51 protein-coding genes and 6 pseudogenes (2 of these 57 cut by a window edge) are annotated in these 57,671 nt (G+C 46.8%); 9 read left to right on the top strand and 48 right to left on the bottom strand.

All coding sequences use genetic code 11. The features are described 5' to 3' along the window. The 5 genes and pseudogenes from XI25_RS01110 to XI25_RS01090 all read right to left on the bottom strand — a co-directional run. Positions 1 to 719 carry the 5' portion of an ABC transporter ATP-binding protein gene (locus XI25_RS01110; RefSeq protein ID WP_046676966.1) on the bottom strand. It extends 202 nt beyond the left edge of the window, so 719 of the gene's 921 nt are visible here — the first part of the coding sequence; the start codon lies at positions 717 to 719; its stop codon lies off the left edge, out of view. Between the two features lie 97 nt (positions 720 to 816). Next, a complete protein-coding gene (locus XI25_RS01105) occupies positions 817 to 1,833 on the bottom strand; it encodes a sensor histidine kinase (protein ID WP_046676965.1) in 1,017 nt (338 codons plus the stop codon). Beyond that, a pseudogene (locus XI25_RS01100) lies at positions 1,823 to 2,544 on the bottom strand (response regulator transcription factor). The gene XI25_RS01105 and the pseudogene XI25_RS01100 overlap by 11 nt, the downstream one beginning before the upstream one ends. A gap of 230 nt (positions 2,545 to 2,774) precedes the next feature. Beyond that, a complete protein-coding gene (locus XI25_RS01095) occupies positions 2,775 to 3,422 on the bottom strand; it encodes a DUF2306 domain-containing protein (RefSeq protein ID WP_046676964.1) in 648 nt (215 codons plus the stop codon). 42 nt (positions 3,423 to 3,464) lie between these two features. Next, positions 3,465 to 4,499: a DJ-1/PfpI family protein gene (locus XI25_RS01090; RefSeq protein ID WP_046676963.1), complete on the bottom strand. Its 1,035-nt coding sequence runs from the start codon at positions 4,497 to 4,499 to the stop codon at positions 3,465 to 3,467. 343 nt (positions 4,500 to 4,842) lie between these two features. Between XI25_RS01090 and XI25_RS01085 the strand changes: the two genes are divergently transcribed. Continuing rightward, positions 4,843 to 5,529: a response regulator transcription factor gene (locus XI25_RS01085; protein ID WP_046676962.1), complete on the top strand. Its 687-nt coding sequence runs from the start codon at positions 4,843 to 4,845 to the stop codon at positions 5,527 to 5,529. Position 5,530: 1 nt separating this feature from the next. Next, entirely contained in the window at positions 5,531 to 6,862 is a 1,332-nt protein-coding gene (locus XI25_RS01080; RefSeq protein ID WP_046676961.1) for a sensor histidine kinase, read from the top strand. 195 nt (positions 6,863 to 7,057) lie between these two features. Here the strand turns inward: XI25_RS01080 and XI25_RS01075 are convergent. The 11 genes and pseudogenes from XI25_RS01075 to XI25_RS36675 all read right to left on the bottom strand — a co-directional run bounded on the left by XI25_RS01075 (position 7,058) and on the right by XI25_RS36675 (position 19,738). Continuing rightward, positions 7,058 to 7,469, bottom strand: a pseudogene (locus tag XI25_RS01075) (BlaI/MecI/CopY family transcriptional regulator). Between the two features lie 242 nt (positions 7,470 to 7,711). Next, positions 7,712 to 9,589 carry a M56 family metallopeptidase gene (locus XI25_RS01070; protein WP_046676960.1) on the bottom strand — a complete coding sequence of 626 codons (1,878 nt, stop codon included), beginning with the start codon at positions 9,587 to 9,589 and terminating at the stop codon, positions 7,712 to 7,714. After that, complete coding sequence (locus tag XI25_RS01065) at positions 9,589 to 9,999, bottom strand: BlaI/MecI/CopY family transcriptional regulator (RefSeq protein ID WP_046676959.1); 411 nt, start codon at positions 9,997 to 9,999, stop codon at positions 9,589 to 9,591. Before XI25_RS01065 ends, XI25_RS01070 begins: the two co-directional genes overlap by 1 nt. A gap of 157 nt (positions 10,000 to 10,156) precedes the next feature. Next, positions 10,157 to 10,900: a hypothetical protein gene (locus XI25_RS01060; protein ID WP_046676958.1), complete on the bottom strand. Its 744-nt coding sequence runs from the start codon at positions 10,898 to 10,900 to the stop codon at positions 10,157 to 10,159. Between the two features lie 170 nt (positions 10,901 to 11,070). Continuing rightward, positions 11,071 to 13,410, bottom strand: coding sequence for an ABC transporter permease (locus XI25_RS01055; protein WP_046676957.1), 2,340 nt, complete (start codon positions 13,408 to 13,410; stop codon positions 11,071 to 11,073). Position 13,411: 1 nt separating this feature from the next. After that, a complete protein-coding gene (locus XI25_RS01050) occupies positions 13,412 to 14,173 on the bottom strand; it encodes an ABC transporter ATP-binding protein (RefSeq protein WP_046676956.1) in 762 nt (253 codons plus the stop codon). Positions 14,174 to 14,197: 24 nt separating this feature from the next. Then, positions 14,198 to 15,457 (bottom strand): HAMP domain-containing sensor histidine kinase, encoded by a 1,260-nt coding sequence (locus XI25_RS01045; protein WP_052759402.1) that lies wholly within the window; start codon positions 15,455 to 15,457, stop codon positions 14,198 to 14,200. Continuing rightward, positions 15,454 to 16,137, bottom strand: coding sequence for a response regulator transcription factor (locus tag XI25_RS01040; protein ID WP_046676955.1), 684 nt, complete (start codon positions 16,135 to 16,137; stop codon positions 15,454 to 15,456). Before XI25_RS01040 ends, XI25_RS01045 begins: the two co-directional genes overlap by 4 nt. 104 nt (positions 16,138 to 16,241) lie before the next feature. Continuing rightward, positions 16,242 to 17,984 (bottom strand): serine hydrolase domain-containing protein, encoded by a 1,743-nt coding sequence (locus tag XI25_RS01035; RefSeq protein ID WP_235439615.1) that lies wholly within the window; start codon positions 17,982 to 17,984, stop codon positions 16,242 to 16,244. Next, on the bottom strand, positions 17,906 to 18,154 hold the full coding sequence (locus XI25_RS33955; RefSeq protein WP_235439605.1) for a hypothetical protein: 249 nt from the start codon (positions 18,152 to 18,154) through the stop codon (positions 17,906 to 17,908). The genes XI25_RS01035 and XI25_RS33955 overlap by 79 nt, the downstream gene beginning before the upstream one ends. A 207-nt stretch (positions 18,155 to 18,361) precedes the next feature. Then, entirely contained in the window at positions 18,362 to 19,738 is a 1,377-nt protein-coding gene (locus tag XI25_RS36675; protein ID WP_200901334.1) for an alpha/beta fold hydrolase, read from the bottom strand. Between XI25_RS36675 and XI25_RS01025 the strand changes: the two are divergent. Together XI25_RS01025 and XI25_RS36670 are read left to right on the top strand one after the other, a co-directional pair. Then, positions 19,737 to 20,335: pseudogene (locus XI25_RS01025) on the top strand (YitT family protein); the annotation flags it as partial. The gene XI25_RS36675 and the pseudogene XI25_RS01025 sit on opposite strands and share 2 nt — an antisense overlap. Beyond that, positions 20,333 to 20,608 (top strand): DUF2179 domain-containing protein, encoded by a 276-nt coding sequence (locus XI25_RS36670; protein ID WP_442950347.1) that lies wholly within the window; start codon positions 20,333 to 20,335, stop codon positions 20,606 to 20,608. The pseudogene XI25_RS01025 and the gene XI25_RS36670, both read left to right, overlap by 3 nt. A gap of 262 nt (positions 20,609 to 20,870) precedes the next feature. Here the strand turns inward: XI25_RS36670 and XI25_RS01020 are convergent, their stop codons facing one another. From XI25_RS01020 to XI25_RS32710, 6 genes and pseudogenes are all read right to left on the bottom strand, one after another. Continuing rightward, positions 20,871 to 21,260 carry an iron chaperone gene (locus XI25_RS01020; protein WP_046676954.1) on the bottom strand — a complete coding sequence of 130 codons (390 nt, stop codon included), beginning with the start codon at positions 21,258 to 21,260 and terminating at the stop codon, positions 20,871 to 20,873. A 34-nt stretch (positions 21,261 to 21,294) separates the two neighbouring features. Then, positions 21,295 to 21,948: a M48 family metallopeptidase gene (locus tag XI25_RS01015; protein ID WP_046677073.1), complete on the bottom strand. Its 654-nt coding sequence runs from the start codon at positions 21,946 to 21,948 to the stop codon at positions 21,295 to 21,297. Between the two features lie 216 nt (positions 21,949 to 22,164). Continuing rightward, positions 22,165 to 23,034, bottom strand: a complete 870-nt coding sequence (locus XI25_RS01010; protein ID WP_046676953.1) for a methyl-accepting chemotaxis protein — start codon at positions 23,032 to 23,034, stop codon at positions 22,165 to 22,167. Between the two features lie 17 nt (positions 23,035 to 23,051). Next, a pseudogene (locus XI25_RS01005) lies at positions 23,052 to 24,505 on the bottom strand (aldehyde dehydrogenase family protein). Between the two features lie 178 nt (positions 24,506 to 24,683). Next, positions 24,684 to 25,676 (bottom strand): helveticin J family class III bacteriocin, encoded by a 993-nt coding sequence (locus XI25_RS01000; RefSeq protein ID WP_046676952.1) that lies wholly within the window; start codon positions 25,674 to 25,676, stop codon positions 24,684 to 24,686. A 327-nt stretch (positions 25,677 to 26,003) separates the two neighbouring features. Beyond that, a pseudogene (locus XI25_RS32710) lies at positions 26,004 to 26,144 on the bottom strand (aldo/keto reductase); the annotation flags it as partial. A 279-nt stretch (positions 26,145 to 26,423) separates the two neighbouring features. Here XI25_RS32710 and XI25_RS00995 point away from each other — a divergent pair. Then, positions 26,424 to 27,680: an ArnT family glycosyltransferase gene (locus XI25_RS00995; RefSeq protein WP_235439604.1), complete on the top strand. Its 1,257-nt coding sequence runs from the start codon at positions 26,424 to 26,426 to the stop codon at positions 27,678 to 27,680. A 60-nt stretch (positions 27,681 to 27,740) separates the two neighbouring features. Next, the gene (locus tag XI25_RS00990) at positions 27,741 to 27,992 is read left to right on the top strand and encodes a glycosyltransferase (protein ID WP_082112160.1); all 252 of its coding nucleotides are present in this window, start codon (positions 27,741 to 27,743) and stop codon (positions 27,990 to 27,992) included. Here XI25_RS00990 and XI25_RS00985 read toward each other — a convergent pair. From XI25_RS00985 to XI25_RS00960, 7 genes are all read right to left on the bottom strand, one after another. Beyond that, positions 27,989 to 29,551: a malate:quinone oxidoreductase gene (locus XI25_RS00985; protein ID WP_268794446.1), complete on the bottom strand. Its 1,563-nt coding sequence runs from the start codon at positions 29,549 to 29,551 to the stop codon at positions 27,989 to 27,991. The two genes, XI25_RS00990 and XI25_RS00985, sit on opposite strands and share 4 nt — an antisense overlap. 539 nt (positions 29,552 to 30,090) lie before the next feature. After that, the gene (locus tag XI25_RS33610; RefSeq protein ID WP_200901332.1) at positions 30,091 to 30,702 is read right to left on the bottom strand and encodes a hypothetical protein; all 612 of its coding nucleotides are present in this window, start codon (positions 30,700 to 30,702) and stop codon (positions 30,091 to 30,093) included. Positions 30,703 to 30,773: 71 nt separating this feature from the next. Further along, entirely contained in the window at positions 30,774 to 31,166 is a 393-nt protein-coding gene (locus XI25_RS33605; RefSeq protein WP_052759400.1) for an MFS transporter, read from the bottom strand. A gap of 122 nt (positions 31,167 to 31,288) precedes the next feature. Next, positions 31,289 to 31,609 (bottom strand): thioredoxin, encoded by a 321-nt coding sequence (gene trxA / locus XI25_RS00975; RefSeq protein ID WP_046676949.1) that lies wholly within the window; start codon positions 31,607 to 31,609, stop codon positions 31,289 to 31,291. A 206-nt stretch (positions 31,610 to 31,815) separates the two neighbouring features. Further along, positions 31,816 to 32,727 carry an NAD(P)/FAD-dependent oxidoreductase gene (locus XI25_RS00970; protein ID WP_046676948.1) on the bottom strand — a complete coding sequence of 304 codons (912 nt, stop codon included), beginning with the start codon at positions 32,725 to 32,727 and terminating at the stop codon, positions 31,816 to 31,818. A gap of 114 nt (positions 32,728 to 32,841) precedes the next feature. Beyond that, a complete protein-coding gene (locus tag XI25_RS00965; RefSeq protein WP_046677071.1) occupies positions 32,842 to 33,240 on the bottom strand; it encodes an Rrf2 family transcriptional regulator in 399 nt (132 codons plus the stop codon). Between the two features lie 166 nt (positions 33,241 to 33,406). Further along, on the bottom strand, positions 33,407 to 33,994 hold the full coding sequence (locus tag XI25_RS00960) for a DUF1349 domain-containing protein (RefSeq protein WP_046676947.1): 588 nt from the start codon (positions 33,992 to 33,994) through the stop codon (positions 33,407 to 33,409). Between the two features lie 437 nt (positions 33,995 to 34,431). On the opposite strand from XI25_RS00960, the gene XI25_RS00955 reads away from it, so the two are divergent. Further along, positions 34,432 to 35,202: an ANT(4')-I family aminoglycoside nucleotidyltransferase gene (locus XI25_RS00955; RefSeq protein ID WP_046676946.1), complete on the top strand. Its 771-nt coding sequence runs from the start codon at positions 34,432 to 34,434 to the stop codon at positions 35,200 to 35,202. Positions 35,203 to 35,377: 175 nt separating this feature from the next. On the opposite strand, the pseudogene XI25_RS00950 reads toward XI25_RS00955, so the two are convergent. Continuing rightward, positions 35,378 to 36,399 (bottom strand): annotated as a pseudogene (locus XI25_RS00950) (serine hydrolase domain-containing protein). 23 nt (positions 36,400 to 36,422) lie between these two features. Beyond that, complete coding sequence (locus XI25_RS00945; protein ID WP_046676945.1) at positions 36,423 to 37,247, bottom strand: MerR family transcriptional regulator; 825 nt, start codon at positions 37,245 to 37,247, stop codon at positions 36,423 to 36,425. A 419-nt stretch (positions 37,248 to 37,666) separates the two neighbouring features. Here XI25_RS00945 and XI25_RS00940 point away from each other — a divergent pair, with 419 nt between their 5' ends. Continuing rightward, positions 37,667 to 39,712, top strand: coding sequence for a serine hydrolase (locus XI25_RS00940; protein WP_046676944.1), 2,046 nt, complete (start codon positions 37,667 to 37,669; stop codon positions 39,710 to 39,712). A gap of 191 nt (positions 39,713 to 39,903) precedes the next feature. Here XI25_RS00940 and XI25_RS00935 read toward each other — a convergent pair whose 3' ends face one another. Further along, positions 39,904 to 40,719, bottom strand: coding sequence for a ZIP family metal transporter (locus XI25_RS00935; RefSeq protein ID WP_046676943.1), 816 nt, complete (start codon positions 40,717 to 40,719; stop codon positions 39,904 to 39,906). A 700-nt stretch (positions 40,720 to 41,419) separates the two neighbouring features. Between XI25_RS00935 and XI25_RS00930 the strand changes: the two genes are divergently transcribed. Next, positions 41,420 to 41,983 (top strand): NAD(P)H-dependent oxidoreductase, encoded by a 564-nt coding sequence (locus XI25_RS00930; protein WP_200901330.1) that lies wholly within the window; start codon positions 41,420 to 41,422, stop codon positions 41,981 to 41,983. A gap of 86 nt (positions 41,984 to 42,069) precedes the next feature. On the opposite strand, the gene XI25_RS00925 is transcribed toward XI25_RS00930, so the two are convergent. The 16 genes from XI25_RS00925 to XI25_RS00850 all read right to left on the bottom strand — a co-directional run. After that, positions 42,070 to 42,429 (bottom strand): winged helix-turn-helix transcriptional regulator, encoded by a 360-nt coding sequence (locus tag XI25_RS00925; protein WP_046676941.1) that lies wholly within the window; start codon positions 42,427 to 42,429, stop codon positions 42,070 to 42,072. Positions 42,430 to 42,705: 276 nt separating this feature from the next. Then, entirely contained in the window at positions 42,706 to 43,854 is a 1,149-nt protein-coding gene (locus XI25_RS00920) for an ABC transporter permease (RefSeq protein WP_046676940.1), read from the bottom strand. Then, positions 43,855 to 44,976 (bottom strand): ABC transporter permease, encoded by a 1,122-nt coding sequence (locus XI25_RS00915; RefSeq protein WP_046676939.1) that lies wholly within the window; start codon positions 44,974 to 44,976, stop codon positions 43,855 to 43,857. It abuts the gene before it with no gap. Positions 44,977 to 45,006: 30 nt separating this feature from the next. After that, positions 45,007 to 45,942: an ABC transporter ATP-binding protein gene (locus XI25_RS00910; protein ID WP_046676938.1), complete on the bottom strand. Its 936-nt coding sequence runs from the start codon at positions 45,940 to 45,942 to the stop codon at positions 45,007 to 45,009. A gap of 201 nt (positions 45,943 to 46,143) precedes the next feature. Next, positions 46,144 to 47,268 carry a sensor histidine kinase gene (locus tag XI25_RS00905; protein WP_046676937.1) on the bottom strand — a complete coding sequence of 375 codons (1,125 nt, stop codon included), beginning with the start codon at positions 47,266 to 47,268 and terminating at the stop codon, positions 46,144 to 46,146. Beyond that, positions 47,265 to 47,918, bottom strand: coding sequence for a response regulator transcription factor (locus XI25_RS00900; RefSeq protein WP_046676936.1), 654 nt, complete (start codon positions 47,916 to 47,918; stop codon positions 47,265 to 47,267). The genes XI25_RS00905 and XI25_RS00900 overlap by 4 nt, the downstream gene beginning before the upstream one ends. A 413-nt stretch (positions 47,919 to 48,331) precedes the next feature. Continuing rightward, on the bottom strand, positions 48,332 to 49,834 hold the full coding sequence (locus tag XI25_RS00895; protein WP_046676935.1) for a serine hydrolase domain-containing protein: 1,503 nt from the start codon (positions 49,832 to 49,834) through the stop codon (positions 48,332 to 48,334). Next, positions 49,831 to 51,183 (bottom strand): FtsX-like permease family protein, encoded by a 1,353-nt coding sequence (locus XI25_RS00890; protein ID WP_046676934.1) that lies wholly within the window; start codon positions 51,181 to 51,183, stop codon positions 49,831 to 49,833. The genes XI25_RS00895 and XI25_RS00890 overlap by 4 nt, the downstream gene beginning before the upstream one ends. Next, positions 51,158 to 51,934, bottom strand: coding sequence for an ABC transporter ATP-binding protein (locus XI25_RS00885; RefSeq protein ID WP_046676933.1), 777 nt, complete (start codon positions 51,932 to 51,934; stop codon positions 51,158 to 51,160). Before XI25_RS00885 ends, XI25_RS00890 begins: the two co-directional genes overlap by 26 nt. 141 nt (positions 51,935 to 52,075) lie before the next feature. Further along, the gene (locus XI25_RS00880; RefSeq protein ID WP_046676932.1) at positions 52,076 to 53,164 is read right to left on the bottom strand and encodes a sensor histidine kinase; all 1,089 of its coding nucleotides are present in this window, start codon (positions 53,162 to 53,164) and stop codon (positions 52,076 to 52,078) included. After that, a complete protein-coding gene (locus tag XI25_RS00875; RefSeq protein ID WP_046676931.1) occupies positions 53,161 to 53,886 on the bottom strand; it encodes a response regulator transcription factor in 726 nt (241 codons plus the stop codon). The genes XI25_RS00880 and XI25_RS00875 overlap by 4 nt, the downstream gene beginning before the upstream one ends. A gap of 152 nt (positions 53,887 to 54,038) precedes the next feature. After that, entirely contained in the window at positions 54,039 to 55,211 is a 1,173-nt protein-coding gene (locus XI25_RS00870; RefSeq protein ID WP_046676930.1) for an amidohydrolase, read from the bottom strand. Positions 55,212 to 55,260: 49 nt separating this feature from the next. Continuing rightward, positions 55,261 to 55,713, bottom strand: coding sequence for a MarR family winged helix-turn-helix transcriptional regulator (locus XI25_RS00865; RefSeq protein ID WP_052759399.1), 453 nt, complete (start codon positions 55,711 to 55,713; stop codon positions 55,261 to 55,263). Between the two features lie 137 nt (positions 55,714 to 55,850). Further along, the gene (locus XI25_RS30910) at positions 55,851 to 56,543 is read right to left on the bottom strand and encodes an SDR family oxidoreductase (protein WP_052759398.1); all 693 of its coding nucleotides are present in this window, start codon (positions 56,541 to 56,543) and stop codon (positions 55,851 to 55,853) included. Positions 56,544 to 56,584: 41 nt separating this feature from the next. Further along, positions 56,585 to 57,364, bottom strand: coding sequence for an ABC transporter ATP-binding protein (locus tag XI25_RS00855; protein ID WP_046676929.1), 780 nt, complete (start codon positions 57,362 to 57,364; stop codon positions 56,585 to 56,587). A 27-nt stretch (positions 57,365 to 57,391) separates the two neighbouring features. Beyond that, positions 57,392 to 57,671 carry the 3' portion of an ABC transporter substrate-binding protein gene (locus XI25_RS00850; protein WP_046676928.1) on the bottom strand. The gene runs 854 nt beyond the window's last position, so 280 of the gene's 1,134 nt are visible here — the last part of the coding sequence; its start codon lies beyond the right edge, outside the window; it ends in the stop codon at positions 57,392 to 57,394.

Here is a 57,671-nt window from a genome sequence, read left to right as displayed (position 1 = left end):
ATGGCCGCCTTGTTATCATTCGCAACCTGGAACTCCAGGAATTTGCGGTTCCGCCGCCGAATCTCGGCAAAAGAAACCTCCTCAAGCAGTTTGCCTTGATGAATAATCCCGATATGATCAGCCAACTGCTCGACTTCGGATAAAATATGGCTTGAGACCAGAATCGTTATTTTTCGTTCTTCGGACAGCGATTTGATCAGATTCCGAATCTCTTTGATACCGATCGGGTCTAAACCGTTCGTAGGCTCATCCAGTATAAGCAGTTCCGGGTGATGAAGAATGGCGCGGGCGATCCCCAGCCGCTGTTTCATGCCCAGTGAAAATTTGCCGACCAGCTTGGCTGGCTCATCCTGCAGCCTGACGATTTCGAGCGCTTCTTCAATAGCATTTTTGGTGTGAACCCCCATGAGCCTGGCATTGATCAGCAGATTTTCCCGGGCCGTCAGGTTTTCATAAAAGCCTGAAAACTCGACGATGGAGCCTACTCTCCTTAATATCTCTCTCTGTTTGGCGTATAGATGTTCCCCGAACATTTCGATGGCCCCGTGCGTCTGTTTGATCAAACCGAGCAGCATGCGAATGGTCGTTGTTTTGCCAGCGCCATTTTGGCCGAGAAAGCCGTATATTTGCCCTTGCTTTACCGTCATGTTCAGGTTGTCCACCGCGGTTTGGTCGCCATATTTCTTGGTAAGTCGTGTCGTTTTTATAATTGCGTTCATTTGCTGCACCTCCTACTTTGACGCGCTTCCTCATAAGCCATAACTCTATGGTAAACAGGCGACTTTAAATGCCTCTTAAGCAGTTCTTAATTAAATCTTAACTGTTCTTTGGAAGGGAAATGGTAAAAGCGGTTTTCTGTCCCGGCTGGCTCTCAGCCCATATGTTCCCTCCATTTTTCTCGACAAGCGCCTTGGCGATGGCCAGCCCCAGGCCGCTTCCCCCGAACATAGGGTTGCGAGAGCGTTCGGTTCTGTACATTCGTTCGAACACTTTCGTCAATTCGTCTTCCGGAATGCCCTGCCCCTTATCCCATATCGTCAGATGATACGAAGCGGCATGCTCGGTCAATTCAACGCCCAATACTTTTCCCTGCTGTCCATGCTGTACCGCATTTCTCACAATATTATTTAAAATTCGCTGCACGCTGAGCCGGTCCGCAGTCACCAAGCATTTCTCCTCCGGAATGCATGCGGTCAGCTTCATGTTCGCCTGCTTCAGCACGGGCAAAAACTCAATGACCGCTTCCCGGGCCATTTCCGCCAAATCAAGCGTCTCCGGCCGCAGTGGAACCTCATCCGCATCCAGCTTGGCCAAATCGAATATTTCATCGATCAATTGTTTTAAGGCGATGGCCTTCCGCGAGATGATGCCGATATATTCCAGCTTTTCTTCGCGGGATGCGACAATATCATCGTTTAAGGCGTCCACATACCCGATAATTGAAGTAAGCGGAGTCCTTATATCATGGGAAATACTCGACAGCAGACTTTTCCTCGCCGCCTCGGATTTGATCGTCTGAACCCGGATTTTATCCAATTGATCAATCAACTTATTGATCGTGAAAATAAACTCATTAACGACAGGTTCGTCATTTGCCAGCAAACGGGTGTTTACATTCCCGCTACATGCTCTTCTCAGCACCTCAATCATGCCCGCCAGCTTCGCCTTGAACCGTAAACGCATGAGCAGCAGCATGACCGTAATTGCCGCAAGCGCAATAAATAAAGCCCCGTGCAGGAAGCCTTGGGGCTGGTTTGCTGCTTCTATCAAAATAAGTCCTGTTAACAGCAATAATTGCATGCCGATAAGGAGGATCGTTTTATCATGCTTCATCTTTTTCACCCGCAAATTTATATCCGATTCCCCACACGGTCTGAATCCATTTCGGATCGGACGGGTCGGCTTCGATCTTTTTTCTGAGCTTGCGTATATGGACCATCACCGTATTGTCATCTTCCAAATAGGCACTGCCCCATACTTGGCGGAAGATTTGCGTCTTCGTAAATACTTGCTCCGGATGGGATGCAAAAAACTTCAACAGCTCAAATTCCTTGGCCGTCAGCGCAATCTCGTCCCCTTCGATCGTCGCTGAATATTTTTTGAGATCGATAGTCAAACCTTTATGACGGATAAGCGATGCCTCGGAGTCAGCACCACTATCCGCTTCGCTGCCAAGCACCAAAAAACGCCGCAAATGGGCTTTGATTCTCGCGACTAATTCGTTGATGCTAAACGGCTTCGTCATATAATCATCGGCTCCGATGCCAAGCCCTAATATCTTGTCGATCTCCTGGTCCTTGGCCGTCAGCATCAGAATCGGAATGTTCGTCAAATGGCGCAGCTCCTGCACGCTTCGATTCCGTCGATCTTGGGCATCATCAGATCCAATAAGATTAAGTCATATTTGTGGCTCTCGAACAGACGGAGGGCTTCCTCTCCATCAACCGCCGTATCCACCTGATACAACTCTCGTTCCAAATATTTTTTGACCAGATCGCGTATTTCTTTTTCATCATCGGCTACAAGCACGCGAATATTCCCCATGTTCTCATCGACTCCATAAGTTATGTACTTTGTCATACTTCACATTCATTGACTATTTTACATGAAATGCAGCTTCTTCGGCGAATCTTTGAAGTCTTTTGGACGCGCCAAAAGACCGCAGGCTACGTCTGCGGTCTACTTCATATCAATCGCTGATCAAGAAGTGACCCGCCGGTTCCCCGCAGCTCCCAGGCATCAAATAATTCCCGGACGATTCGGGTCCAATGCGCTTATGGGGTAACCGTAACCTCTTTGTTTTGGCCGATCGTTCTGATGATGATGTCAGGAATAACCAGCAGCAGTGCAATAGAGCCATAAACGCCGATGGTGTAGCTCGTAGCGTAAACGAACCCGAATCCCTGATGAAAAAGGGAAGCGATCAGATGAATCAACATGTTCGTAAAACAAAAGGCGTAACTACGAATCATCCAGTTCCGGTGGCGAATGATCCGTTTCTTTTTGATTTGGACGAGCGCCGTAATGGTTACAAACAGCCATATCATATTTAGCGCATTGAATCCCATGCTGCTTATTTTTCCGCCGGTGGCGTAAGGCGCCATATATCCGGAAGTCAGCACGACAAGAAGTACGGACACGATATAAACGTAGCCGTTTATGCGATGGAGCCTGCGGCTTTTTTCAAAAATCCGATGAGAAAAGTTGACCAACCCCGCCGCCATGGCCATGCAGGCAAACGCAACATGAACGTACATCACGTTTAACCAGACCGGGAGATTAAGCTCGCGTTTCAGTCCGGTTTTATGGCTTAAAAAACCCTCGGCTCCGGGATCGATCATATAATTTTTAACCAAGGCGTAAAGGATAAATAGAATGCTGACACAGGCCATAAGTCCGTATAATTTTTCCCGTTTCTTCATGCAATCCAAAACCTCCGCTGAAAACTTATAAATCCTATAATCTTAGGAAACCCGCTTGCCCGTTAATTTGGATGCCGGCAGCAGGCCGGCCTTGGCGATTCCGGTCATGCGATCTCCGTCGGCGGCAACTTCGAATTTCAGGTTTAAGCGCATGGGTTTCGTAATTCGCAGCGACCAGGTAAGCTTGTTGTCCTGGAGCACGGGGTTTATAAACTCGACCGTCTCGTCCCCTTGCGTTGCCTTGCCTTGGATCATCCCATGACTGGTTGATATCGAGAGCTTCACTTGCAGTTTTCCAACCGGCGTAGCGATTAGCGTATCCCAATCCCCGTCGAAGACGGATGCCTGTATGATTTTGCCATGCAGGGTGCCGTAAGTCAATGCCGATTTGTTGTCCGAGATGCATGGTTCGTCGTCCGTCAACGCCTTATGAGCGCTGGGCGCAATTCCTTTCTCCCTCCAAACCGTTCCTCTCCGTTCAAATTCGAACAACTGCTCTATCGCGTGCGCGATACGCGGTCCAAGCTCTCGTTCCACCAGATACAGAGCTACATCGAGTCCCGAAGTTACGCCGCCGCCGGTAACCAAGTTGCCGTCGTCAACTACGCGTGCCGAAACGGGAACGGCCCCGGTTGCCTCAAGTAAATCCATGCCCAAGCGATGCGTTACCGCCGGTCTGCCTTCCAAGAGCCCACCCATGGCCAGCAACAGTGAACCGCCGCATACCGTGGCGACAACGATGTCTTTTTGCCCGAGTGCCTGTCCGATCATGCCTGTTAATTCTGTATTCATTGCCATGCCCAGAATTGCCGGGATGGAATCGGGGCCATCTCCCTCGAGGTCGCCGGATGCGCCAGGCACGAAAATGATGCCCGCACGTACCGGGTTCAGCCTGCCGCTCGCTTCAATTTTCAACCCGTTGATGCCGCTGGTCACGGACCTTGGCCCTTCGGCCGTGACGAATTCCACGCTTAACGCGTTTTCGGCATTCATTGCAGCGGCGCAAAAAACTTCGTATGGCGCAATGGCATCCAGAAGGTCGAAGCCGTCGAAAAGCACGATTTGAGCCGTTAACATAAACAAGTCCTCCTTATTTCAAGAAAAGCAATGCCGGTGCAACGCATATCGGACGTATCATGATCTACATGACACGATCCTTGAACCTACGAGCCGAATGGAAAAAACGAGAAACCGTTGTTTTCCAAGCCCATTTGAAAACCTCCTTCATCCGTTACTGTGCAAGACGAGTCCATTACTCGCGATCTTTTCCTTTCGTACTGCCAAGCGAATCATAACAAACGAATATCTCAAACAATGCTGTAAAAAGGTCACAAAACCATAAACAAATCATCACAAAACTTGAGCTCGCCTTAGTTCTTGGAGAAAAAATGATAAACTAGGATGCAAAGGTGGGATATTCATGAGTGCAGTCCATACGATACTCGTAGTAGACGATGACCAAAGTATCGTCGAACTATTGAGGGATTTTTTGGAAAACGAAAATTTTCAAGTTTTAACCGCTTGCGATACCGCTCAAGCCCTGGCCGTGTTCCGGCAGAGTTCCATTCATTGCATTGTTCTTGACATCATGATGCCGGGACAAAACGGATTTGAGTTATGTCGCCGGATTCGGGCGGAGAGCGACGTTCCTATCCTGTTCTTGAGCGCTCGCAGCGATGATGTGGACAAGATTCGAGGGCTGACCCTCGGCGGCGATGATTATATCGTCAAAACCGCTTCGCCTGGAGAGATCGTTGCCAGAGTGAAAGCCGTATTGCGGCGTTCCGTTTCCCAACAGCAAAGGGATGCCAGAATCTTGGATTATGGCCGCCTCAGGTTAAACCTGTCCGCAAGGGAAGTGGCCGTGGAAGGGAAAAACGTAACGCTCACCCCGAAGGAATATGAGCTGCTGCGATTATTTGCCGAACGCCCAAGACATGTTTTTTCCTATGAACAATTGCTTGCAAAATTTTGGGACGGAGTCGGCGACAGGCATACGATTCGGGTCCATCTCAGCAGGCTTCGCGAGAAAATCGAATCCGATCCGAACCATCCGCAGTACCTGGTCAACGTATGGGGAGTCGGGTATCGTTTCGAGGGAGGATAATATGAGGACACTACGCATTCGTACGTTCAGTATGCTTTGTTTCATCTTTATCCTCTTATTGCCCTGGATCTTCTTTGTTACTGCTCACTTTATGGAGACCAAAACGCTCAGCTTCGAAAAAGGCCGACTGCAAAATGAGACGCTGCAAAGAAATATATCGGAAATGATTCACCTCATCGAAGCGGGCTCAGGCAAATGGACGGATTCCGACTGGCAAAACCAATTGTATACGGCGCTGCGCAAAGCGAAGATGGATATTCTTATTCAATCCGCGGATGATCAGGACATTTATCGGTCTAATCCGGAACGCCGCGGTACCTCGTTGTCGACTGAACGATTCTCCATCATCAAGGACGGTCAATTGCTGGGAAGAGTCATTCTTTATCTGCCTAGATCAAATGAAGTTCAAGTCATGTCGGCCTTTGTCGGATTGCTGCTTGCTATCTTTGTTGTCGGAATGGGAATGAGACGATTCGTTCTTAAACCACTTGAGAAGATGGGTATTGCAGCCAGACAAATTGCAACAGGAGATTGGGATGTGCGGGTACCCTTGTCCAGGGTCACGGAAATCGCGGACGTACGCGACGGATTTGAAGTTATGGTAAAGGGACTTGAGCAATCCTATCAAAAACAAGCGGAATTGGAAGAAGAACGCCGATTCGTGATTGCTGCTGTCGCGCATGATTTAAGGACGCCGTTGTTCGCCTTACGAGGTTATTTGGATGGCCTGGAACAAGGGATTGCCCAAACCCCGGAGAAAATAACAAAATATGTGACGGTGTGCAAGGAAAAATCGGCGCAACTGGATCAGCTGGTAGAGGAGCTTTTCACATTTACAAAAATGGAGTATTTGGAAACGGAACTTAACAACAAGACAGTTGATCTTAAACTCATCCTCCGTAAATCGATAGACAGTCTGAGCCCGCTGGCTGGGCAAAAACATATCTCGATCTCAAGCCATGCCGCAGACGATTGCATCATTAGCGGCGACACGCACTTATTGGAGCGTGCCATGAACAATCTTTTGGATAACGCCGTCAGACACACGCCCTTGGGTGGTGAAATTGACGTTCAATGTTATAAGGAGGACAACAAAGTAAAATTTACGATACGCGATACGGGGCCGGGTTTCTCTTCGGAAGAACTGGAGCGGGTTTTTGAACCTTTGTATCGTGGCGAAATATCCAGGAATCGTTCAACCGGAGGCAGCGGATTAGGGTTAACGATTTCACAACGAATTATTAGGCGTCACGGAGGTGACCTTGCCGCAGGAAACCATTCGAATGGGGGAGCGCTGTTAACGGGTTGGATGCCTGCACACTATCAAGACTAAACATTTGGTCTATATTATTACGAAAAGCCGCCAAATCGGCGGCTTCCTGCGCGTCTATGTTTCTGTCCTCCGACATGTGCGCTCTATTTTTTGACCGCTGTTTAGCCAATTGGATCAGTCTTTTCCTCATCCCATTCGAACTCGTCCAATTAATTTTTTTGAAAAAAACTAAACATGCATGCAAAAATGGGCTGATCAGGTATCTTTCTTTTCTGGTTCTCCGCCGTTCCGGTTTTCGTCAAACAAAGTCTTCAGGTCCTCGATTTCCTGCGCATTCAGCTTTTTGTCCTGCAAAAAGTTGGCCAGCATCGGCTTCAAAGCTCCGCCGTAAAGTTTTTTCATGAAGGATTTGGTTTCGGTCTGCAGATACTCCTGCTCGCTGATGATCGGATAAAATAGTTGGATGCGCTTCGAACCCTTTTCCAGCTTCGCGCCTGCCGCTTCCTTCTGCACCAGACGACTGAGGAGCGTCCGGGTCGTATTCGGGCTCCACCCCATCAGATCCGTCATATGTTTTACGACCTCACTGGAAGGGCAATTCGGATTTGCCCACAATACAACGCATAATTTCCAGCTCAGCATCCGTAATGGACGGTATTTGGTTCATGCATGAAACCTCCAAAGTCAATTCATTCAGACTACGTATGTAGTCATACCTATGCTATAGTTTGTAGTTTGTTAAGTCAACATGTTTTATGCAGAATATTTTGGCAGTATACATCTTTTCATTTTTTTTAGATGCAAAATGAACCCGCAGCGCTTTCGGAAATCATGATCAACAAAAGAACCCATGCAATCCTATTTCCAGGACTGCATGGGCCTATCGCGCAAAATAGCTTGCTCAAAATATTATTTCTGCACTGCTTCTTTCAGAATTTCGACCTTCTGTTCCTTGGTCATATCCCATGTGGTTGAAATGCTGTATTCGAAGCCGCCTTCATGCCAAAAAACGTATTTGGGATAAACATGTGCCGGAAAGTCATCCTCAAAGAAACCTTTCTTCTTACTTCCCTCCGAGTCCAACGTATATTTAGAAATGGCCAGCTTGTCTTTCCCGTTCGTATATTCAAGACGGATGGTTGCCGCCTCTTTCCAGTCTACCTTTTTCGCGTAGATGGGTTTTCCGCTCTTCTTGCCTTCGGCCCTTACTTCATCAAGGAACTTTCCTTCGGTTGGACCTTCAATTCTCGCTGCGGAAAACTTAAATCCCTTCGGCAGGTTGGCGGGCTGTTTCAGGATGGAGCCTTCCAACGTGGAAGCTTTTTCCAAGTAGTCCTCGTAAGCAGAGAATTTTTCAATTCCTCCCCAATAACTTAGGTCGAGTCCGCTGTTAAGATCCTTATATTTATGATACAGAACGTACATATCGCCTGTCTCTTCACTAAGTTTCTTCACTCGATTGGTCTCATCTTCGATATACTTTTTTTCCTCTGGAGTTAGAGCCTTGGCTGCGGCTTCTGCTTTTTTCCGGGCCTTTTCCAGTTCTTTCTTGTAGAGCTCGCGGTCTATATCCCCATCGGGATAGATAATATCCGTCTCATTTTTCACGGCAGCTTTTGCATCCTGTTCCAATTGCACTGGAGCTTTTTGCGGTACGTTCCCCGCATTGCTTTCCTTTGCATTAACCAACGTCACGCTTCCAAGCGCGAGAATCATTCCCAGTCCCAGAATGGACAGGCGGTAGGATTTTTTGTTGAAATGTTTAATCATTTTAAGTCTCCTTTTCATTTGTTTATGCGTGGCGGACAGGCCAGCAAGCCCCGGCTGGCGTTGGTATCCTGAAAAATGCTCCAACACATGGATGATCGTTTGTCCGTATGCATTGTTTTGCTGCGGGCTCATCCGATCCAAGACGCATGCATCGCAAGCCATCTCCTGGTCTTGTCTTGCTTTATGTACAGCAAGCCATAATAACGGATTAAACCAATGGATGATCAGGATGATATGCATCAACCAGTTCACTGCCACATCCCGCCGCTGAATATGCGCGAACTCATGCGCAAGAATATATTGAAGCTGCTCCTGTTTCAATGTGATGAGCAGACTTGGCGAAATGACGATGGCCGGCTTATTAAAACCGACCACGGCAGGTCCGGGAATTCGCTCGCTGGCCAAAAACTGCACTTTTCGCTTCACGCCTAATCGCTGTTTCGTCTCGTGAAACACTGCCGATAAAAAAGGCGTATCCATTTTTCGGCCCGCGCGCAGGGCTTGTTTCAATCGAAGCTGGTCGTATACCGTTTTCGCGGCAAGAAGCAGCACGCCCGCAAGCCAAACCGACATCAGTATATTGGTGAAGCCTATTTCCTTGAACCCGCTCCACCAGAAGCTTTTCTCTTGCACGGGTCCCGATCCAAGGGATGGATCAGGTACTTCCGAAGTTCCGTTTGCTTCCGGGTTTAATGAGCGCTCGACATGAACCACTGCCTCGCTTATTCTCCCCGCTTCCTTCAAAACCGGTGTCATTTGAGTCTGTTGATGAATACCGGGCGCTATGGCCTCCAGAGACAGAACATTATATAGGCTAAGCGAAGATTCCGGGGCCCAAGGGAGCAGCAAACGAATGGCCACAGGAAGCCAAAGCCAGTATTTCCATCTGGCTTCAATCTTATTTTTTAGTAGGAATTGCAGGCTCAGAACAAGTACGATCAGGATGGAGGCCATAAACGATCCGCGAATCACCCAGCCGAAAAACAACAATAAATTTTCATGCAATGTAGGACTCATCAGGGCTCTCTCTTTTCTGTTTCCCCGTCGCCGCGGTTTTCGTCAAACAAAGCCTTCAGATCCTCGATTTCCTGCGCATTCAGCTTTTTATCCTGCAAAAAATTGGCCAGCATGGGCTTTAAAGCTCCCCCATAAAGTTTTTTCATGAAGGATTTGGTTTCGGACTGCAGATACTCCCGCTCGCTGATGATCGGATAAAATAGTTGGGTGCGTTTTGAACCCTTTTCCAACTTCGCACCCGCTGCTTCCTTCTGCACCAGACGAGTGAGGAGCGTCCGGGTCGTATTGGGGCTCCACCCCATTCGATCCGCCATTTGTTTTACGACCTCGCTGGAAGGGCTGTCCGGATTAGCCCACAATACGCGCATAATTTCCAGTTCTGCATCCGTAATCGGTGGTATTTGATTCATGCATGAAACCTCCAAAGTCAATTCAATCAGACTACATATGTAGTTATATTAATGCTACGATTGTAGTTTGATAATGTCAATATGTTTGGTGAAGAAAATTTTCTCGATTTAGTTACATGCAGTAAATATTTGCACCGCCTGTGGGCATGATGATCTATTATTTTTTCACCGCTGCTTTCAGCATTTCGATCTTCTCTTTCCTGGACATATCCAAAGAGGAGGTTGAAATGCTGTATTCAAATTTGCCGCCATCATTCCAAAAAACGTACTTTGGAAAGACATTCTTCGGCAGCTCATCGTCAAAGAACCCTTTCTTCTTGCTCCCCTCCGAATCTACCGTATACTTGGAAAAGCCCAGCGTGTCTTTTCCGTTCGTATATTTAAGACGGATGGTTGCCGCCTCTTTCCAATCTATCTTTTTCATGTAGATGGGCTTTCCGCTCTTCTTGCCTTCGGCCCTTACTTCATCAACGAACTTTCCTTTAGTTGGAGCTTCAATGACCGCTGATAAGAACTTATATCCCTTTGGCAGATTGGCAGGCTGTTGCAGAATGGATCCCTTCAGGGTTGAAGCTTTTTTCAAGTAGTCCTCATAAGTAGTGAACTCATGTATCCCTCCCCAAAAGCTAATATCAAATCCGCTATTTAACTTTGGGTATTTATGATACAAAACATACATATCACCCGACTCTTGGGTCAGTTCCTTCACTCTCTGGATCTCTTGTTCGATAAACTTTTTTTCCTCTGCAGGTATTGCCATGGTTGCTTCGGCTGTTTTTTTAGCAGCGGCTCCTTGGGTTGCTTTCTCGTAAGATTGCGCCCCCGCCACGAGGCTTGCGGAAGAACCCAATAATAAAATGCTGCTTAGTGTCGCGATTGCTACTTTCGTTGCTGCATTCATTTGGTAATGCTCCTCTCCTTTATTTTTTATTTTTTAAACTACAGCTGTAGTCGTAAATTAATACTACACCTGTAGTTCGATGATGTCAATACGGTTTGTGCAAAAATTCTTTTTTTGTTTTCGTTGAATATAAAAAAAGACCCGCAGCGGCTGCGGATCATCAATTTTTTCTATTCGGTTATCAAGCCGTGCGGAGTGATCCGCTTCATCCTGCGCGATACCAGCATCGAGATCACATAGGATACTAAAATGACTGCAACGCATAATATTATTACCAGAGGAAGATTCACAATAAGTTTCATGTTGGCGGCTCCGGAATCAAAAAGCATCAACTTCAGCACAGAATTAAAGTATCGGGAACCGAACACTCCGCCGACCATTACGCCGAGGACGACAACCGGCATAAAGCCCAAGGCAATCTGCGTCCTCAGCTGGAAGGTGGTATAGCCAATCGCTCTCAACACGCCTAATTCTCTCTTCCGTTTGCGGATGATCGTATTAACGGCCAGATACAGAATCAGGAATAAGATCAGAAGAGTGATTACGAGAATACTGGTCATGAGCGAGAAAATGGCAAAAGTGATATCCGCGCTTTGACTCTTTAACGATTCCTTTACGTCCGTAATGGCTTGAATCCTGTTTCCATATTCATCCTCAATCCTGCTTACCATATCCGTCTCGCCGGGATCATCCAGATAGACATTTATTGACATCCCTTTGTGACTGTCAATCACGCGCTCCGCCCCATCCGGGGTCAAGGATACTCCGGCCAAGGCCGAGCGAATTTCTTGACTCAATCCGGTAATCAGATAATCATGCGTGTTCTTGCCCGTCCCCACGCGAATCATATCGCCAACGACTTTATCGAGCCGCCTGGCTAATCTTCCGGAAATCGCAATTTCATTGTCAAACTCCGGATAGCGGCCCTTGAAGATCTTATTCGTGTTCATTTTTTTGAAATCGTCCGAAAACTCCGCAGTCACCATCTGGCCGTCGATCATCGTTGTGAGAGTATCCTGAATGATCGCCTTTTCTACGCCTTCCATCTGCTCTAATTCACGAAGCAATGACCCGCTATCCATTCCGGCTGCAACCTGAATTCCGATATCAGGGGTCTCGGTACCGATCATTAGAAAAAAATCCGTTTTATCCTGAGCCATATTGTAGTACAACACCACCGGAAAAACAGAGGCAAAGGTAATCGAGGCAATAATACCGGCGGTCATTATATTAAGCTTTAGATTATGAATCAGATTTTTACATCCGAGTACAAATTGCAGGCCGCCTCTGGCCTTATCCATCGGAAACCAATTCCGCTTGAAACTATGGGTCGCAATCCCTCCTCGCAAGGCAGCGATAGGGTGCAGCCGACGAATCCGTATGGATGAAAGCAAAGCTACGATAAGCACCAGCAGGCATACGATCAAAACACTGGCCAAATCCGTTCCGGGGTGAAGCCCGCCCGGCCATAGCAGTTTATTCAAATTTGAAAAAACGTCATAAAATGCGGGCATTGCCATATAAGAAGCGATTATGCCTGCAATGCTTCCCGCGAACGATACCAGCATAAATTGGAATACCATCGAGGATATGATTTGCCGACCGGTATACCCTAGCGCTTTTAGCACACCGATGTTTACCATTCCGTCGGCAATGCTGTTAGAAATCTGAAAATCGATGACAATGACCGATACCAGAACAAGTACAACCGCAAAGGCTATCAGAATCATAGCGATCATATAAACGGTCACGGTGCTATCCTTCGCCATCTTTATATCGCCGCTCCAAAAACCGGCATCCTTCGAACGGTTGGAATACGAGAAATTTTCATGGTAATCACGGAGCATCTCGCTCGAATGTTCGCTGTTGTTAAAAGTTGCCGACATTAGAACCCCGCTGGCCGATGAGCCGAGTTCCCCAAATAACTCGTTGTAGTCGTCGCCCGGCAAATAAAACTTCAGCATGCCCAGCCTGGTCGAACCCATTAACGTCGATTCAAAAAAACCTGCTACCCGATAACCATAGGTCTTATTTCGATAAGTCAGACTAAAATGATCGCCTAAACGGTAGTTCCCGTCGATCTTCAACCCGTAAGGCAGATAGATTCTCTTTCCAAATTCAGACCTGGATTCCTCAATCAGTCGCAAAGGCGCTATAGTCCGGCTGAGATCCGCGTTCAATATCGCGGCACTGGTGCTAAAATCCGTTTTTTTATACCGAATCGTGACCATGGGCAATAAAATGATTTGCTCCGTTTTCGTCTTTTCCACACCGGGATAAGCTCTAAAAAAATCTTCATGCGACGGTTCAAAGCTGTCTTTGTTCATTGCAATGCTAAGGTGAGCCTCATCCAGTTGCCTGGTCTTGTTTTCATAAAAACGGCCCATTTCAGTCATTACCGTCAGACCCATGTTCAACAGCATAGCCGCAATCAAAATCATGACAAATAAAGAGATTGTCGCGCTCTTCGCCTTTTTCATATTAGCCATGGACAATTTGAAGATATCCATGCTACCACTCCATTTCGGCCAAAAAGAAATTCAGCCTCTCTTGACGAACAAGGCTGGAACCCGGAGTGTATTCCCCGAGATCCAAGTCACCGCAGATCATACCGTCACGGAGGTAAAGAATCCGGTTGCCTCGCAGAGCCGTTTTAAGATCATGGGTAACCATCACAATGCTTTGTCCTTTGCGGTTGGCCTCAGTCATCACATCGAGCACGCTGTTGCTTGACGCCGAGTTCAGCGCTCCCGTCGGCTCATCAGCGAATACGATCCTCGGACTGTTGATCAAAGCGCGCACAATTCCGGCTCGTTGCGCCTCGCCTCCGGACAGCTGGGAGGGAAATTTTGCCCATGATTCCTCATTTAATTGCACCGCTTCCAGCAGTTGTTTGGCTTTTGCTGTTACGGCCTGCCTGTTCTTGTTCACGAGGAGCCCGCTTGCAAGGATATTATCCAGTACGGTCATATGATCCAGCAGGTAAATTTGCTGAAATACGAACCCGCAGTGAATCCTCCGAAAAATCGCAAGCTTGTCATTGCTCAAGCTGGTGAGCTTATGCCCCTCGAAATGGATTTCCCCAAGCGACGGTTTATCCATGCCGGAGAGAGCATAAAGCAGGGTCGATTTGCCTGAACCGGAACTGCCCATAATGACGGTAAAGTCGCCTTCCATTATGCTGATATCCAAATTTTTCAGAACATGCTGTTGAATTCCGCCGGTGGAGTATGTCTTGCAGAGCTTTTCCGTTCTGAGTATCGCCTTTTTCATCAATGAATCATTCCTCTGTCCATGTCAGACCAGTTTCATTTGAAGCTTGACCGTAAAACCGTTATCGCGATTATGGCACGATATATCCCCGCCCATGCTCTGCATGAGGTATTGGGATATATACAGGCCGAGACCCGCTCCGGTTTGCCCCGAGGCGTTATGGCCCCGATAGAATTTATTGAAGAGCAGCGGCAATTCATCTTCTTCAATGCCTTTTCCAAAATCCATAATCTCGATATGTAAATAAGGGGGAGTTATGCATGAGGAAATATGAACATTGGTACCTGCGTACTTATAAGAGTTGCCCAGGATGTTATCAAAGACCTGCTGAAGACGCGTTGCATCGACAAGAATCAAACATTTCGGAATGGCGTCGAAGGTGATCTTATCATCAAAATTGACATTCGCGATGATCGTATCCAGAACGCTGCTGTACTCCTCGGTAACGTTCACCTTCAGTTCCTTTAGCTCCTCAAGCGTCGCATGGAACATATCGGTTACCAGCCCGTTGATTTGCTCGGCTTTCGAGTGAATCATGTGGAGCTGCCTGATCAGCTTCTCATCATCGAGGCGAAGCAGCATCAGCTCGCTAACCGCTTTGATGGAGGCCACCGGTGTTTTTACGTCATGGCTCAGACTGGCGACCAGTTCCTTTTTGCTGCGGTTGGCTTCATATTCTCTTTGGCGGGCGGTCGCCAACTGTTCGCGCATGATATCGAAACTTTCGGTAAATGCACCGAACAGATTGCTTCTATCCATGCTTAACGGAACGTCCAAATTTCCTCTGGCCACATTCAAGGCAAAGCTTTGCAGCTTCTTGAAGGGCCTGATCACCAAACGGTTCAACATGATGATATATAGCGTGCATAACAGAGCTAATACAGCAAAGGTCGTCAAAAGGACAACAACCAGGTGTTTCTTGCCGCGTTGCACCCTTTGTTCATAATCATCAAAAAGGATCAGTTTCCCTACGAACTTTCCTTCCGCCTTCACGTCCAGAATGATCCCTCTGTTCTTAATAGCATCGTAAACATTCGTGAACAATCCGTCCGAAGTCTCGTAACGAACCGCCCCCTTCTGGTCCAGAACGACAAAACGCTGCGTAATTCCGCCGTAATCGCCTTGGTCAACGTGCTCCCAGTGATTCTCAACCGTCTTCAGCACCTTGTTGACCATAACGATATCCACATCCGTATCCACTTCCGTCGCCATCATCCGTACAAAAACAAGAAGCCCTGCCATAAAAACCGCAACCATCGTCAGGTACACGCATTTGGATTTCAACGTCCACCATCCTCCAGCATGTATCCCTTACCCCATACGGTTATGATATACTGCGGCCTATTGGGATCCTCTTCAATCTTTTCCCGCAAATGACGAATATGGACATTCAGGGTTCCGTCACCCGTAAACGAATCTTCCCATACCTTTGCAAACAGTTCCTCCTTCGTAACCACCCGGTTTTTATTCTGAGCGAGATACAAAAGCAATTTATATTCCAAAGCCTTGAACTTGACCTCTTCACCACTTACACGAACTCGTGACTTGACGATGTCCATCTGAACCCTGCCGAATTCCAGGAAATCCGCAGCGCCGTTTTTTTTATATCTTTTGAGCACGGCTTGAACTTTCGCCAGCAAAATACTGAGCGTATAAGGCTTTTGTATATAATCATCCCCGCCGATGTTGAGCGCGATTAGGATATCGTCTTCACTTGAGCGGGCACTGATAAACAGGATAGGGATATCCGAGGTTTGCCTTAACCTTTTGCACAGATCAAAACCCGAGGTCCGGCCCAGATTAATGTCCAGCAAGATTAGGGAAACCTCGTGTTCCCTCAAAAAACGTTCACACTCCTCCGCGCTCGTTACGTAAGCCGCCGGGACATCAAACATATTTAAATACTCGCAAGTGGTTGCTGCCAAAACAGTCTCGTCATCTACAATCAAACAATCATATTTCATTCTCATTCTCCATTTATCCGCGAAAACTAGGACCTGTCCTTTCCCATACTTAAGATATCATGGAAAAGAACAAGGAGAAACAGTGCATTCATCGCGTAAGGCATTTAATTTATGAAGCGGTAAAAATTCCAGTCGGCCAGCAATATGATAAAACCTGCAAGAAGCATGGTTGAAAGTATTCGAAACCACTTCTGCTGTTTGCTTAACGGAACTTTCCTCCCTCTCCAAATAGAAATGATCAGCATCGGGACAGCGAGAATAAGCAGGATTCCATTTATCGAAATTCCAAAATTCAACGGACCGGCGGTCTCCGTATCACCTGTAAAGGCAAGCAGGAGCATGCGTACTACGTTCACTGCCAAAGCGCTTCCGCATAATATCATTGCGGCAAACCAGCGGCTCGATGAATTCGATGTCGGCGTTTTTTTTCTTTTTTGTATAAACCAGCGGATGAACAATACGATTGGTGCAAGCAAGAAAAAGGCGACCGCTACGACGGCAACGACAAGATGGGTATACAGCAAGGGAAGCGCACGTCCCTTCCTTACAGGTACGATATCCGTTGCCTTTCCTTTGCTTAACCTCGTTATTTTACCTTCTGTTTTTTCAGCATACAGGACTGGAGCAAGTTTATGGATGGAAGGAAACCGGGAGCCGTCCACTTTATAAATATTCGGACTGATCTGCTTGTACTCTCCGGACATTCCCATCACATTTAGGATGAGATCATGCTCGCCCTTCGCTTCAATTTTAATTAATCCCAGGTAGCTTATAACCTCCTGAAAGGTGCTATAGGTGTTTCCCGAGAGCACATAATGCCCCGCCACATCCGCGGATGACAGCAAATCGCCGCCGGACGACGACGGCTCCGTCTCCTTGTTCTTAATGATCAGGTTGATGACCCCCGAGGTTATGCTCTGCTCCACTTCCGCGTTCGTCAAAACGACAATGCCCAGCTGCTCCTCGGGAACCACGACAAGATTGCTGGAGAAGCCCATCGTATTTCCGGCATGCCCTATCGCATAGGGATGGGCATTATATTCCCAGAACCCATGGGCATTGGAAGGGATGTCCTTATGCGGCGAGTAACTTTTGGCAAGCATCGTTTGCAGTGTCTGCTGCCGGGCAAAAAGAGGGCTGTCATCGGCTGTTAAAGCCATAGCGAAGCGGGCCAGATCTTCCGCCGTACCTTTCATGACTCCGGCAGGATACAAAGGTACGTAGTAACGGTCTCTCGCTACAAATCCGCCATCAGACGCAGCTCCGTAACCTGTAGCTGCCGAATCCATTAATTCCGGTCGATCCTGCAGCGTCGGATGGCCCGAGGCATTCTTCATCTTCAAGGGGAGCAAAATCCGCTCCATTTCATATTCGTAGAACGGCTTGCCGCTTAAACTCTCAACCGCAAATCCCGCCAGTGCCGTAGCATAGTTTGAATAGGCTATCACTTTACCCGGCTCGTAAATCTGAGCCGGTTGTGGAGATAACAACGTCTCGGACAGGGATTTCATATTCTCCGGAGACTTGATAAACAGAGCGAGCGGATGCTGCTCAAAACCGGCAGTATGACTCATAATATTCAGCATCGTGATCGGTTTGTCGTAGCGAAGCTTCTTCGCGAATGATTCGGGAAAAAGCTTCCGGACATCTTCGTCCAGCCTGATCTTCCCTTCCTCTACCAATTGCATCACAGACGTCCACACAAAAAGCTTGTTGATTGAACCGTAATCAAATACGGTGCTTGCAGGGTCTACAGAAGTTTGCTTTTCTACATCTGCGTATCCATACCCTTTGGAAAAATGATCCTGTTCCCCCTCGTTACTACAATAGCCGCGCCCGGGCTGGATTTGCCGATATGCAAATTCACATAATGATCGATCTCCTGCTCAAGTCGGGTGTAAGGTATGCCTGAAGGGGTTTGCTCGGTACTCGGGCCCTCGGCAAGGGCGGGAACAGTAAAAGCGATACAAATGATGGCACTTATGAGAAGATTTATGATTACTCTATTAATCTTCATTCTGATGCTCCTTCCGTAATTTATATCATGCCTGCCGTACATCACACGGATTTGCATATCCGGTTACGGCCTTAGTTTCATCATACTAATCCAATCCTTATCCGATCTTTATCCATACCTTAACCATTCCTTAAATCTGCCTGCACTCCGGTACGCCAATCATCTAATCGGCTAAGGATACAAGTTCTTGTCTGTCCTCAGCTCTGGTCAAGAACTTATATCGTTAAAACAAAAAAAGCCGCCAATTGGCGACTTCTTATGCTTAACCCCCTGATGTTGGATAAGCAGAAAATCCAAGACGTCCGACTGAAGCTTTTCATGAAAACTCTCGCGATCAAAGCCGGGAGGATCTTGGGAAGGGAGAAATGAAGGGGCTTTCATCGGTTCCGGAAAAGGACTCAAAAAGGAAAAGTGCCCGGCGTTTTCTATCGTTTTATGTTGAACTTTCTTCCGATCGGCAACGCCCTCCAATATAATCTGTGCGTGAATAGGAGGCGTATACGGATCTTTCTCTGCATCCAGCATCAGAATGGGAATTGTAACTGCATTCAATGCCCCTTCAGCACGAAACCAGACCGACGCCGGCGCCAGTAGGACCAGAGACTGGATTCGAGGCTCCGATGCAACCTTTATGGGTTGCGGTTTTCCGTCCGGAGCCTCGTGCGGAAACGAAGTGGGCACGCCGCTAGCCGCTGCCAGTGCTGTGTAACCGCCCATGGAATGCCCGATGATCGAAACGGCATTGGGTTTTAATTTGCCCTTAAACATCTCATTTTCAAAAATCCAGTCGGCAGTCATCCGAATGTGTCTGGGTCTGTAGATGAGGTTCTTTATCGTATTTTCCAAGCTGTTGTCGTTTCGGTTATTGTACGGATGCTCAGGCATACCGACGATAAAGCCGTTGCGGGCCAAGTGCCGGGCCAGCGTCCGGTACACAAACGGCGAACTGCCGGTACCGTGAGAGATTAAGACCAGGGGAAACCTTTCTTCCAAAGGTTCTGCGTCTCTGGCCAGTTCCAACGGGTATGGCCCTAAGTGCAAATGCTTCAACCCGGCTTCATCCAAAGCCTTCTTCTCCATCGTTCGGAACAGCGTATCTTTCATATCCGTTTGTTTGCGGAATTTTCCCGGCGTGATAGAGAACATCTGTTTAAAGGATCGAGTGAAGGCTTCCTTAGATTCAAACCGATATTTGATGGCGATATCCACGATTCTGAGGTTAGAGTGAAACAAATCGTACGCCGCATGAGTCAGTCTTCGCCTTCTAACGTACTCCGAAACGGAATTTCGTGTGGCCGATGGGATAACAACCCATTCGGCCTTTTGAGCATATGTGCTCAATGCTTCTATAATCACTAAGCTGATAATTACGAATGAAAATCCTATTCCTTTCGGAAAACCTGCATAGAAATAACGGACGTAAACTAGTCTTTCAGTTGCGTCCATATATAGCCTGATTCTGCCTTTTTCATTCATTTCTACAGCTATAATATTTGTCATAGTCCGGCGTACCGATAAAAAAGATAATTTATACCGATAACATTTATTTATAACCAAAAAAGTGAGAAAAGAAGGCCGGATCATGAGTCAAAATCAATCCTTACCGTTCATCAGTAATCCGATCAAAGCTTCGCTTAAACCATTGCAGGAAGTTGGCATTATTCTCATCTCTTCCCTGCTAGTGGCGGCTGGTCTCAATTTGTTCCTGATTCCCCATCAGCTTTTATCCGGCGGGGTTGCGGGGTTGCTTCCATTATTGGTTATATAACCGGGTGGAATATTTCCGTCGTTTATTTTTTGCTGAATGTCCCGCTCATCTTCTGGGGATGGAAGGCGGTCGGACGGAGATATATCGTCCTTAGCTGCGTCTCGGTCGTCAGCGCCACCTGGTTTATGGCTTTGATTCCAGTCATCAAGGTTACTAAAGACCCCATCCTGGCAGCTGTATTCGGCGGCATCATCTCGGCGGCGGGCATCGGCTATTCGCTGCGGGTCGGCGGCTCTACCGGCGGATTCGATATCCTCGGCTCCATCGTAACGCGCAAACGGGACGTTCCGATGGGAAACATCCTGTTTCTCTTGAACGGTATCGTGATTTTGGCACTTGGCTTTTTCCGGAGCTGGGACCTTGCGCTTTACTCCATGCTGTCTACCTTTGTAAAGGGAAAAGTGGTCGACATGATTCATGTCGGGCATATCAAGGTCACCTGCTTCATCATAACTAAGCAAAAAGATCAGATGCTCTGCCAGCTGCGCAAGCTGCACCATGGAATAACATGCATCCATACGGAGGGCGGTTACAGCGAGCAAAAAAACTACACGCTTATGACGGTAACCACCCGTTATGAACTGGCCGCGGTCCGAAAAACGGTAGTCCAAACCGACCCTGACGCTTTTATGAATGTGGTGCAGTCCACGGAAATCGTCGGACGTTTTGCGAGACCGAAGCTTTAATTTGCCGCAGGTTCGTGAAGCTGAACATACATCTAACTCGAACGACGAAGGCTGCCGGATCATGGTTTAGGCAATACTTTTTCGGCTAACAATGTTAGTTTCTTGTCCTCCAACAACTCATATATCAATATGAAAGCCGCCTATACGCTCATTGCTGTATAGAGCGGCTTTCTCGCTCTCACATTCGCATTGCTAGTTAGGTAGTTCATGACCTTCAACGCCTTTAATCCCTTGTACGCTTTGACAATGGATTTATTTTGCATTATTTCTTCTTTGGAGATTTTCGTTCCGCTTTGGCGATATTCTCAGCCACTCTAAACTTTACAATCTTGGTTATCAATTTGTGGGGTATAGGCTTGTCTAACGGAAATTGTATCGTTCCTTTGCCTGCAATATAGGGAGCCAATTCTTGCTTGAACTCCACAATCCCGCTAGGCGTCGGGTAGAAGCCGATATGATGCTTGAACGCTGCAAAATGCACTACATTGCCATGCTGCGCGAACGTCGGCATTTGATAGCTGATCTTCTCCGTCGCTTCAGGTGCAGCCTCACGGATGACCTGTCGGATCGACGCTAGTGTTTCCTGAATGTCCGGTGGAAAGGTTGAAATATAATGATCGATCGATTCATATCCCGTTTTATTCCCGTCCATGGTACGCCTCCTCTTCTCAACGTTCTCTAAAGCATTACAACGTCATGGCTTGTCCATACCTCGCGAGAAACGCTTCCTTCGCTTTGTAATCCGGCATCACGCTTCCAACGCGCCGCCAGAAGGATCGATCATGATTCATGTGCAAGAGATGACAGAGCTCATGAATGACCACATAGTCAATGACCTCGATGGGCGCCATCGCGAGACGGTAATTGAAGGTGAGGTGTTTAGCCGAGCTGCAGCTGCCCCACTTCGTTCGGGACTCCTCGATGATGAAGGATTTCGGTGTGACCTTCAGCTGCTTCTGATAGATTTTGATACGTTCCCCGATCACCTTCTTGCAGCTTGCGAAGTAGAACTTCTTCAGATCGCGTTGAAGCTCTTCTTCCGTTCGCCCATTCGTCTCGATTAACTCATGCAGCGAATAATATTGGCCAAGATGAAGAAACTTGCCTTCCTCATCGTATTCTCTGACCTTCGGAGCCGTGCGAGCTGCCTCAATCGCCTGCAATTGCTTCAAAATCTTGCTCCCATGCTGCCTCACTGCGCTCAGTACCACATCAGCACCTGTATGATTCGGCGCCTTTACCGTAATCAGTCCCGAAGGGTCGATATGGATTGAGAGCTTTTTGCGTGGGCCGTATTCCACATGAAATTCGATTTGTTGTTGTCCTAGTTCAATTTTCATCATCAACATCGTTTCTATAAAGGTTTTATTTCATTCACTATCCCCTATTGTAACAGAACGAAATGGCTCAAGTCTGCTTAGCACTCTTCTTGACAGGTTTGCGTTTTTGTTTCTCGCTCTTCGGATGCTCAACTGGAAAAAAGCCACAAATAAAAAGAAGAAATACATGATAACCGTATTTCTTCTTCCCTGTCTTTTGAGCGGCATACAAGCCTCTTATTGATTGTTTTCTTTTGAAAACAACGTTTCTTCAGCAACCTGCGCTAATTCCTCTGCTTTTATGCTTATCTCCTGGATCGTTGCGGAGAATTCCTGAATGGCCCCTGACTGGGTATCGGTTAGCGTATAAATATCGGAAAAAGCATGATTTAACCGGAGCAAAAGTTCCTGAATATTTTTGGTGATGCCATTGATCTGGTCCACATTTTCTTTAGAGCTCGTCGCCAGCTTCCGAATTTCATCGGCTACGACGGAAAAGCCTCTCCCCACTTCTCCTGCTCTTGCTGCTTCAATGGCAGCATTAAGCCCTAACATGTTACTCTGATCCGAAATCTCCTTAACAACCGCGGAAATCTTGCCGATCTGCTGAGCGCTGGAGCTTACGTCTTTCATTTCGTTGGTTACGTCGTTCACACGGTCGGTAAGATGAGAAACGGATTGGCTGATTTCTCCAATGGACGCAGTCGTCTGTTCGACAATAGCGGAAAAACTTTCGGCCATCTCAAAAAGCTTATTCGCTTTCTCAAGGCTTGTACCCATGCCTACACCGCCGATAACCCTGCCCTGCTCGTCATGCAGCGGGATCGCGCGTGCAGCAAGCGGAAAACCAAACAGCTCTTTCGGAACGACCGCCGATAAAGTTGTATTATTTCGAATCGCATTGGTCACAATATCCCCCTCCATTAGAGGGTCGCCCGGGCTGACATTGAGCGAGAAGGTGTTGCCCGGAATGTTGATGATCAGCTTTTCCGTGTCATAGATACCAATGGTGATGTCATCATGAGTGAGATTTTTCAGCAGTGGAGCTACCCTTACAAAAGCTCTGATCAGCTCATGCTGTGTTTGCTCTTCAGTCACGTTATTCATGCTTTCTCCCCCAGCCCTTAGTACGGGAATTTCCTTTGTCCGTAATTAACCGAAATCCACTTCATCGTCGTAAATTCATCCAGCTCCATTCCCCATTCAGACGGCCCAAGCCGGACTGCTTCTCTCCGCCAAAAGCTACAATCGGCTCGTCGTTAATGGTGATATCGTTCACATGGATCATGCCAGTATGAACCTTCTTCGCTATTTCTACACCGCGCTCAAGATTGGAGGTGTGAATGGCCCCGCTAAGCCCAAAACGCGTATCGTTGGCAATTTCAATGGCTTCCTCTTCCGTTTCGAACGGCATGATGCATACAACCGGACCGAACAACTCCTCTTGAGCTACAACCATATCCGGTTTGACATTGACGAGGACTGTAGGCTCTACCATTCTACCGGTAATCTTACCTTGTACTAGGGGAACAGCGCCCTGCTCAATGCCTTTTGCAATCAGATTCTGCAGTGTCTCTGCTTGACGGTTGTTGATGACGGGTCCAATGATGGTCTGAGGATCACTCGGATCGCCTGTTGTAAGCGTCGAGACCTTCTCTTTGTATTTATCTGTAAACTCCTGATAAATGGACTTCTGCACAAGAATCCGGTTGGCCGACATACAGATCTGGCCTTGATGCGTGAATCTGCTGAATGTCGCCGCTTGTACCGCATAGTCGATATCCGCATCCTCCAGAATAATGAACGCGCTGTTACCGCCGAGCTCCAACAGCGGCTTTTTGAAGTTTTTGACGGCCAGTTGGCCGATATGGCTTCCGACCTTAGTGGAACCCGTGAAGGAAATGATTCTCGGAATCGGATGCTCGACGAACGCATCGCCAATCTCCTTGATATCCGTCACCACAACATTCAACAGGCCCTTCGGTATGCCCGCTTCTTCGAAAATCTTGCCGATCAGCGTTCCGCCCGTAATCGGCGAATCCTCATGCGGCTTCAGCACTACGCCGTTGCCGGCACCCAGCGCTGGAGCAACCGATTTCATGGACAAGAAGAAAGGGAAGTTAAACGGACTGATAACCCCAACCACGCCGACGGGGGTCCGATACAGCCGGTTCTCCTTGCCATCCTCTGTAGAAGGCAGGATCTTACCTTCCATTCGAAGCGGGAACGTAGCCGCTTCCTTAATCATATTTTTCACAAGACCGATCTCGAATGCTGCCTTCAGGCGCGTTCCACCCAGTTCCCGAACAATAATGGACGTTATCTCTTCCTCATTCGCTTCTATATATGTAACAGCTTTCTCCAGGATGTCGCGTTTATGGTAAGGGTTAACCTTGTCCCACTCCAGCTTGGCTTTATAGGCAGCCTGATAAGCATCGTCAATGTCTGCAACGCTCGCGATTTGAAAAGCGGTGATAACCTCATCATTATATGGATTGATGTCAGACAGCGTTTTACCGCTCTTGCCCTCTCTCCATTCCCCACCTATAAATTGTTTTCCTAACATTGAGTAATCCATATTAACCCTCCCATGTCGAATAATTCCTATCTAGCTTATATAATATATCGACTGAATTCCGGTAATTGTTAAGCCGGATTACCGATAATACAAAAAGCCGCCAATTTGGCGACTTTTCATGCATGCATGTTCTGTCCTCCGAGAACTACGCCGAGCTTGATTGTCGCTAGTTTGGCGGTTATTTAAATACGCTATCAGGAATGTAGTAAACTTTCTGCGTATTTTTTTTATTTACGGGATCTGTAACGATCGTAAAATAAACGTTACCGTTCTTGGTCTGTACTCCCTCGATTTCATGGTTGCCCACATTTGTAATTTTCACAAGGGTTCTGTATGCTCCTGTTTCTGACATCATGGCAATCTGCGGAGTTTCACCTTCCGCGCCGCCTGACGTATATATTTCCGTTTTGCCGAGCATGTCGGCGCCCTGGAAAGATCCGTTCGGTCTGACTATAGCACTTCCCGACTGCGTAAAGCTTGTAACGCAGGCGCTTACCGCTGCCGCACTGTCCATTCGTACTTGTTCATTGCCGTCAAGAAGCTTGTTGAGCGCTACCGTGTCATAAATGGACCAAGTTACGGTTCCTTCTTTCGTTTGTACGCGGAAAACAGTATGGGTACTGTTGCCGCCGCCATCAACACGGTATGTCTCGCCTAATCTTGCACCGGTCTTATTGGCGTAATTCATATAGGTGAACCGGCGAAGATCCGCGTAATCCACAGTCTTGCCGGGCGAATATTGAAGTCTTGCCACCTGGAGCGACCAGTAATAATCTGTTGAAGGATCTGCTTTTGAACTAAAGTAAAAGTAATTTGAGCCATTGTAAGTATACATATCCAGGGTTTGGCAATGACCTGTGTTGGTGACGGTCATTTCATCAACGTACGTAGCGTCATTTCCGTTTATGAGCAATCTTGATAGATAGCATGTTCCTTTAGACCGCTGAGTTACGTAAAGATACTTATCCGCGATATAAGCTTTCTGAACAGCCACGTTGTGAGTAAGTCCTTTAAGATTGTAGGCGAGTGTCGCAGAAGCGTTTACCGTTTTTTCAGGAGTTGCCGCAAATACGGGCAAACCGGACATTCCCAAAATAAGAAGTGCGAGAGTTAAAGACGTGAATATTTTTAGTTGCCTTTTCATAAGACTGGGCGCTTTAATTTCAGACATACGGATACCTCCATAATAATAAATAATATCTTTGGACAGCCCATACAACGGTACCGAACATAAAGTGGTAAGGCTTCATAGGCCATATCATTTTCCCTCTACATCATGCACCTCTCTTCGAACTTTTTACACTGATCGCCGCCATAATCATAGCGGGCAGCTTTTGTCATGGGCAATAGAATGCATACCTCCTTTCTTTATTCCATCGTTGCCGGATAGAGATTTAAAGCCAAGTTTTGTCGGAGGGGGAGTACTCTTCCCACACTTCATGTCAACATTACTATAATTACCATAATCTTACTAGTGCTGAAACAATCAAATCACTTAGGTCGTAATCCCCGCGTCCAGCGCAGCGCGAACACAGGCAAGTGCCGTATCATTATCCACTTGGGCACCGTGGGTAATCCAATTCCCGAAAGCAATCTCGCTTACCGATAAGCCGCTGGCACCTAATTTTCGATAGATCATCTTCACTTATCCTCCTTCCAGGTAATAATAGGATTATATCCTGTCTACCTAGACTAAAGTCTTGTCGCGGGTTTACCTTTAGACGGGGGACTCTTCTCTCAATAAATGATACCCTCATCTTTATAAGGACTTGCGAAAGGAGATCATTTTATGGTGAAACGAACCATTGTTAGAACCACTGCTGTTTCTGGTGGAGTGCGCAACTGTTAACGAAGGAAGTGAATCAAGTACATAGCTTCAAAATGAACGATAAATACTACGGGAGAGAAGGTACTTGTCTTGTTTTCATATGTAATAACGGATCCTAAAGAAAGACGAATCTTGAATGGACTTATGGCTTTCGTATTGGTGATGTCCATGACAATCGTTCTATCCTACGGAGACTACTTTTATTTGGGGGATCCGAGCAATCCTAACAATGATGACGTGAAATATATTCAGACAGCAAAGTTAATGCTGAACGAAGGTACGCTTGCCTATAATACAGGAACGCATCCATCCGCATTCATCATGCCGGGTTTTCCCGTTATTTTAGCGGGATTCATGGCGATCTTCGGACAGGACGGCGGAGGAGTTATAGCCTTTCGCCTGTTCCAGTGCTTGCTTCAAGCAGGCTCTCTGTATTTGATCTTCATTATCGCACGGTATGCGTTTAACTCGAGAATCGCCTTTATTGCATGTGTGCTGAGCGCACTATACCCCCCCGACTACTTCTCATCAGGCGTTATTCTCTCTGAGACGTTCTTTCGTACCGTCCTATTGCTGTTGGTCTGTGTATTCATAACCGCCGTACAGTCCAAGCGATGGGGTTGGTATGCGCTAATAGGAGTACTTACCGCGGCAGCAGCTTACTTTAAACCGCATGCTTCTTTATTTCCGGCTGTACTGCTTATTCTATGGTGGAAGGAGAAGTACACTTGGAAAGAGATGCTGCGATTCACATGTATCATGGGTATAGCATACATAATGCTGCTATCCCCATGGTGGATACGCAATATGATCACGTTCGATCGCTTTATTCTGTTTACGGAATCCGGTGGCAGCCCGTTTCTGCTGGGTACTCGTATTTACAATCTGATGCCGCCTGCGGGCTTTTTTGACGCCTATCCTCAATATGATCCCGAGACGATCTTTCACGGCTCTGACTCTAGCGCAGTGGCCGCAGGAATCGATATTTTGAAATACGGCTTCACTCATGAGCCGCTCATTTATTTGTGCTGGTATACGATAGGCAAGTTGATCGGGCTCTACTTTGAGTCCTATTACTGGCGCCCTGTACTTGGAATAGGTCTAGTGGATATGCATGTTATTCAAGCGCTGTTGATTGGATTAAGCGTGGCGGGAATTGCGCTCTCTCGAAGAATAAGCAGCTGGCGACGCCAGTTGCCTGTGCTGCTGACGATCGTGTATTTTACTGTGATCTATATACCGTTTATAGCTTTTTCGAGGTACGGATATCCGACTATCGTGTTCCTGCTTATGTATACTGCTCTCGCTATTGATCAACTTACAACTTCATATGATAAGGCTTCATAGACGTAAAAAAAGTAACCAAGTGTCAGCTGGAAGGACGATAAATGTGAACGCAGGAATAAGCTGGTCATTATACCTGCCTATAATGAGGAGAACAGTATTGGGGCAGTGATTCAAGATATTTACGTACATACTGAAGATGTTGATGTGCTAGTGATTAATGATGGATCTACGGATCGGACTGCTGAGATGGCATGCTATCTCGGCGCAAAGTACTGTCGGGTGCCTCTAATACAAAAAAGTCGCCAAAGTGGCGACTTCGTCGATTTCCTTGAGTTAACATCAATTTTTTGCTTTTTCATCCAAAGAAATTAATTTAAGACCGGTACCTTTTCGATGAGGCCGAGCGCCTGCGCTGTTGAAGAATGAATCTCTTGGAAGAGCCCAGGATTTTCCGCTAATGAGACGCCATAAGAAGGAATCATTTCTTTTATTTTCGGCTCCCACTCCTTCATATGCTGCGGGAAGCATTTTTCTAATACTTCAAGCATAACGTGAACGGCAGTAGAAGCACCCGGAGAAGCACCGAGCAATGCAGCTACCGAGCCATCGGCGGCACTAACGACTTCCGTGCCAAATTGAAGCGTTCCTTTACCGGCATCCGTATCTTTGATGACTTGCACGCGTTGGCCCGCTACCACGATGTCCCAATCCTCGCTTTTGGCGTTCGGAATAAACTCGCGCAATTCTTCCATGCGCTTTTCGTTCGATAACAGCACTTGCTGGATCAGGTATTTTGTCAATGCCATCTCTTTTACGCCTGCCGCCAACATCGTGAGCACATTATTTGGTTTTACGGAACCTATCAAATCAAAATAAGAACCCGTTTTTAAGAACTTTGGCGAGAAGCCTGCAAACGGTCCGAACAGCAACGTCTTTTTGTTATCGATATATCTTGTATCAAGGTGCGGAACAGACATGGGAGGAGCACCAACCTTGGCTTTACCGTATACTTTCGCATGATGCTGCGCGGCAACTTCCGGATTGTTGCATACCAAAAATAGCCCGCTTACCGGGAACCCCCCAATATGCTTGGACTCGGGAATGCCTGTTTTTTGCAGCAAAGGCAGACTTCCGCCCCCGCCGCCGATAAAAACGAATTTTGCAGTATGGTACTCGACTGTTCCGCTATCGATATCATGCACTTTCAATTCCCACGAGCCGTCGCTGGTACGTTTAATATTCTTGACGCCATGCTTGTAGTTTACCTCAACGTTTTTATTCTTTAGGTGGTCAAATAGCATTCGCGTTAAAGCGCCAAAGTTGACATCCGTCCCAGAGTCTATTTTTGTTGCCGCTAACGGATCATTCGATGTACGTCCTTCCATGATAAGCGGAATCCATTCCTCCAGCTTTTCAGGGGCGTCGGAAAACTCCATTCCTTGAAACAGGGGATTTAATGACAGCGCTTCAAAACGTTTTTTCAAAAACGCTACATTTTTTTCGCCTTGCACCAAACTCATATGAGGTATTGGCATGATAAAGTCCTGCGGATTGCGAATCAGATCGTTGTTTACAAGATAAGACCAAAACTGTCTTGAAAGCTGAAACTGCTCATTAACTTTTACGGCTTTGCTAATATCGACGGATCCGTCCGGTTTTTCGGCCGTGTAGTTAAGTTCGCACAATGCAGCATGTCCCGTTCCCGCGTTATTCCATTCGTTAGAGCTTTCCTCTCCTGCGTTTGCCAACTTCTCAAATACCGTAATTTCCCAGTCCGGAACTAGTTCTTTCAGCAGTGTCCCCAAAGTCGCACTCATGATTCCGGCTCCAATTAAGATGACGTCCGTTTTTTTCTGTATGCTGCTCATGATATCCTTCCTTATCTCTATATTTGAAAAAAGAGTAAGCGCTCCCTGCTTAGATGCCGCAATAGCAAGGCGCTACCCGTGAACACACCTTCTCTGTCTCAAACATAACCCTATCATAGTCTATTATAATTATTAATAGAATAAAATATCTACTATTATCTAATAATTATAAACGATTTAGACTGGAAGTGCGTCCACGAGGCCGTAGAAACAGACAAAAACCAAGTCATAGATAGCTTATTTCGATGTGAATGACTTTTTAAATGAAGAGTTTCCCCTATTTGGTAGATTCCGATTTAGCCTCGCACCCGATGTTTTGGGATAATTTATAAATAAAAATGACACAAGAATACCTGTGTCATTTTTGTTTTTAATGAGATTCTATTTTATAGATTACTTATTTGCCTATGCAAGGAGCTATCAACCTTTACCGAACGGGAGATCTTGCAATTTCACGGTATGGGACCGCGTTCAATGCCTAACCTTAGAATGCGTTACAGTCTGAGGGCTTGGAGTTCAAGCCTGGGAACGAAACAAAGGGAAAAAGGTTGATGGTGAGGAAAGCCAGGGCTAACTATTAATGCTGGGGTGAAAGGTGATTCTCAATTTGGTGTTATCGATTTCTTCTTTGCTATATTAAGTTCATCAACCGCTGGGGATACGCGTTTAACAAATAATGTTGCCAGGAGCCCCAGCAGCAAACAGCCCGCGAAGATTAAAAAAGTAATGACATAATTACCAGTTCCGAGCATCTGAACGGCTAGGATGGGCCCAATGGTAGCACCTAAATTCACAACAACCGTATAAATGGAAATCGCCGCACTTCTCGCAGATCCCCCTAATTCACCGACCAGTGAAACCAATGAAGGTATGGCGGTTGCAATGCCGGATACAAATACAACGCTCATTACAATTATGAACACCATGTTTGTTCCAAGTCCTAACAATATCAATCCGGTCGCAGCTAGGATTATTGCGCTTCTAAGTGTGGATATCATGCCAAATCTCCTAACCAAACTCCCCGCAAAAAGAGACATTAACATCCCTACGATCCCTATTGAACGCACATATAATATCTGTTGATTCGAGAAGCCGAAAAGAGAACTGCTTAAAAAGTCCCCCAATGCAGTGTACATGCCTACAAAAGAAAGCAGCATGACCAATGCGATTACATAGGCAAACCACAGCGATTTTTGACCCAGCGTCTTTCTCATTTGTTTGAATGCTGCCGCAACACGAACTCCATTCGCCGGTAGGTTCGGTATAAAGAATACCATCAGTAGCGTTATTCCATCACATAGGGAAGGACCACGGGAGAGAACGTAGCCGCAGTCAAGCCTTGTATTCCTCTGAAAAGAATAACCGAGGATAAACTGCTTTGAAACCCTAGAATGATAGTCGTAATCGTTAACGCAGCCAATCCCCAAAGCATGATTTTTTTTCGGCCAAAACGATCTGATAATGGTCCAAACAGTAAGCATCCAACAGCGAAAGATAACGTAAACATACTACTCGCCCATACTGCTTGCCCTTCTGATACCGAAAATTCCCTTGAAAGTACGGAGATTAAAGGTATTGTAACGTAGAAGCTCGACATAATTGCCAATCCTGCAAAAAACAATATCAATATGATGAAAGAGTAACGTTGTTCTTTTGTATTTAGTTTCAAATCATTCATTTTACCACCCCAAAAATTTAAATGCTCAAATTAGCGAAAGCCGCAGGTCAATTGGGCCGGCGGCTTTCGTTGGGAGCTTTTCGCTCGCTAGAACCGAGTCGATTTTGTTCATTAGGTTTGTATTAATTTGTATTATCTGATATGAACTGTTTCAATTTATCGACACTAACAGCTCCAACTATTTTGTTGATCGGATTACCGTCTTTAAACAGAATCGTGGTTGGAAGGCTCATAATTCCATAATGCGCGGCAGTGTTGGGTTGTTCATCCGCATTGACTTTGAGAACCCTAACTTCTGTGCTATATTCCTGATCAAACGTTTCAAGTATGGGTGCAAAATACCGGCATGGCCCGCACCAAGGTGCCCAAAAATTAACTAATGTAAAGCCTTCGGTTTTCAAATCGCTTTTAAAGGTTGTATCCGTAGTGTGACAAATGGTCATTCGTATCTTCCTCCAATTCATAATTTTTATCACCAATTCTGAACGAACAGCTTATCTTCTAATTTCTCCTGCCGATGATGAATCGACGGATATTTCATCACCTCCTTAAATCAGCACGCCCGTACTCGGACGATTCATTACATCATCCGCTCCTTCCCCATTAAGAGATATAACAGACTGTTTATGTCCTCGATTAACCCATAAAATCACCAACGGAGCGAAAAATCTTCCTCCGTCAAATCCATATTTACGCATATAGCGGTTCGGCTGCCGTCTGCTGCAGCAAAAACCACCTGAGATGGCGCCATGTACGAAGAATCTCCGGCAACATATAAACCAGGTATCGAGGACCTTCCCTTTCCATCAGTCTTAATCCCGCCCGACTCCGTCCTTTCACAGCCCAAACGTTCTGCGAACGGTACACTTTGCACAAATTTTGGAGTCACAAAGCCGCCACTCCTTGGAATTTGAGTTCCATCTGCAAAGCGAACATGCTCAAGTTGCCCATTCTGGCCAATGAAAGCTGCAACAGGTTGCTCCACCACCATGATTTCTTTGGATTGAAGCTGCTTATTTTGCTCATCCGAGAGGGACGCCTTGCCGTTCGTACAGACAACCAAGTCCTTGCTCCAATTGAGAAGTAATTTGGCCGTATGAAACAGGTTGGGATGTTCGGAAACAACGACAAGCGGTTGATCCTGCAGTTCCCAGCCATCGCAATAGGGGCAATTGAACAAGCTTTTCCCGTATAGCGGATAAAAACCTTCTATTTCTGGATATATCTCCTTGACGCCTGTAGCCAAAATTAGTTTTCGTGCTTGAAGGCTAAGGCCTGACGAGTCAAGTACCTCAAATCCGGATTCGATAGTGCGAACTGAAATGACCTCCGTTTGGAGATGATCGACAGACGGATAAGAGCGAACCTCTTCATAGGCAACACGGCGGAACTCGGCCGGCGTTACGCCGTCTCTTGTAATAAAACCGTGAGATGCATGCGTAACGGCATTTCTGGGCTGATTGTTGTCTATCAAAGCCACTCTTCTCCTGGCCCTTCCAAGCACGAGGGCTGCATTCAACCCCGCGGGTCCTCCGCCAATAATGGCGCAATCGTAAATCATATGCTCAGCTCCTTTTATACAGTTATTAAAGACTTATTATATCTATGATTAAGCAAAAAAATTTTTTATAGGTAGCGAACCGCACTCCTGCTTTTAAAATAAAATGGCTCAACCTTAAACCTGCGTTTGCTTGTGCGCAATGTCCATTAACTTCGTGTTTTTGAGATGGCTCTCCATTTTTTCTTCCGCTTCCTTCATGACAGCTTGAATCAAGCATTCTTCGCCGTGGACAAAATCACATTCGAATAAGGAGGCAGAACCCTCAATAGCGTGGATAATATCCAAAAATGTAATGTCGTCTTTTTTGCGGGATAAGCGATAGCCCCCGTTGACTCCGGAAACGGACTCGATCATTCCTGCTTTCACAAGCCTCGTTAAAATTTTGGAAAGATAGGTTGGCGAAACACCTTGCAGCTCCGCTAACTGCTGAACGCCTATCGGCTTAACCGGAGGAGCGTCAACGAGCGCAAGCATGGTGTGCAGAGCATAATTCGTCGCTTTTGTAAATCTCACGATAAACACCTCATTCAAAGACTTATTGTATCCATAATATCCTCAAAGCCGTTCATGTGTCAAGTTATGGCTTTTTCATAAAAATTCATCAAACCATTAAGATTTCGCCTATAGCCTCGTTGCCGCGAATGTCAGTTTTCCAATTTGCATCATACATTCACGTGAATTATTCGTGTGCTTCCCACTTGCATTCAGTTATCTTCATCTCGCTAAAAACAGACTTAAACGAAGAATTTCCAGGACTGCATGCATAAATCCCTAGTTGAATATCCCCGCTACCTTCAAACAAATGAAAGATGCGCATTTGTTTATAATCTATACCATCATATGAATTTTCAATGCAGAAATCACTCTCACGGCGGCTAACCCTGTAAAACATACTTTTAATATTGGAAGCAATATCCGTGGTGGCCCAGTCTGAAAATCCATTGTTCGTAACCACGCTTCCTAATCGTTGATATTCTTCATTTTCGTATTCAATTGAAGCCTTGAACCAATTATCACTGTTATGGTAGATAATTACGCCACATTGATCAAAACGATTTTTACTATCAAACTCTGTTCTAACAGTAAAAGAAAAATAGGGTTCATTGATCTTGAACAACAAAGCTGGGGCATTATCGTTTCTAAAACCATAGTATGTGCGCTGCCAAAAGTCAGTCCCAGGGTCCGTTCTAATAACAACCTCATCTTCCTGAATGGAATAACTCATGGGTTCATTTAGCCAAAATAATTTGTTCGAATCGAATCTCATTAAACGCCCTCCAAAACTTTTCTCAGTTATTGATTATGCAGGCAAAATCGATGGTTTCCTGATCCGCCGCTATCAAGCCGCACATCAAATTCCCCACACTACGTTCGTCGATCAAAAAGGATAAGCCAATTCTTATTTTATCAGGCGTTCTTCTTTAATTGAACTGTCCCTATAGTTTTATAGGCCATAACATCCGGATCCGGTGTTTCTCGACTTCCTCCAATTTAAAAGCTCTTATACAGGATCGCTTTTCCCAAGGGAAAAAATAACTTGTAATATAGTTCCATTTTCGTTAAAATGAAATTAATTAGGTGCCTTACTATAAATTTATCGGAGGTTTCCATGCATCCCAAAAACGTTCCCCGTTAACCCCGAGGTCCTCCATTCATGTGTTTGTGTCAGCCCACCCCAAATTTAACCAAGGGAGATGTACGCGAATGAACATGAATGGACCTGTAAAAATTTCTCGAAGTGAAAGATTTCAAAACTGTCAAGATATTGCTGAAAGATTGCACGAGGTATACAAAGAAAAAATCCTGGCCATGGGAGTCTATGGTTCTGTTTCCCGAGGTACAGACGGTCCTTTTTCTGACATTGAGATGTTTTGCGTGCTGGATGAATCTAGCGAGAAAATCGAATTTAGTCATGAGTGGTCAGCGGGACCTTGGAAAGCTGAAGTGAATGTATGTAGTGCGGACGTCCTTCTGAACACAGCCGCCACTGTTGAAGATGATTGGCCGCTGACGCATGGACCATTCTTTTCCCCGCTTAGCCTGTATGACCCTAAGGGATTTTTTCCCAAGCTAAAAAAAGCGGCAGAATCACCAGCAAACGAAGATTTCACGCAGGCAATCAACGGGATTCTTGTAGGTGAAATGTACGAATTTATTGGGAAGCTTAGAAACGTAAATCTGTACGGCCCTCAAACCTATTTGCCCTACTTGGCCATGCAGTTTGCCCAATACGGTGCCATGTTGATCGGGTTGCACAACCGAAAACTTTACTCGACCGGGGCCATGGTTCTGCCCGAATCTCTGGAACTGCCGAATCGTCCGGCAGGATTCGATAAGGTAGCCGGACTGGTGATGTCCGGAGATTTGACGGAACCGTCGAAAATAGTTTTCGCCTGCGAAGATTTCTGGAATGGTCTCGCAACCTGGGCAGCTGAACATGATTACGCGATTCATTCAGAACGAATTCCTTTTTGATCAATGAAAACGAGCCTCCTTTCACGAAGGCTCTGAGATTTTCAAGTAAGCCCCGCTTTTCAGCGGGGCTTTCATTCTTAGCAGGTAACGCTGCTGCTTATTTTCAAGAAAAGCGCGTTCCCTGAAGCATCATGGCATCGTGACTTGGTGGCGGCCTGACTACATGAAAAGAAGTTTAGCCCGTGACAGCCGGGATAATATAATCCATAATCAGTGACCATCGATCCCGAGGATTCATGATGAATTCTGATGTTATGGCTACGACCAAATCTTTTTCCGGAATGCAGCAAATGACATTGCCGCCATCGCCTACCGCCAGGTATGCAAAAATGCCGTCCTCTTCGCGTAACCACCATAGATAACCGTATTTATTGGGGTTCATCGCCGTTGATTCGTCAATCCATGTCCCCGAAATAATCTGATGATTGTCCCATAGGCCACGATTCAGATAGAGAACACCGAAACGTGCCATATCACGAGGACTGAGCGTAAGTCCCCATCCCCCTGTGGAGTTACGGTTCGGATCATTCACCCACCCTTTCACGTTTTTCCCGAATAAATCTTCAAACCCGAATGACTTCATTTCAACATCCGAGATTTCTTTCATGCCAATGGGTTTAAATAAGCGTTCGTTGGCAAACTCACGGGCACTTTTTCCAGTGCTACGAGTGATGATGCTGAAAGCAAGTGCGCCCCTGCGGTGGAATACTTAAAAGTCCCGACACTTCCTTTTTGGCCGAGCATATCGAGTGTATACTGTACCCAGTCGGGTTGCATGCACATTTTGTCCAGCGGTTCATGCCAGTCCTCAAATGGATAAGGAGCCGTCATCGTAAGAAGATGGCGGATGGCGATTTCTCGTTTTTGCGTATCCGCCGTTTCGGGAACGTATTCAGGGAAAAATTCCAGCGCCTTTTGATCAACATTTTTAATAAATCCTGCATCCATGGCAATGCCAATGAGGGCAGATATGATGCTTTTCGTTACGGAAGCCACATGGTGCGTATCATCCGGGCCACAGCCATTAAAATATCGTTCATAAGCGATATGTCCATTTCTGGCAACCACAATACCGTTTATATTGCTGAACTCGGATTTTATGACAGGCTCAAGCTCTGAAAGCTTTTCAGCGTTCATTCTCAACGTTGCCGGGTCTACGGCTTGCCATTCTGTAGTCGGCCAGTAGTTTCTTTGCATGATAGATACCTCTCAAAAATACGTTATTTTTTCTTTACGGGAAAATACACCTCGGTAACCATATCCTCAGGAACGACGGCTTGATTGGGGTCGGTTGCATATACTTCATATGGCGATTTCACCAATTCATATCCTTCATTTTCTATCCATTCCCTTAGTTTGGCATAAACCGATGTCAATTCTGAATATGACCCCTTTAACACGGACTTCGCACAAAGGCCTCCGGGCAAATCTCTCGTTCCCTTGACAGTTTCTTCGATCGGGATGGCAAACTCTGTATCATTGCCGGCAGGATGGTATTCAGGGCTGTGATAAATCGTCATTGGCGTACCAAGCAGGGTGAGTCTTTCGGTAGCAATCTTTTCATAGAGCCTGCCAAAATACGTTCCATATCCCAGAGCATAGTCATCGCCGCTCATCATCCGACGCATATAAAGGATATTCATGGGCTCGGTTTCAACAAGCTGCACTTCAATATTGTCAAGGTATGACATTACTGGGATTCCCTTTTCAACATTTGAAATATCGCTGTTCATTTGTTTTAAGGTATACTCGAAAGCATTTATCTTTTCCTGTATTTCCCTTCTCTTTCGAATCAGGGCAGAACAAAGCTCCTCTTCGGATTGATCCGCCTCCCCTTCCAGAATCGCTTTGATCTCATCCAAAGAAAAATGGTAGGATTTCAAACGGTTGATCAGGAGCATCTTTTTGAGCTGCCGGATGGAGTAATATCGATAACCGTTTTCAGGATTAATCTCATCAGGATGGATTAATCCGATTTCATCATAATATCGAAGCGTTTTAGTAGATACTTTGCATATCTTTGAGAATTCTCCGATCGATAGCAAGAGGCCACCTCCATTCTTCGTATTTTTAATAAGTCTCCATGATTTAAATATCGAAACTTTGTTCAAGATCACTATACACCTTACCCTAAGGGCAAAGTCTACTGTAAAAATAGGAAGGCCGTGGAATGTTCTCACGATCAACTCAGCGCCATCAGCTCTTCAAGTGGGTCCTTCGCCTATGCGGTTGAACAGTGCCGGATCGGCAAGCGGTATAGCGTGTCCTCCCCCGAGATAAATGATCCCGTTAGCACGATCGCAACACTTCACGAGATCCGTACTCTTTATACTAGACCTAAGTCGAGGTCAATTCCCCGCCGCAGAGCTAGGTAAAACTCATTCCTCGGACCGTTCTTCCTTCTCCACCCATCGTCTACCATAAAGTGGAAGGGAAATGCGATTGAGACGAGGAGAGAAACTAAATGAAGCCAAATAAGCTGAGCAAGCCTAGAACCATTCGTGTGCTGGCAGCCTCCGTGTTGACTGCCACTCTGCTGGCTTTCCCTGCCGGTGTCTATGCCCAAACGGCAATATCCGCCGTAGGTACCGCCGCAACAGAGAGAATAGGAGCTCCATCGCTAAGCTCTAAAGAAGTCAAGGCGTTCGCCGACATGTATTTCGCCAAACCCCAAGTATCGGAGAAGCTTGCCGGGGCACTTGTCGTGATCGTAAAAGACGACAAGGTGCTGCTGAATACGGGCTACGGCTACGCGGATCTTGAATCCAAGAAGAAGATCGACCCGGACCGTACGTTGTTTCGCATGGCCTCGATAACGAAGTCGGTAACCGCTACGGCCATCATGCAACTAGTGGAAAATGGTAAAATTGACCTGAAGCGCGACATCGCCGCGTACATGCCGGATGTTAAGATTGCCAACAAGACTGGCAAACCCGTTACCGTTGAACATTTACTGACCCACACGACCGGCTTTGATTTTACGGATATCAACTCCGTTCCGCCTCATATCATCCAGAAAGGCGAGATTTCTCTCGCAGACTTTATCCGAGTGAATGCCCCCGCTGTGGTTCGTACTCCCGGAGAGGTTTACCGATATGACAATCTTGCCTCCTCCATGCAGGGTTATATTGTCCAAAAAGTATCAGGGGAGCCGTTTGAGGATTATGTCGAGAAGCATATTTTCACCCCGCTGAAAATGGAACACGCTGCATTCCGAATGGATAATGACGTCCTTGCCGACCTAGCCATGGGCTACAATGTCGATCAACATCCAATTAAACCTTACCCGAACGTGCCCACCATCGCACCCGAAGGCGGCATGTTCGCAAGCGGGACCGATATGGCCAACTTCATTACAGCCCACCTGAATAAGGGCCGTTTCGGCTCTTCCCGCATTATGAAGGAGGAAACCGCGAAACTGATGCATCAGACGCATTATGATGCAGCCGGTATTCCGTTGACGTCGTACGGCTTCGAGTCGTTTTTTCACAGCAGCCACAATGGTCAAACGGTGATCGGCAAAGGCGGCGACTTGGAGGGCTACCATTCCTGGCTTTGGCTGCTTCCCGACCGGAATGTTGGAGGCCTGATCGTTGTTAACAGTGACGCGAGCGCTTCCATCCGGGATGAATTTTTCGCCGCATTCATGGATCATTTCTATCCGAAAAAGCAGGAACAAGAAAAAGACTTCCCTCTCAATCAGGAGCAGCTGCAGAAATTCGAGGGCACCTACAGAAGCCTTAGGATCCCCGTCGCCGTCACGCAGGTGACGGCAGGCCAAGGTGAGCTGTTGGTCATGGATGCCTTGGGCGAGCATAAGCTCAAACCGGTCGGTCCCCTGCGTTTCGTTGATGAGAACGGGACGCCGGCCGCGTTTAAGGAAGATGAAAACGGCGAGGTGGCGTACATATACTACACGGCGATGGACAGCATGTCCGAGAAGCTCACCAAGCCCGCTGCTTACACCGACGTCCCGGAAGACAATCCTTATGCCAAGGACATCTACTTCGTTCGATCGCTGCAGGCTTTCGGTGATGAAGGGGAATCCACTTTCCGACCGGATGAGCCGATCACGCGAGCGGAGTTTGTCAGCGTCATCAGCCGGCTGACCGGCATGAAGCCAACCGAGACCGCTAGTCCGTTTAAGGATATGCTGGGCCATCCGCTCGCCGGTCATGTGCAGAACGTCGCGGGACTTGGCGCTGTTACCGGCACACCGTCCCAAAACTTCGAACCAGATCGCGCAATCTTGCGCCAGGAGGCTGCGGCAATTATTTGGCGCACGGCACACAACGCGCTTGGCTTGACTGCGGTCCCGGCAAAACTCAGCACGAAACCGGCAGGCTGGGCGGATGAAGCGGTCCAGTTTATGGTCGGTAACGGCGTGCATGGTCCTGAAGTGACAAAGGACGCAAGCGGTGCGGCAGATTACCGTCCGACAGACAAACTTCTTCGTAAGGAAGCGGCCGCCATCTACACGAAACTGATTCAACAGGTTTTCGGTTTGTAGCTTTACAATTTGATTATTCCTACATTTCGACCTAGACTATTCTGCATCTGAACATAACAAAGAAGGCATCCCTGCCTGGGATGCCTTCTCCTCTCTTTTATTTAAACCCATCATGATGTCTTTTATGGTACACGACTATCCCAAATTGTTCAGCAAGCGATAATCACAGCTTCTTATGGGTGTAGGTTTTTTTATCCCAATGCTACATCAAGAATCATCATCAATACGAAGCCGAACATTAAACTCATGGAAGCCAAATCCTTGTTGCCTTTCTCTTGTGAGCTTGGAATAACCTCTTCGGCTACAACAAAGATCATGGCCCCGGCTGCAAAGCTTAATGCGTAAGGTAATATAGGTTCAAAAAATGAGACAGCAAGTGCACCAACTACCGCAGCAATTGGTTCAACCATACCCGAAAACTGTCCGTAGAAAAAGCTTCTTCTTCGAGACATTCCCTCGCCTCTTAGAGGCATGGAAACCGCAACGCCTTCCGGAAAGTTTTGAATGCCGATTCCAAGAGCTAGAGTCAAAGCACCAACCAAAGATGCTTCAGTTCCTCCATTTGCAAGCGCGCCAAATGCAATCCCTACCGCTAACCCTTCCGGGATATTATGAAGTGTAATTGCGAGAACCAACAGAGTACTTCTTTTTCTTACTTTCGGATTATATCCTTCTGCTCCAGCAATGGGAGAATTGGGATGAAGGTGAGGTAAAATTTTATCAATTCCCCATAAAAAAATCCCCCCTAACAAGAATCCAAAGGCTGCTGGAAACCAACTTCCTATAGGGTTCCCTCCAGACATTTCTATGGCTGGAGCTAACAAAGACCAGTAACTCGCCGCAATCATGACACCGCCGGCAAAACCTAACATACTATCCAAAAGGCGCTGGTTTAGCGTTTTTGTCATAAAAACAAGAGTTGCCCCTAATGCAGTCATTCCCCATGTAAACAGAGTGGCTAATAATGCTTGAATAATGGGACTGAAATTCATGAAAAAATCTACCATGTAATGCAAGTACTCCTTTTCATAGAAATGATAATAAAAATAGATAAAGATAAAGTTTGCCTGGTAGACATTTTAAGTCCGGCGCATGTGTAAAGACATTTATTTTTGATTGCGTTCATTATTCTGTATTTTAATAGAATCTCTAATAAATGTCTTACATACATTTTATGTGTTTTTCCAGAAAATAAGAAAGCCGTATTGGTTTATTTCAATACACTTAATGCAATTTATTATATACCATAATATACAATGATGTTTGTATATTGTTTTTCTGTAATCTATAAATGCCTTATCGCGGATCAAATGAACCAAATCGGTTGTTTTTTCACTTTTCGGATCGTTTCCAGGGATGATCGTTCCATGGCTACTTTGCCCGTTGCGTTCGTGACCGGCGGAGTTGCCATGCCACATTCGGCAGCTCGCTTAGTTCTTCCCTACCTTGAGCAATGTCGCTTTCGCGTCGTCTGTTGACTCTGCTTTAAGAATAATAGCGAGCGGTCCGTTCATACCAGGCCCCAACCCTTCCGCTATCAAATCATATCCGCGCCGTTCCGTTGTTTCGATCGATTTTGAACCTTTATCCGGAAGACCCGTTTACACTCACCTTTTTGTAAGTACCTGTACTAAAAGTGCATACTTACATAATTGCAGTTCGCACTTTATACTCAAGAAATAAATCATGCCCAAGGAGGTTGCATCTTTGAAAACTCTTGTTATCGTAACGCACCCAACCATAGAAACATCGGTCATAAATAAGCGCTGGGTAGAAGAACTCCAAAAACATCCGGAACAGTATACTGTTCACGAATTGCATAAGGTTTACCCGGACGGAAGCATTGATGTGGAAAAAGAACAACAATTAATAGAATCGCATCGTAATCTTGTTTTACAGTTTCCTATCTATTGGTTTAATTGTCCGCCTCTCCTTAAAAAATGGCTTGACGATGTTTTTGCTTATGGTTGGGCTTATGGTTCAAAAGGAGGCGATAAATTAAAGAATCGCAAAGTTGCCCTAGCTGTATCAGCCGGAATTAATAAAGAGGATTATCGTGAAGAGGGAAGGTATCGCTATACACTTGAACAGTTGCTATCTCCTTTTGAAACTACCTTCCTGTACTGCAATGCAGATTATCGTTCGTTCTTTGCGTTTTATGGTGCAGAAAATGAGCCTGGTGAAAATGAACCCGGAACAGAGCATGGGCCGTATCCAAGCATATTGGAAAGAAGTGCACAAGCGTATTTGAATTTTATTGATCACCTGTAGCAGGTTGCTTTAATAAAAGCTATATAAAAAAGAAGTATTTCCTCGTTCAGGAAATGCTTCTTTTGATTTAACAATAAACTTGAAACTTACCGTTGCACGGCTTCCAGAGCTGGCAGACTGTTTTTCTCACCCCACTCGCACATCATATCCAACAATGGAATGAGAGAAAGACCACGATCAGATAACGAATATTCAACTTTTGGAGGTACTTGGGGATATTCCGTGCGAACGATAAGGCCATCCGCCTCCAGTTCTTTTAACATTATGCTTAGCGTTTTATAGGAAATGTAACCAATGCTTCGCTTCAGTTCATTATGCCGCATGACCTTATTTTCAGACAGCCAATACATAATGATCATTTTATATTTACCGCCAATTAAGGACAACGTATATCCAAAGCCAGTATCTTTCAGTTTCACGTCCGTCGGAACACAAGTTTCGCGCACCAGCTACACTCTCCTTCTGAATGGATTCTCCACAGGATCGTCATCAAAACTTATAAAATTGTATTATACAATATTTTATGCACAAGCGTAACATTAAGAGCGAAGCTTCCAGAAAGCCAATGCGTTCGACGGGCTTCTGGCCCAGAACGTGAAAAAGATTGCCAACCATCCGGCAGGAAAGCCGGAGTAGCAATCTTTTTTAGTTTGTCTCATTGTTAAGAGTATTTTTAATTCTGTGCGAAAGAAAGTCGGATCATGGGGACGCCCTGCTATTTTTTATATATAGTTTTGTGTATCTTGATTTCTTCCGAATTTGTATACCGCGACCAAAGCTAACGTCATGGCAAAAGCCAGCAGAACCGCCAAATGGAGAATAACTTGATCAAACCCGCTTCCTTGCTGAAGTTTGACAAACGTATTGAGCAGCCAATGCTGCGGCAGAAAGTCAGCGATTCGCTGAATCGCTTCCGGCATCACCGAAATAGGGAACAAACACCCTGCAAGCAGAGAAGTTGGTATGATTACCATCGTCTGGATTCCATTGGCCATCATGGTACTATCCGAGAAGGCAACAATGACCAGTGATAAACTTACAGCGACCAGAGCAAACAGGGATAGTATCAGGAACATCTGCCACATCGGAATGCCAGGCTCGATATGAAAGAAGCGGGTCATGACGAACAGCGTGGCGGCAATTTGAATCATCATCAAGAAAAGGTTCACGATGACATTTGACAAAACATAGCTTCTCGCCGAGATGGGGGCTGTCAGGAGCCTGAAGTACGTTCGATTTTCTTTATCGCGGATTGTCATGGCCGATAGATTCACGGCGGAGAATAGCATGAATACGATCAAATAGCCTATCGCTCGGTTCGTCATATCGTGATTGGCCGATTGATCCGTCAGCGTAACCGCCGATAGCTGGAATCTTGAGCTCTGATAGCTGCTGTAGATCGGGTTAAATGCCCCGATATCGCCTTGGGCTATCTTGCCAATGGAAGAAATGTTCTGAATGTACGCGTTTAAATACGACTTTATATAACCCGTAACCTGAGCACCTTTGATCGATTCAATCCGTACAGGCCCGGGTGTCCCCCCGATTATATTTTGGGCAAATCCCTCCGGGAAGATCAGCACCGCATCCAGCTCACCTGACAGGATCAGATCGTCCGCTTCCGATTCCCTGATCACAGAAGTCTCAGCGTGGTCCAAACGGGCGAGAAAATCGATCGTATCCTGGGTGACCTTCTGGCCTGTATCGTCATTCACGATGCCCAAATGAACGGAAGTCTCCCCGGAACCCTTGTAAATTAAGGTAGAGAGCAGAATCCCGACAATCGGGAGCGCAATGACGAGCAGAAGATTTTTATAGTCCTTCGATGAGGTCAATATCGTCTTCCGAATTAACCAGAGAACATCCTTCATTTACAGACCCTCTCTTCTTCGCATCGAAATCATAGCCACAGCCAACAACAGGACAGAAAAACCGACATTCAACATCATCGCATTCAGCGCTGCCGCTCCATTGTCCGAATAAATGATTTGCAGCAGAGCTTCATTGGACCAATGCAGCGGGGAATACGCCGCAGCCTCCCTCATAAAGCCCGTCGTGCTCGCGACCGGGGTATACCCTCCGCCAACAAACGCAGCCAGCTGAATGATAATCATAATGACAGAACCGGCTGCATTTCCTTTCAGAACATAACTGATGCCGAGCCCAAGACTGAGTGCAAACAGAATCTCGGTAAACAACACCGCGAACACCATGGCCAGGTTGTCACCCCAATTGGCATTGAACATATATTTGCTGATGAATACAACGACCATGACAAATACGGCGTTAATCATCAGGTTGCCCAGTATTTTTCCCGCAAAAATCTCGGCTTTTGTCACCGGTGAAGCCAATAACCGCTGCGCGGTGTTTCTCTTTCGTTCACTTTCAATCAATCCGCCTGCCGTCAAGGCACTGTACAGTATAATCATCGTGGTTACCGCAATGGCAAAATAATCGAGTGAACCCGGCTGCTTCGCTCCCTGAATGGATGTCTCCTTCACATAACCCCCTCCGTCACTAACGGCTAGCGGCTTGCTCTCATACTCCGGATGGATCTTCGCCACTTCCGCAGCGAGCCTGTAACGGTCAGTGAATGCTGACAGCATACCCTGCATAATCCCATTCTCGATACTGCTTCGGCTATTTCCCTTATAGTGGATACCATTACCGCCAATCTCCACATATCCGGTGTACCGGTTGTTCCGCACTTCCTGCTGCCCGTCTATGCCTTCCGAAGCCTGCTCGAATAGGATGCCTAAAGAATTCTCCGACTCCTGCTTGAATGACTCCCATTCCTTCGTGAGCGCGGGGTCAGTGCCGCTGTCGTGGTATAACACCCTGATGTCTCCGATAGCGGTATTTCCGTTAAAAGCATTCGTAAGCGCCGTTCCCAGGATCAAAATCAGCAGCACGGGTGTTGCCAGCATGAACACCAGCATCCGTGCCTCCCGGGCCACCTTCATTTCCTTTATCGCAATTCTCAGTACATTCATGAACTTCCACCTCCTTCTTCGTAAGCCTATTTAGTCCCGAAGGCTCCTGCCGGTCAAGGTCAGGAACACCGTTTCCAAATTCGGTTCTTCCGCTTGAACGGAGCGAATTTCCATGCCTTGCCTCATGAATTCCTGAATGATTTTATTGAGGTTATTGACCTCTGCGTCTGAACTGATATGAACCATATGATCTTTCACTTCGACGGTATTGACGCCCGCAATCTCCTTTAACTTGCTCACTTCAAGATGCGCCGCCGGTAATACTTCAACTCTGATATCCTTTTGGTCGGTAATGATCGCCTTCAGCTGCGCCTTGGTGCCTTCCGCAATGATCTTGCCATGGTCGATAATGGCAATCCGGGTGCAGAGTTCCTCAACTTCTTCCATATAATGGCTCGTATACAGGATCGTGCTGCCCATCTCATTCAGCTTCCTGACGGAGTTTAGAATATAATTTCTCGTTTGGGGATCGATGCCGACCGTCGGCTCGTCCATGATGATCAGCATCGGTCTATGGGCAATCGCGCAGGCGATATTCAGCCTTCTCTTCATCCCTCCGGAGAAACTCTGGGGGTAACTCTTATGTTTGTCACTGAGTCCAACGAAAGCAAGTGCCTCTTCGGCCCTGCTTTTTAACTCCGCTCCTCTAAGACCGTACAACCCGGCAAAGAAATGAACATTCTCATAGGCGGTAAGATTCTCATAAATCGCAAGCTCCTGAGGGACTATGCCGAGATGCTGCTTGATGAATTTTCGATGCTTTACCAAATTTTTGCCCAGGATATGAACTTCTCCTTTGGTCATGGGCACGAGCGACGATATGATGTTGATGGTAGTGCTCTTGCCTGCCCCGTTCGCGCCCAGAAAACCGAAAATTTCGCCTTCTTGTATGTTCAAAGACAGCTGATCTACCGCAATAAAATCTCCATACTTCTTCGTAAGCCCCTTGATTTCCAACACGTTCATGCCGCGCCCTCCTCCATTTCCCATCCACTTCCTTACCAGTGGACTTGATCTGCTCTATCGTACGAAAAAAGGATGCCCTTGCGATAGTGCACAAGTTCATCCTTACCCCTGAGAATCTTCATGTTGTTGATGATATAAATTTTCATAGTCAAGTCAAAACCCCGCATATCGAGATCCTGAACTGACGAATCGTGCCGGGATTCAGCTATAGGGAATTAAAGTTGTCACCGAGAAACCGTTGGAGCCATCCACAATCACGGTTCCATTCACAACGGCAGCGCGCTCTTCCATGCCTACGATCCCAAGGCCCTTGATTATCTTCGGCATCCCCTTGCCATTGTCCGAAACATTGGCCTTGATCATGGTGCTCAGAACCTCAATATGCAAGGATACTGCCGTTGCATCAGCATACTTCATCGTATTGGTAAACGCTTCCCTGGTGTTATCCTGAATGATTTTCCACTGAAGCGGTGTAATCAGATCCACATTGCCCTCGTGCGTTAATACCGTCTTTACCAGGTGCTTGGCGGAGAACTCCTCCAGAAGCAAACGCATCTGATTGATGCCAAGCTGTTCTGTCGTCGGCTTCACATTCATGAGTACGAGCCTTATGCTCTCGATACCTTCTTTGGAGATGGTAATGGCATTCTGCAGCAGCTCGGCTGACTTATCCTGATTTGTTGTCATCAAACGTTTGGCCGCTTCCATCTGGATCAATGCCCCCGTCATGGAATGCCCAATCTTATCATGAATTTCCTGAGACAGCCGATTCCTCTCTTCCAGCTTGAACATGTATTCGAACTGCCGGATGTACTCATTATTTTCACTTATCCGCTTGGTCAACCGATCCAGTTCAAGATGCATTTGCTCATTCTGTTCCTGATAGGATGTGACTCGGTTAATGAAAGTTCTTAGCATCGTGAAATAGATATAGGTAAGGACGGCTATAAAACCATACTCAATGAAAAACTCCTGGGGCAGCATAAACATTGGAAGTAGCAGCGGACTAAGGATCATCCAGTTCCTTCGAAGATATAAAGACAGAAGTTCATATAGATTGGGAGGAAGGAGCATGAACAACAGCGGATGAATGTAGAAAGAAGCGGCCAGAACAACAAGGAGGGCGAGTACGATTAAGAAGGGGTGCATGCTTTGGCTCTTGAAGATATGGAAGGAAATATTCACAGACAGGTAGAGAAGAATGGCAAGTGTATACCAGGGTGTTATCGCAAGTTCCGAGGCATAGGACTGACTGATCACATACAGAAACAGAATTATTTTGAACCCGATGGTCCACAGTTCGGCGTAATTTCTGCGTTCATTCACTTATTCACTTCCCCCGTCAGATAAAAAATCGCAATCTGTGTTCGATGCTCAAGACCCGTCTTACTGAGAACCGAAGAGATGTGATTCGCAATCGTTCCTTCGGAAATAAACAGCTTCTTCGATATTTCCTTGTTGGCCAACCCCTTGGCGATGAGTGCCATAATATCCAGTTCCCGTTCGGTAAATAAACTAAGGTCAATCTTGTCACCTTTGGCTTCTTTTTCCGGTTTTGCGACGGATAATCTGGATTTCAGTTTGTTCAGCACCACATCCTGCAGCACATGATGACCATAGTACACCGTTTTGATGGCATCCCGAATCCGTTCCGGATCATTATTTTTAAGCAGATAACCCTTCGCCCCATACCGAATTGCATCCGTGATATATTCATCGTCATCAAAGGTCGTCAAGATCAGCGACTTGGTGGAGGTACGCTCAGTGAGCTGTTTCGTGGCCTCCACTCCATTCAAATTCGGCATCCGTACATCCATCAGCGCCACATCCACGTCATGCGCTTCACAGTACGCCACCGCTTCCTTGCCGTCTGCAACGGTCGCCACAACATCAAACTCATCAAAGGTAGCCAGAATAATCTTCATGCCTTCCCGGATAAAAGAGTTGTCATCTGCAATGATCACTTTTATTTTCACTCCGCCCACACTCCCTTATCCAAGATTATACAAGGTGACAGGCTGGAGAACGATAGTAATTTTCCAAAAAACCGCAGCTTACGCCGCGGTTTCAATTAAGCATATTGATGTGACCATCATTTCTCCTTGTTCCTGTTTCAGCTCATATGCTATCCAAGTCGCTCAACAGATAAATGGCTTATCCATATACTCCCATACTTTATTGAATAACGAAGCCGCTTGCTGACGGTGGAATTCATTGACGTTGAATCGCTCGTCCGTGTTGGTTATCATAAAGTTTGGCTCCTTTTTCGTTATCTCTTTTTTCTGCGCGGCTCCTTTTCGTTTGCTCCTAACCGGATCGGATCAAAATTGAAATGGGTAGCCGTCTCTTGGTTGATACGGACATGTCTATTTCACACACCGTTTCTTCTTTACTTCAATTTCGTTTTCTTGGTAAAAACAAGCAATAATCCAAACAAATAATAAATGATAGTTACTGCTATGACACCATAAAGAAACACCGAGACCGTCGTGGGGGCCCAAACTTTTATAAAAGCCCAAGGCAATCCTTGAAAGAAAATTTTCGGAAACATGAGCGCGAGTGTCAAAATGGCAGCCGCAATCAACGTATGTATGGATAATAACAAGATCCTTTTTACGTTTAATTTCGTCCGTATTCTTTGTTCTCGAACAAGTTTGCTCACGATTCTTAGCGATAGCAGGATGAACAATACTCCGAAACAGCCGACGGCGATGCATAGGATGGTCACGATTCGATCCAACTTTTGATAGCCGTCGGAATGAGTATTCGCAACGTCGTTTCCCTCCCACAGATCCATGACGCTTTGACCTATGGCTGTCGTAAAGCTCGTGTTCAAATTGGAAAGAATGGCTACCCCTAATTGTTCATCGGGCTGCATAATGAAATACGAGGTAAATGTCGGGTTCTGTCCGGCATGGAAAATATATTGTTTTTCGTTTTTTTTCATGACTGCCCATCCGCTGGCATAGTAGGTACCCTTATCAAAAGGTTCTACCGACAAATCAGGGATTTGCGCTTCTTGAATGATCTGTTTGTCGAACGCAGGGCTCGGAACGCTTCCTAACTGTAGGTTCAACCATTTCGCGATATCATGCGTGTTGCTGATAATGTATCCAGCGGGCACATTCCCCCGATAGATGGGCGGCGTGTATGCCTGCTCTTTCATGAATCCTATTTTATAGCCGGATGCCATCTCGGTGGACTGAACTTGATGCAGCCCAACAAACGAGTTATTCATACCGATCGGCTCTAATATCTGCTGCTTTATATACATATCATAGGGCTGCTTCGTTACCATCTCGATAACGAGTCCCAAGACATCATAATTGAGCGTTGCGTATTCATGAGTGCTGCCCGGCTTCCGGTTTAATGGCTGGTTCAGCAATTGTTTTACGTTCATCTCAAGAGCATTATCTGCATTGCTCTCAGGAATATGAGCTATAGTTCTGGAAGCGATCCCGCTGGTATGATAAAGCAGCTGATTTATAGTAATTGTTTGCGGCTCTCCATTATATTTTAACTCTAACCATGGAATATACTTTCGAACGTCATCCGTCCGTTTTAACAGCCCTTCCTTTTCCAATTGCAGAATGGCTAGACCCGTAAATGCCTTCGTTGTGGATCCGATTTCAAATAACGTATTGGATGTCACGGGTGTTTTGGCTTTTACATCAGCGTACCCGAAGCCTTTTTGATAAACCGTTTTCCCCTTCTCTACAATAACTAACGATATCCCTGGAATTTTGCTGATCTCTTTTTGCTTTTCAACATACCGCTCGATCTTCTGAATTTTTTCGCTTGAGTCGGCGCTAGTTATATTGGGTGTGAATCTACTAACCGCCAGAATCATAACAATCATGAACAAACACATTTTTACTGATGGTTTTTTCATAACCGATTCCCCTTTAAATTTATGCTTTTCATGTAGCTATTGCAGGCCACAAGGAAATAAATCGTTTGCATGGCCATGTAAATGCCGATGATGACGAACGAATAGATCCAATTGGATACCATAAGCATGTTATTTAATGCTTTAAGCGCGACCAACGCATGTACGATGCCGACGAGGCATGGCGCGAAGAAAAGAATGCCGACCTGCATAAAGACGATTTTCTGAAGTTCGGCTTGCGTCATGCCGATACGGGTCATTGCTTTATACTGCGCCTGCTCCTCCTGCAGCTCCGTGAACAATTTGAAATAAATCATGCTGCCGGATGCGATAAAGAACAGTAAACTAATGAACACGCCAATGAACATCGTAAGAGAAATGACCCCTTGGGCATCCTGATATTGCGTCTTTACATGGTCCAACTCCACGGCAAGCCCCAACATGTATATCGTTCCGGATGCCGTTAAAATAACCGCGCTCAAAATCGATGCGACAAACAGCATTCGTGCGTTTTCCTTCAGCTTCAGGCCAAGCTGAGCAAATACGATCATATTCGTTCGATTATAGTAGACTCTTGCAGAACCTTTAATGATTCGCAGCAGCAATATACTGAACTGCGTGAATAAAAGATAAGTTCCAAAAACTGCCGTAAGCAGAATCATCGGTGTTAGCATGCTAAAATTCGCCGCATTCAACCTCAAAGCCATCCCATACGAGGATGCCAAACACAAGACTGCAAGTAGAGCAAGCCATGGCGAATAAACGGACCGTTCCTTCGGCCTTCCCGCTGCATTAAGCAATCCTGCAATTTCCGTACTCCCCACGCGCCATGCCGTTACCACGGAAATGAACGCGAACAGCATAAAAAAGCCGCCGGTCGTCATCCACAGCGCGCGAAGCGGTACAAGAGCCGCAATGGATTCTTTCATCCCAAGCAGCACTGCGAGCGCCATAAAAAACGGCTTGCTGAATAGTATCCCCAGCCCGATGCCGGCTGCGATGGCCAAAACGGCAATCACCGTGTTCTCATACACGATAAGTCTGCGAAGCTGAGTACGGGTAATTCCGAACATGTATAGAAGGCCGAATTCCTTCTTTCTGGACTTCAGAAAAGCCGAATTGGAGTAAAGCACGAACAAAAACGAGAAAATGACGATGATGCATTGGCAAAGCACCATGCCCAATCGTACTTTCGCAGTTCCGATCAACTGACCTCTTGTCAGAGCGGGATGCGCAACAAACGCCGCATACATATAAAAGATCATGACAGACAATACGCTGCTCATAAAAAACGCGCTGTATGACCGCCAGTTGCCGCGGATGTTGCTAAGCGCGAGCGAACGGAGCGTCATTAAAATTCCCTCCCAGTACGCTCAGCACGTCTAATATTTGTTGGAAAAACGCTTGCCGGTTGGAGCCGCGCCGAATTTCCGAGAAGATTCTCCCATCTTTAATGAACACGATGCGCTGGCAATAACTCGCCGAAAATGGATCGTGAGTCACCATTAAAACCGTTGCCCGCAATCTTTCGTTCAACTCTTTTAGCGACTCCATCACATCCTTCGCCGACTTCGAATCCAGGTTGCCCGTCAGTTCATCGGCGAGCAGTAACGACGGCTCATGAATGAGGGCGCGCGCAATGGCCGCACGCTGCTTCTGACCGCCTGACACTTCATAGGTGCGCTTGTTCAAGAGATTAGCAATTTGCAGCCATTCGGCAAGGGGCTTCAGTTTTTCCTCGATCAACTTGGGAGCCGTCCCTTCCAACACCAACGGCAAAATAATGTTTTCTTTGATGGTCAGAGCATCCAGCAGGTTAAAATCCTGAAAGATGAAGCCAAGCTCGCGCCTTCTGAAAAGCGCCAATTTATGATCGCTGAGCTTGTTCGGATGAATGCCGTTAATTTCGATATGACCGGATGTCGGACGATCCATGGCTGCCAGCAGATTAAGCAGCGTCGTCTTTCCGCTTCCCGACGGCCCCATCACACCGACAAATTCGCCATGTTCTACCTGCAGGTCAATGTCATGTAGTGCCGTGCATACGACATTCCCTTTGGAACTGTAAATTTTATTAAGTCCCTGCGCTTTCAGTATGCTCATCGTTCGATTTCCCTCCTCCCGTTTTTAGTCTGTATGCCTTAACAACGTTTAGTATAGCGGGCAATGAGTACCGAACCCATCGATTTACATAACAAAAATCACGCTTCGTACATGACAAAGTTGTCACAAAGCGTGCATGTCCTAGTCTGCTTTGCCGCCCAGAATGAGGTGTATGCCATGGTGTTGAAAAGTGATCGTAAACGTCGTACCCACACCAAGCTCCGACGATACGGATAGTTCATGACCGAGCTTGCTGCACACTTGCTTCGCTAAATATAATCCCATTCCCGTCGATTCCCCTGCAGACCGTCCGTTCTCCCCAGTGAAGAAAGGATCAAAGACTCGCGGTATATCGTGTGGCGCTATACCGCTCCCTTCATCGGTTATGCTAAGTTTGCTGCCAGCGGCTGTATATTGCTCCAACTGGAAAATAAGCTTTTTTACGCCTTGTTTGTTCTTGCTGTATTTGATAGCGTTGCTGACGATTTGATTGAGCACGACGGTCATCCACTTCTCATCCGTTTCCGTCCATGCCTCGCCATGAATTTGCGGTATGACATTATGACGGATGCATAAACGTTTGTGTGCGATCAGAACGTCTCGTATCACGTTATGGAGCGGCGTTTTTTTGAGGCGAAGATCCATTTCGAACTTCTCGAGGCGTGCCGTATGGAGCAGCATTTCCAGGCCTCTCGACATTCGATCCGCTTCTTCATGCAGGCTGAGCGCGAGCTCTTTTTGCTCCATCTCTGAAGATGGCGCCTGCTTCGCGGTCTCTTGCAAGAGCAGATCGATAACCGATAAAGGCGTCTTCATATGATGCACCCACTGCAGGACAAAATGATTATGGAGCTCCTGCTGGCGGCGGTATGCGCCCAGCTTATTCAAATAAGCGCTCATTTGTTGTTCAAGCAATCTAGCGACAAGCTGCTGCTCCTTCGTTACTGCAGACTGTACGATGGCTTCAACGTGTAATTCATTGGACCTTTCAATCGCATTTCTAAGCTGGTTGTAATACTCACGCTGCCGAATATAGTCTACAGCTAGTCCAAGCATCAAAAAAAATGCGGCGGCGGCAACAAAATAATAAATCGTGCTCGTATCCATCCATCCGGGATAACGCGCGTTTTCCAGAAGCATTAAACAGACGCCGGTACTAATCATAAGGAATCCGGATAACACATAAATTAGCCGATCACGAAGGAACAACGCTGCCGGGAGCACTCTCATAAGCTCGTCTCCCCCTGCTCGTCGCCGAGAATCAGTTTATAACCCATGCCTCGTACTGTCGCGATCGCATTCGGCAGCCCCAGCTCCTCGAGTTTCTTCCGCAATCTTGCCACATTGACGGTCAACGTATTGTCATCCACAAACTGCGCATTATCCCATAACGTCCCCAAGAGCTGATCCCTCGAGACGGTTTTTCCGTACTGCTGCATGAAGCATTCGGCTAACAACTGTTCATTTTTCGTAATCTGGGTTTTCCGCGTTTGCCATATAAGTTCATTACGGCTAAGATTCAATCGCAAGCCTTGTACGTTCAACTCGTTTTCAGGCGAAGGGGCAAGACCGGTCGATGCCGAATAATCCCCGTAAACTCTTCTTAGTACGCTTTTTACCTTTGCGTTTAAAAGATCTAAATGAATCGGCTTCGTGATGTAATCGTCACCGCCGTTATCCATCGCCATCACCTGATCCATCTCGCCCGCACGAGCGGATATAAAAATGATCGGCACATTGGATTTGATGCGTATTTGCCTGCACCAATAATAGCCGTCAAAGTACGGCAGGTTTATATCAAGCATGACCAAATGCGGTTCATACACCTCAAGTTCCGGCATGATGTCGCGAAATTCCGATGCGCAAGCTGCATCAAATCCGTATTTCTCCATATTTCTCTTTAGGACGGCGCTAATTTTGCTATCGTCCTCCACAATAAAAATCCGGTACAATGCGATTCCTCCTCAAAGCGTTCCGTGTAAGCCAATAAACAGTATAGCAGATTGTTGAAAAATAATAACAAAGGCATCCTCCCCTTCTCTACGAAGGAAAGGATGCCCATAAGGCGATGACTTGTGCTATCCAAGGAACGGATATTGGCGGCTTATCGCGTATTCAGTTCTTTCAAACACCGTACGGCCAGATGGCTGTAATATTCCGCTGCAGGCAACAGCGCCGCTTCGTCAGGCGTAAACCGCGGATGATGCAGGGCAAATGGCGAGCTTGAGCCCACAAACACGAAGGCACCCGGTGTATGCTGAAGGTAATAGGAGAAATCTTCTCCTCCCATGCTCGGTCCAAGCACTTTCGTGACATACCCGGATTCCTTAGCCGTGTCGCTCGCAAAATTGGCCCAGCGTGCGTCATTAATGGTTGCCAGCGGTCCCGGATACCATTTCAGCTCGGCAGACACTCCCGCTGAGGCGCCAATCCCTTCAATGATTTGGCGGATCGAGTCCGGAATGCGCTTCTGCACCTCCACATCAAGCGTTCTGAACGTTCCTTCCAGTTCAACCGTACCTGGAAGAACGTTCCAGGTGTTTCCGCCGGAAATGCGGGTTACGCTGACGACGACGGCATCAAGCGCGCTAACCCGCCGGCTGCTGATGGTTTGCAGGGCAAGGATGATCTGGGAGGCGGCAACAATCGCATCCGTGCCTTTTTCCGGCGTGGCCGCATGGGCACCGATTCCGCTAATGACGATTTCGAACCGGTCGACTCCCGCGGTAATGGCGCCTTCGCATGTGCCAAGCTCCCCTACTGCAAGCTCCGGAGAATTGTGAAGGCCGAAAATGGCCGAGACGCCGTCAAGTCCGCCGGAATTCACCACATCCTTGGCACCGTGGCCAGTCTCTTCGGCAGGTTGGAAAATAATCCGAACCGTTCCCTGAAGCTCCTTCTCCTTTTCCTTGAGAAGATAGGCCGCTCCCAGAGCCACGGCAGTATGAAAATCGTGACCGCAAGCGTGCATTTTCCCTGGAAATTTCGAGCGGAACGGAACTCCGGATTCCTCATGGATCGGCAGTGCGTCGATATCTGCACGGAGGGCCATGATCGGCTCTTTGCCGGTTCCAATCTGCGCGATGACTCCCGTCTTGAGTTCTGGCAGGTCCAGCACTTCGATCTCCGCTTCTTTCAGCCATTGCTTAAGCTTTCGCGTGGTTTCATGCTCTTCATTGGATAATTCGGGTTCCTGATGCAGATTGCGGCGAATTTCGATCAGTCTTTCTTCCAAACCCGCTGCACCGCTTGAATGGGTCAAACTGGCTTTAACCATGCATAAGCCTCCTTGTCGTCATGCGTTCTTCCGGTAACCCCAACCGCTTTTAGTCCAGATAGCGGCTAAGTTCTTCGGTATAACGCTCAATAAAGTTCAAAATGAGCTTTTGCTCCTCCGGAGAATAGCTGTCGAAGTCCCGATCGATATCCGCGCTTCTGGATTCGTGGTACCGATAATGGCCGTCAAATGCAAGCTGCCCGAGCTCCGTAAGCCGAAAATATACTTCCTTCTTGTTGTCCTCAAGCCGGTATTTTGAGATCAAGCCCTTGGAAGCCAGCTTGGCGATCGTCTTGGATGCCGTCCCCTTGGTAATATTCAAAATATTGGAGAGTTCCGTGAGGTTGGAATCCGGATGCCGGCCAATAGCTTCAATCATATGAATTTCCGAATAATACAATAACATGCCGGTAACATATTCTTTCGGTTGTTTATTGATCAAATTATAGACTTCAAACATGCGCCCCAAGGCCAAATCCAATTGAATATGAAACCGATCCAATAATAACGCCCCTCTTAATTGTTATGTTTATCAGAAACATTTCGCCTCATCTTATCCACTCTTCCATTTTTCGTCAATGAAACGCAGTAACAAAGACTGAGAAGGGTTTAGAATAGGGCTTCAAGCATCATTTCTGTTCAAAACGTATCTCCCAGCATCGGCCTGACCGTAAGCTCTTCGACCACCGCCTGAGGGCTTAAGCTCAGTATTGCCGCAACCAATAAGCCGATGTCGCCGGCTTCGAGCAACCGGTCCGATGCCGTCTGCTCATCAGGCACACGCTTTTCGGTAAACGTGCCGCCGGGATGAATGAGCGTAACCCCGACCCCCGTCGGCTTAAGTTCCTCCCGGAGTCCCAGCGTGTAATTTCGCATGGCTGCCTTGGAGATTCCGTACAGCGAGGTATCCGCTCTCAGCGCCGCCGTTGATCCGATCACGATAATCCGTGGATACATGCCTCCCCTTATCAGCGGCAGCAGTTTTTGTACCCAGTTGTAGTTGGCTACGACATTGGCTTGAAGCATGCGTTCAAAATCCTGGCCATCCGGTTTAATGACGGAACGGGTTTCGTCAAAAAAGGCGGCGGCATTCAAAATAAGCACATCCGGATCAAATCCCTGTTCCTTCATATAAGCGATAAGTTCATCCGGTGCCCCATCGATCGTATGGTCTACCGGGTAAACCAACGTCTTAACCGGAAGAGAGGCTTTGGCTTTGGCCAATCGTTCACCGTTTCGGCCCACCAGCAGCAGTTCGTGGCCGGCGAGTGATAATTGCCGGGCTATCGCATGCCCGATTCCCCGGCTGCCGCCCGTAATGATGACCTTCATGTTTATTCCCCCACCGAAATTTGGTTCAATAGAACGTCCGATTAAATAAAATATTCCGAATCCTTGCTTTTTACCGGATTATTGATCTCCATATAGATTTTTTCCACGATATTCAGCAGCTGCATGTCATTCCGGTTTCGCGGCCGTTCGAACGGAACATCGAATATTTTCTGGATACGGCCGGGACGCGGGCTTAGAAGGACGATCCTCGTCGCTAAATATACGGCTTCTGCCACGTCATGCGTGATGAAAAAAATCGTTTTCTTCTCTTTCTCCCAAATGCGTATCATTTCATCCTGCAACGTCAATCGTGTAAGGTGATCGACCGCGCTGAAGGGCTCGTCCATGAGAATGACCCGCGGATCTGCAACGAGCGTTCGGGCAAGGCCTGCCCGCTGGCGCATTCCGCCCGAAAGCTGATGGGGATATTTGTCTTCGAATCCGGCCAAGCCGACGAGTTCCATCGTTTTCTGCACCCGGTCGCGCCGCTCCTCGCGGCTGACGCCGGCGATCTCCAGACCGAACTCGATATTGCGGCGGATGCTTCTCCACGGAAACAATGCGGAGTCCTGAAAAACAACGCCGATATCGCGGCTTGTCCCGGATTGCTGGACATGATCCAGCAAAACCTCCCCGCTCGTTTGAGAGAGCAAGCCCGCCGTAATTTCCAACAGCGTGCTTTTTCCGCAGCCGCTCGGCCCTAATACGCATAAGAACTCTCCGTCATGCACCGTCAAGTTGATGTCACGCAGCGCATAGGTCTGCTCCTCGTCGATATTTTCGTATTCCTTGGTAATGTTCCGAAGCTCGATGGTTGGCATTGAATCAGCTCCTTTCCGCGTCACCCATTAGTTGTTCGGCTTGTATTTGCCCAGCTTCAGCCTCTTCGCCACGCGTTCCGCAAATGTGTTGTCGACTGTACCGTCTACCGAAATCTTGTCCCGCTGCATTCCGTACTTCGTTAACAGGTCCTCGGTAACCTGCAGCCGGTCGGTATCGACGATCGGGTTGTTTTCCCAAAGGACCATTTCCGATTCAATCGCGGTGCGGGCCGTCTTCTCGTCCAGGTTTAAATATTGGGCCGCCCATGGAATGAATTCATCCAGATGCGTTTTGGCATACTCGTTA

Origin of the sequence: Paenibacillus sp. DMB20, from assembly GCF_000987955.1 — a bacterium.
In the GTDB taxonomy this organism is placed as follows: domain Bacteria; phylum Bacillota; class Bacilli; order Paenibacillales; family Paenibacillaceae; genus Paenibacillus_AQ.
Note: the sequence above shows the minus strand (reverse complement) of the source record. Positions and strands in the feature narration are given on the sequence as shown.

Excerpts from the sequence above, each read along its gene's own strand:
- XI25_RS01000 (WP_046676952.1), bottom strand. The coding sequence starts at position 25,676 with ATGTCTGAAATTAAAGCGCCCAGTCTTATGAAAAGGCAACTAAAAATA.
- XI25_RS36670 (WP_442950347.1), top strand. The coding sequence starts at position 20,333 with ATGATTCATGTCGGGCATATCAAGGTCACCTGCTTCATCATAACTAAG.
- XI25_RS01055 (WP_046676957.1), bottom strand. The coding sequence starts at position 13,410 with ATGGATATCTTCAAATTGTCCATGGCTAATATGAAAAAGGCGAAGAGC.
- trxA (WP_046676949.1), bottom strand. The coding sequence starts at position 31,609 with ATGACCATTTGTCACACTACGGATACAACCTTTAAAAGCGATTTGAAA.
- XI25_RS00885 (WP_046676933.1), bottom strand. The coding sequence starts at position 51,934 with ATGAGCATACTGAAAGCGCAGGGACTTAATAAAATTTACAGTTCCAAA.
- XI25_RS01040 (WP_046676955.1), bottom strand. The coding sequence starts at position 16,137 with ATGAAATATGATTGTTTGATTGTAGATGACGAGACTGTTTTGGCAGCA.
- XI25_RS01050 (WP_046676956.1), bottom strand. The coding sequence starts at position 14,173 with ATGAAAAAGGCGATACTCAGAACGGAAAAGCTCTGCAAGACATACTCC.
- XI25_RS01060 (WP_046676958.1), bottom strand. The coding sequence starts at position 10,900 with ATGAATGCAGCAACGAAAGTAGCAATCGCGACACTAAGCAGCATTTTA.
- XI25_RS00935 (WP_046676943.1), bottom strand. The coding sequence starts at position 40,719 with ATGGTAGATTTTTTCATGAATTTCAGTCCCATTATTCAAGCATTATTA.
- XI25_RS01105 (WP_046676965.1), bottom strand. The coding sequence starts at position 1,833 with ATGAAGCATGATAAAACGATCCTCCTTATCGGCATGCAATTATTGCTG.
- XI25_RS01070 (WP_046676960.1), bottom strand. The coding sequence starts at position 9,589 with ATGAGTCCTACATTGCATGAAAATTTATTGTTGTTTTTCGGCTGGGTG.
- XI25_RS00890 (WP_046676934.1), bottom strand. The coding sequence starts at position 51,183 with ATGACGCTCCGTTCGCTCGCGCTTAGCAACATCCGCGGCAACTGGCGG.
- XI25_RS00895 (WP_046676935.1), bottom strand. The coding sequence starts at position 49,834 with ATGAAAAAACCATCAGTAAAAATGTGTTTGTTCATGATTGTTATGATT.
- XI25_RS01080 (WP_046676961.1), top strand. The coding sequence starts at position 5,531 with ATGAGGACACTACGCATTCGTACGTTCAGTATGCTTTGTTTCATCTTT.
- XI25_RS01085 (WP_046676962.1), top strand. The coding sequence starts at position 4,843 with ATGAGTGCAGTCCATACGATACTCGTAGTAGACGATGACCAAAGTATC.
- XI25_RS00960 (WP_046676947.1), bottom strand. The coding sequence starts at position 33,994 with ATGAGATTCGATTCGAACAAATTATTTTGGCTAAATGAACCCATGAGT.
- XI25_RS01020 (WP_046676954.1), bottom strand. The coding sequence starts at position 21,260 with ATGGACGGGAATAAAACGGGATATGAATCGATCGATCATTATATTTCA.
- XI25_RS01015 (WP_046677073.1), bottom strand. The coding sequence starts at position 21,948 with ATGAAAATTGAACTAGGACAACAACAAATCGAATTTCATGTGGAATAC.
- XI25_RS01065 (WP_046676959.1), bottom strand. The coding sequence starts at position 9,999 with ATGAATCAAATACCACCGATTACGGATGCAGAACTGGAAATTATGCGC.
- XI25_RS36675 (WP_200901334.1), bottom strand. The coding sequence starts at position 19,738 with ATGATCCGGCCTTCTTTTCTCACTTTTTTGGTTATAAATAAATGTTAT.
- XI25_RS00955 (WP_046676946.1), top strand. The coding sequence starts at position 34,432 with ATGAACATGAATGGACCTGTAAAAATTTCTCGAAGTGAAAGATTTCAA.
- XI25_RS01095 (WP_046676964.1), bottom strand. The coding sequence starts at position 3,422 with ATGAAGAAACGGGAAAAATTATACGGACTTATGGCCTGTGTCAGCATT.
- XI25_RS00920 (WP_046676940.1), bottom strand. The coding sequence starts at position 43,854 with ATGAAGGATGTTCTCTGGTTAATTCGGAAGACGATATTGACCTCATCG.
- XI25_RS00940 (WP_046676944.1), top strand. The coding sequence starts at position 37,667 with ATGAAGCCAAATAAGCTGAGCAAGCCTAGAACCATTCGTGTGCTGGCA.
- XI25_RS00910 (WP_046676938.1), bottom strand. The coding sequence starts at position 45,942 with ATGAACGTGTTGGAAATCAAGGGGCTTACGAAGAAGTATGGAGATTTT.
- XI25_RS33605 (WP_052759400.1), bottom strand. The coding sequence starts at position 31,166 with ATGAATGATTTGAAACTAAATACAAAAGAACAACGTTACTCTTTCATC.
- XI25_RS00915 (WP_046676939.1), bottom strand. The coding sequence starts at position 44,976 with ATGAATGTACTGAGAATTGCGATAAAGGAAATGAAGGTGGCCCGGGAG.
- XI25_RS00970 (WP_046676948.1), bottom strand. The coding sequence starts at position 32,727 with ATGATTTACGATTGCGCCATTATTGGCGGAGGACCCGCGGGGTTGAAT.
- XI25_RS00870 (WP_046676930.1), bottom strand. The coding sequence starts at position 55,211 with ATGGTTAAAGCCAGTTTGACCCATTCAAGCGGTGCAGCGGGTTTGGAA.
- XI25_RS01090 (WP_046676963.1), bottom strand. The coding sequence starts at position 4,499 with ATGTTAACGGCTCAAATCGTGCTTTTCGACGGCTTCGACCTTCTGGAT.
- XI25_RS00855 (WP_046676929.1), bottom strand. The coding sequence starts at position 57,364 with ATGCCAACCATCGAGCTTCGGAACATTACCAAGGAATACGAAAATATC.
- XI25_RS00880 (WP_046676932.1), bottom strand. The coding sequence starts at position 53,164 with ATGAGAGTGCTCCCGGCAGCGTTGTTCCTTCGTGATCGGCTAATTTAT.
- XI25_RS30910 (WP_052759398.1), bottom strand. The coding sequence starts at position 56,543 with ATGAAGGTCATCATTACGGGCGGCAGCCGGGGAATCGGGCATGCGATA.
- XI25_RS33955 (WP_235439605.1), bottom strand. The coding sequence starts at position 18,154 with ATGAAGATTAATAGAGTAATCATAAATCTTCTCATAAGTGCCATCATT.
- XI25_RS33610 (WP_200901332.1), bottom strand. The coding sequence starts at position 30,702 with ATGAGAAAGACGCTGGGTCAAAAATCGCTGTGGTTTGCCTATGTAATC.
- XI25_RS01010 (WP_046676953.1), bottom strand. The coding sequence starts at position 23,034 with ATGAATAACGTGACTGAAGAGCAAACACAGCATGAGCTGATCAGAGCT.